Genomic DNA, 57511 nt, shown 5'->3' on the forward strand with positions numbered 1-57511 from the left:
TGCACGGCTTCCTCCTCATCGGCGGCCTCCACCCCACCGGCACCACCCGCGCCGCACTGCTCCAGGCCGTCGACACCGTGCACATGGCCCTGCACCGCCGGCCCTGGTGAGCCCGGGCGGCGCCGCGGACGGCTGAGGTCCCTGTCGGCGCGGCGGGGGCCCGCCTCCCCTTCGGTGCGCGGACCGACCGCAGCCAGTGCGTCGTCGGAACAGGCCCCCAGCGGTGCGTTCCTAGCCTGGTGGCCGGCCCCGGGACACCGGAGCCGAGGGCGATCGCCCGGCCCGAGCGGGCGCCTTGCCGCAGCCGGGCCGTCCGTACGGACCCGCCGGCCCCCGGCGTGGTGCGGACGCCCCGAAGAGCCCACCGATCCGAAGAGGACTCAGCCATGACGACCACTGACACACCCACCGTCGTGCTGGTGCACGGCGCTTTCGCCGATGCCTCCAGCTTCGCCCGGGTCATCCCGCACCTGCTCGCCGACGGGCTGAACGTGGTGGCGCCGGCCGTGCCGAACCGCAGCCTGACCGGCGACTCCGCCTACATCGCCTCGGTGGTCCGACGGATCCCCGGGCCGGTCGTGCTGGTCGGCCACTCCTACGGCGGCGCGGTGATCACCGTGGCGGGCGCCGAGGAGAACGTCAAGGCACTGGTGTACCTGGCGGGTTACGCGCTGGAGGAGGGGGAGAGCCTGGGCGGACTGCAGGGCGGCTTCCCCGACTCCGAGCTCGCCTCGGCGCTCGTGTACAGCCCGTTCCCGCTGGACGGAGGGGACGGCGAGGGCACCGACGTCTCGGTGGAGGTCGACCGCCTTCCGGCGATCTTCGCGGCCGATGTCGACCCCGGGCTCGCCCGGGTCCTCGCCGTCACCCAGCGCCCGCTCGCCGCGGCGGCGTTCGGTGAGGCCGCGCCGACGGCGGCATGGCGGAGCAAGCCGTCCTGGGGGATCGTCGCCGCCGCCGACCGGACCCTCAACCCCGAGGTCCAGCGGTTCGGCTACCGGCGTGCCGGGGCGACCACGGTCGAGCTCGACTCCTCGCACCTGGTCATGCTCTCCCGGCCCGAGCGGGTCGTGGACGTGATCCGCGAGGCCGTCCGCTCCGTGGCCGGCTGACCCGGAGGCCGAACGCGCGACCCGGCGGGGCCCCTTCCCGGGGATCGGGAAGGGGCCCCGCCGAGTCGCGTCACGTTCATCGGACCGGGGCGGGCCCGACGGGGCGGTCGGACGGGACGGGCCGACTACAGGGTCCGGCGCACGCCCGCCTGCTGTTCCAGCCGGTGCAGCTGGCTGCTCAGACCGGCGTGCATGGCGTCCCGCACGGGACCGCTGCGCCCGATCCACAGGACCTCCCGGCCCCGGAGCTCCTCCAGCAGCAGGGCGTGGGCCGAGTACATCGCGACCGCCGCGAGGAGCATGCCCAGCGCTCCGGACACGTAGCCCAGCCAGGCCACGCCCGAGACGCCGTGCAGACCGGCGACGAAGTAGCGCGGTACGGCGATCATCAGGAGCACCCACAGCACCCGCTTCGGCCTCGCCACCGAGGCCATCAGGGCGGCGAAGACCGTGAACACCAGGTTCATCACACCCAGCACCTGCGCGCCGCCGGGGGCACCCGTCGACGTGACCAGGCCGTTGGCCAGCCAGGCGCCGGCGAACCCGCCCATCAGCGTCGCCGCGATGACGTCACGGGCGCCGAACGCGAGGATGCTGACCAGCAGTTGGAGCACGAAGGCGGAGAAGAACGTGAGCGCCACGGCCTGCCGGTGCGCACTGTCGATCAGGCCGAGCTGATGGCTGCTGGCCACGGCGGAGGAGATGGCCACCATGAAGAAGCCCAGGGGCATCGGCGAGGCGATCGGCCGCATGGTGATCCGGGTCATCGCGTGCAGGCTGGGCTCGGTGCTGGTGCTGGTGCTGGTGCTGGTGCTGGTGCCGGCGCTGGTGCCGGCGCCGACCGCCGTCGGGCCCGGCTCGCGCACGTGCTCGTCTTCCGTCACCACTGCCACCATCGTTCCACTCCTTGCTCCGGGTACGTGCTCTGGTATTCGGACGTCTCGGGGCGGCCGCGGACAGTGCGGCCACCCCGGTTCCCAGAGGTTATGAGCGGGGAGGAGGAGCGACTTGTCCCGATGTGTACGGATTCTGTCGTGCCCGCGCCCATCGAGGAGTACGGGTCCGCCCGTCACCCGTCGCGGTGCCGCGCCATCAGTGCGTGGGTGACGGCCGGTTCCCGGGTGAGCAGCTCGCGGGCGTCGGTCTCGAAGGCGTGGTCGGTGCCGGTGTAGCGCCCGTGGTGCTGGGCGCAGTGCTCCGACCACGACGTCACGGTGAACGACTCGACGAACCGCTCCGGCCGGGTGGCGTCCCGGTACAGGCCCCAGGTGACCGCGCCCGTCCGGCGCCGGGAGGACTCCACCTTCCGCATCGCCGCGACGAACGCCGGGGCCCGTTCCGCCCGCACCTGGTACGTCACGGTCACCAGGACCGGCCCGTCCTGCGGCGCCGGCTCGACGGCCAGCCGGGGTTCGGGCCACGCCTCGGAGAGCGTCGGATCGGTCCGGCCGCCGAGCAGGGGCAGCCGTCGCAGCGACAGCACCCCGGCGAGGAGGGCCAGGGCCGCCAGGAGCATCGCCACGGACAGCCCGGCGTGCTGGGCCACCTGCCCCCAGCACAGCGAACCGAGGGCACTGCCGCCCTGGAAGACGAGCAGGTAGAAGGCCGAGGTGCGGGCCCGCACCCACGCCGGCAGGGCGACTTGCAGGCCCGCGTTCAGGGTGGACAGCGCCGTGATCCACGCCGCTCCCGCCAGGACCAGGGCCAGGAAGGCGACCGGCACGCCCGCACCGACGGCCAGGGCCACCAGGGCGCCCGCGAAGACGACCCCGGCGAGCGCCAGCGCGCCGTTGCCGCCGACCTGTCGCGAGAGCGCGGGCAGCGCCGCCGCTCCCGCGACCGCTCCCAGCCCCACGGCGCCCAGGAGGAGGCCGTATCCGGCCGCCCCGAGACCGAGGGAGTCGTGCGCGGACACCGGCAGCAGCGTCCACAGGGCGGAGGCGCCGGGGACGAACAGGGCGCTGCGCAGCAGGATCCGGCGGATGCGCGGTGCGCTGCGGACGTACCGGCCGCCGGCCCGCAGGGCCGCGGTCAGGTGCTCGCGCTCCTGACCCGGCTGCGGTGCCCGCGCCCGGCCGCCGGGGCGCCAGGTCGCCAGTACGGCCAGGACCGCCAGGAAGGAGACGGCGTTGACGGCGAAGGTCCAGCCGACCCCGAGGGCGGCGATCAGCACCCCGCCGAGGGCCGGGCCGACGGCGCGCGCCAGATTGAGGTTCACGGCTCCCAGCGCCGCGGCCTGCCGCAACTCCTCCCGGGGGACGAGCGAGGGCTGCACCGCCTGCCAGGCCGGGCCGTTGAGCGCGTTCCCGCAGCCCAGGAGGAAGGTGAGCGCCAGCAGCGTCCAGGGCCCGAGCAGTCCCGCGAACGCCAGTACGGTCAGCGCGGCGGCCACCAGCGCCATGGAGCCCTGCATCACCAGCAGCAGGCGGCGTCGGTCCACGAGGTCCGCGAGGACGCCGGCCGGCAGGGCGAGGAAGAGCACCGGCAGGCCTGCCGCGAGCTGGACCAGGGACACCTGGGCCGCGCCGTGTCCGACCAGCAGCCACTGGGCTCCGACGGTCTGCATCCAGCTGCCGACGTTCGAGGTGAACTGGGCCAGCCAGAGGTCGCGGAAGACGCGCCGGCGCAGCGGCGACCAGGCCGAACCGCTCGCGGCGCCGGCCTGTCCGCCGTCGGTCCCGGTCATCGACGCACCACCTTGCCCCGCCTCGTCACGCGCTGTCGACGGAAGGCCCGACGACGCGACGGTACGGGGGGCGGTCGACGTCGTCGGGCGGTCCCGGGAGAGCCCCTCGCTCTCCGCCCCGGGAACGCTAGCGCCCGGCCGCTTCGGCGGGCTTGACCGTCAGCGCCCACCGCTGTGCCGCGCCTGCACAGCCGGGTTCCGGCGGGACGCAGCCGACGGGACGCAGCCGGCGGTGCGCGGGTCGGCGGGACGCGGGCCGGTGGTGTGCGGGTCGGGGTCAGATCCGGGTGGCGGTGACGACGGGGGTTCACCCGGCCTGCCCGCAGGGCACGAAGGGCTGGATCGGCTCGGCGGGCCACGTCGGGTCGATGTCGCTGAGGAGGACCAGGCCGGCCAGCACGGCGGCGATGCTCCCCTGGATCTGGGAGCCCACACCCAGCCAGGCACGCAGGTTCCTGCCGTAGCCGCACGGTGGCGGCCGTGACGTCGAAGTCGGCCGCGAGTTCCGGGTCAGAACTCAGGCCCGTTCCTCGTGAGTGCATACCTTCGCGGTCCACAGCCCGACGAGATCGCGGTAGAGAGCGGACTCCGCGAGCATCCGATCGTGGCTCCCGATCTGCGGGATCCCGCCGTCCAGCACCATCACCCGATCCGCGGCCCGGGCCGAGCTGATCCGGTGGGCGATGACGAACAACGTGCCGGGGCGCTCCCGCATCGCCTCCTCTGCACGGGCCTCCGCCGCTGGGTCCATATGGCACGTCGCCTCATCAAGCACGATCAGCCGGGCCGGCGAGAGGTAGGCGCGTGCCAGGGCGATCAGCTGGCGCTGGCCGGCGGAGAGGGCATCGGGGTCCACGAGACCGTCGTAGCCATCGGTCGTGGACACCAGGTCCGTCAGGCCGAACTCCGTGACCGCGCGGTTCATCCGGTGGTCGTCCGCTGGACCGTCTGCCAGGTAGCCGAGGTTCTCACGGAGCGTCCCGGTGAAGACGTACGCCTCCTGTGGCAGATAGGCCCGCAGCGCGGCCTGCTGGACGGGCGCGAGTGAGGTGAGGTCGACGCCGTCGACGAGGACCCGGCCGCGGGTGGGCCCGTAGGTGCCGGCCAGCAGGGAAGCCAGCGTCGACTTGCCGATACCACTGGGGCCCACGACCGCGATGTGCTCGCCGGGCGCCACGTGCAGGTCGATGCCGCTGAGGACGTCGTTCGCGGCCCCCGGATAGGAGAAGGACACCGACTCCAGGACCACCTCGACCTCGGCGTCTCCCTCCCCGACTCCAGTGGAGGATACAGAGGCGGGGACAGCCGGTGCGGGCGCCGGCCCGGCGCCGCCCGGCCGCGGACCCGGGGCCTCCAGCAGCCGCCCGAGCGTGACGAATAGCCTGATGCCCGTAGTGCCCACGCCCTGGACCAGGGTTTGCACCGCAGGGCGCAGGCTCTGCGCGAGATAGGTCAGTATGCCCAGGATCGTGCCCGTGCTCATGGCCTGGGCTCCCCACTGTGCCCACAGCAGGACCAGGACCAGCGGCACCCAGCCGCCCACCCCGAGAGCGAGGGTGCGGAGCGCGGTCAGGCGGGCGAGGACGGTCTCCGCGCACGCGGTCTCCTCCGCCACGTCGTCGAGCCGCCGCAGAGCCCGTTCCTCCAAGCCGTATGCGGTGATGTCCCGCAGTCCCGCAGAGAGCTGCCAGGCCTCGTGTGCGAGGGATTCGGTCGCCAGGGTGCTGCGCATCTGGGTGCGGACCACCCCGCGCAGGGACAGCAGATAGCAGCCGACGCCGACGGCCACGGGGGCGAAGACCAGCAGGGCAACGGTCGGCTCCAGTGTGAGGGTGCCGACGCACACACCGACGAAGGAGAAGGCGAAGCGGCCCACCACCGCCACCAGGCTGCCCGCCGCTTCCCGCACGATCTCGACCTGGCGGGTGAGCCGTGCGACGCCGGAGCGGTCCTGCTCCACGCGGCCGCCGGTCAGCGCGTGTCGCAGTGTGCCCTCCACCGTGCGGGTCACCAGCGCGTCACGCAGGGGTTCGACGAGGGCCGCGGTACTCAGGAGCGCTCCACGGGCCCCGAACGCACCCACCACTGAGGACACGGCGAGCAGAGTCAGCCACCCGAGGCCCGCCAAGGGTTCGCCGGCCAGAAATCCCCGGTCGATGGCCAAGGCCACGACGTGCCCGGCCGCGAAGGCGGGCAGGGACTCCACACCTGTCCACACCAGGACGCGGAACAGCGTGCGGCGGTTGCCGCGCAGCGACTGCAGCAGATATCGCCCCGCAGTGTGGTCACCGGTGGAGCTCATCGGGTCGCTCCCGCCGCGTCCAGGGGTGTGCGGGTCTCGGGCCGTTCCTGGAATATCGCCCGGTACCCGGGTAGTTCCCACAGCTCGCTGTGCGTTCCGGTCGCGCGAACCTGCCCCGCCTCAAGCCATACCACGGTGTCGGCGCGGGCCGCGCTGGAGGCCCGGTGGGCGACGACCACCCGCGTTGCCCCCGAGGTGTCGGCGGCCAGCGCCCGGTCGATCTCGTACTCCGTGGCCATGTCCAGGCTCGATGTGGCGTCGTCGAGCAGCACGAGCCGGGCGGGCCGTACAAAGGTCCGGGCCAGGCCGATCCGCTGCATCTCGCCGCCCGACAGGGCCACGGACGCGACGCCGGTGCCGTATCCGTCCGGCATCTTCTCGATGAAGGACGCGGCGCGGGCGAGCCCGGCGGCGCGGGCCACGTCGTCAGGCGTGGCCTTGGGCGCGCCGACCGCGATGGTGTCCGCGATGGTGTCACCGATCAGCTCGGGCCGCTCGAAGGCGAAGACGACCGAGCGCCGCAGCGCGGTCCTCGACAGTGTCCGCACGGGCACCCCGTCCAGGTACACGGCGCCGCCGTCGGGGTCGAAGAGGCGGCCCATGAGTGCCGCCACCGTGGATTTCCCCGAGCCCGACCGCCCGACGAGCGCCACCACCCCTCCGGGCGGTACGGCGACGTCGAGGCCCGACAGGACGGTGCGCCCGGCGCGTCGTACGGTCACGTTCTTGAGTTCGACGCCCAGGCCCGTGGAGGTGACGGGCCCGGGTAGGTCTGCCTCGCCGTACTCCAGGGCCGGCAGCGCCGCGTACGTCGCCAGTTGCTCCGCTCCGGACCGGGCCCGGGCGAGTTGGTTGACGAACAGCACGGTCATGCCGAGGCCGGTGCCGATGGCCGCGTACTCCGATGCTGCCAGCATTTGCCCGGAGGAGATGCGGCCGCGGCAGAGTTCGAGCCCGGCGGTCGCGACGACAACGATGTGCAGAAGGGGGAACAGCACATGGCCCTGCGCGGTGACTTTGGCCTGGAGCCGCCAGAGCGCGTCCCCGCTGCGGCGCAGCCGCGGCAGCGGCTCCACCACGCGGGCCACTTCGCGCTCCAGGGTGTGGGACGCGGCGATGGTGCGAGCACCGCCGAGCGCCTCCGCGAGCCGGCTCGACACCGCGCTCTGCTCCTCCAGGTAACGGGTGACCAGGAGGGAGCTGTCCGCGGCGAACGACCTGAGGCACCAGGCGACCACGGGCAGGCCGCAGGTGAAGACGAGCCCGATCCACACGTCCGTCGACCACAGCATGAACAGGCTCACCAGCGCCGGAAGCAGGGAAAGCACCAGCCACACCGCCGCGTTGGTCCCCATGGCTGCCGCGGCGGCGCTTTCCAGGACGCAGGCCGCGAAGCCACCCGGTCCTCCGCCGGTCCGCGGGCGCGGTCCCGCATCCACGAGCCGTCTGGCGGCCATCCGCCGGTAGAAGAGCGCCGAGCGCGCCTGCACCACGCCGGCCCGGTAGTCGCTGTACACCTCGAACGCCACGTAGACCACCACCAGGGCCAGGCAGGCCGCCAGCCACCGGCCGAGGTCGACGCCGCCGACGAGTGCGTCGACCGCCTTGCCCAGCACGGCCGGCAGGGCGAGCTGGGCGGCGGCGCTCACACACCCGGTGGCGGCGAGCACGGCGGCGCCGGCGGCCTGGGCGCGTGCCGCGGTGCGCAGCAGTCGTATCCCCGTACCACCCACCACTGGTCTCCACCTCGTTCGTGCGATCACGGCGGCTGAGCGCCGGCCCCGGATGTGGCGAGCGCCTCGGGGACTTGTCGTCTCCCCGAGGCGCTGCCGGAAGTCCGGGCGGCGGCGGTCACAGTGGGCCGCCGTCCACCCGGACGGACGTCTCGGTCAGCCTCAGCAGAACACCCAGCTGTGGCTGGAACAGGTCGCGCTGTTCGAGCTTCCCAGCGGCTGCGCGGACGTGTCCGGCAGCTCGAGCCCCTGAAGGTCGAGGATCGCCATGAGTCTTCCCTCCCCTCGGTTCGTCTCTCGTCGTCACGGCCCGTACGGCCGCGAGCCGACTCGGGATCAGCAGAAGATGTAACTGGAGTTGCTGCAGTTGTTGCTGACACCGCTCATGGGCGCCATCCTGTCGCCCTCGGGCAGCTCAAGCCCCTGAAGGTCGAGCACCATCGGGTTCACCTCCCCTCGTGGATCGATCGGTGTTGCCCCGCCCGTGGTCCGGGTGGGAAGTCGTGGGGGTGCCGCCGGGGAGGACGCTGGACAGCAGGGGGAGTCCGGGGTGCTCCCGGCCCAGGGCCACCGCCAGGGCGGTGAGCACACCGGCGTTGCCGGTCGACAGGTCCATGGACAGCCGCATGAGCATTTCGCCGGGGAAGGCGAGGCCGTCCTCGTAGGACAGGGCGTGCAGGTTGAGGAGGCCGATCTGGCGGTCGAGATCGGCACGACCTGCCTCACTGGGGCGCGTCCTGGCGCGTTCGGCGAGGTACAGGATGATTCCGGCCCGCCCGTTGAACAGGTCGGACTGCACGTAGAACTGGGACGAGGCGGCGCGGGCGATCGCATCCGAGGCGGTGACGAGCCGTTCGTCCGAGTCGTGCCGGAGGTACTGGTCCAGGACCAGACCGATGCCGACGCTGCCGGTCGCGAGGTACGGCATGGTCCGCCATCCCTCGTTCACGTGCATCATCCCGTTGTCGCGTGTGGTGCAGCGGCGCAGGTCCTGTTCGAGGGCGGTGCGGGAGAGCCGCAGGTACTCGCGGTCGCCGGTCCTCTCGTATAGGCGCAGGAAGAAGAGGGCCGGGCCGGAGGAGCCGCGCATCAGCCCGGCGTAGGGGTGTGTGCCCCCACTGGTGGTGGCGACGGAGTCGGCCGCGCCCAGCCGGTCGGAGATGAGCTCGGCAGCGCGCAGGTACTCGGTGTCGCCCGTCCTCCGGCTGAACGCCAGGAGGTTGAGCCCGATGCCGGCCAGACCGCCTTTGAGGTCGCTGCCGAGCATCTCCCACTTCTCCTTGAGGCACGCGGCGAGCAGCTCGCGCGCGGTGTCCTCGTCGCCGAGCCTCAGCAGGGCGTGGGCCACCCCGTGCATGCCGTCGTACAGGCCGAGCCGGTCCTGCGGGCGGGGCGTCAGAGCGCGTTGTGCGAGCCACGTGCGGTATTCGGGCGGAAAGTCGACCCCGGCGTCGAGGAGTGCGAGGAGCACGCCGGCGGCCCCGTGCTGAAGGTTCAGAGCCCCGGTGTGGAACTGCTCGATGTCACCGGGGAACAGCCGGTCGTCGCGCGAGGGGGTCGCGCTGCGCAGAACGGCCCGGCCGAGCGCGTTGCGCAGCCGCGGCCACTGCTCGGGGTCGGCGGTGATCCGCGGCATCCGGTCCAGCGCGGTCTGCGGCCGGCGACGCACGGTGGGCGTCGGGCTGGCGGTGATCCTTTCGACAGCCTCGTCGAGGTAACCCGGGGGCAGCGGGAACACCTGCCGGATGTACTCGACGAAGTGGTGTGCCTTCCCGAAGTCGTGTCGGAGCAGGGTGGTGAGCGGCATGAACAGCGAGAGCCGCAGGCAGCCGAGTGCGTAGTGGTCATGGTCGAATCCGGTGCGGTCGGCCGGCGCCGCGAACGCGGGGTTCACCAGGCTGGGCTTCACCCCTGCCTCGGCATCCGATGCCACTTCGTAGTCGATCAGCGAGACCGTGCCGTCTTCGCCCACGAGGATGTTGAAGGGGTGCAGGTCTCCGAAGACGATGCCACGCTCGTGGATCTCGGCGACGATGGCCTCGGTCTGCCGTGACACCTCCAGGGCCCACTCCGTGTAACGCGCCGCTTCGGCGGGGTCGGTCTCCCCCTCGTTGAGCGGGTAGCGCCGGGCGAAGGTCCTGCTGAGCGTCTCCCCCTCGACGAACTCCTGCACGAGGAAGTGGTGCCCTCCCCATTCGAAGTAGTCGATGAGTTCGGGTACGCCCGTGACACCCCTGAGTCGCTCCAGGATGTCCCGCTCGTGACGCAACCGGTGCACCGCGTCCGCCGCATCCAGGGTCAGCCCGGCATGGGGGCGGGCCTCCTTGAGGATCACCTTGCGGCCGCTCTCCCGGTGCCGGGCCTCGTACAGTCCGCCCGCGTTGGAGAAGTGGACGGCGCGTTCGATGGTGTAGGCGATGTCGTCCGTGGTGCCGCTCTTGCGTGCCTCGATGTGGGGGGCGAAGAACTCCGGCACGGTGACCCACGCCGGGACATGGAAGACCGGGTCACGGCGGTCGGGCACCAGGTTGCCGTGGTCGTCCTCGATGGCGCCGACGAGTGCGCCCGTCTCCGATATGCAGTGCCGCTCGATGAATCCGCCGTAACGCACGTACAGCGGACCGTTTCCCCAGCGCAAGTCACTCAGAATGTACGGCCCTTCCTGGCCGTCGAGCTCCTGGCCGAGCTCCTCAAGAGTAGTCCGCAGAATCCGCTCGTCCAGCGGGTAGACGGTGATGAACTTCCCGCTGGACCCGCGGTCGGAGTACTTGAGATTCCGATTCTTCAGGACGTGGCGCCCGGAAAGGTACTTGAAGGATATGTCGCGCGGCACGCAGTAGCGGTACACGGATTCCAGCACGGCATCTGCGTTGGCGCCTGTCGCCGAGACGTGGATCTTCCATCCCTGCATCGGAAGCCGCTGCTCAGGCGGATTGCAGACGATCCAGTCCTCCTTGGCGAACTTGGTCCATCCAGGAGGGAGTCCGATGGAATCCGCGGCGAAGGCGAGTTTGACGATCTCTTCGGCGCTCGCCTTCCGATCCGACAGGTCGTAGAAATAGCGGTCTGCCAGACAGTAGACGTCGTAGCGCTTGTCCACCATTCCCCCTGGGATCTCCCGGTGTTTCACTGACAGGAATATCTTCACCCGTCGAGAGGGGGCGAACAAGTGTGTTCCCCACGGCTGTGCACATGGATTACCCATGAGGGGCGACCCGGTTCACAGATCTGCCGCGGGGCGGATTTCAGGGCAGCACAAAAAGCCGCCGGCCCGAACGGATCCCACCGCTCGGGCCGACGGCCCTGTTCTGTCGGGCCTGCGCGGCCCGCCCGTTACTCGGCTCCGCGCAGCGCGGCGGACGGACGCTGGCGAAGGGCGATGCGCGTGGTGGACACGCCGGTGGCAAGAGCGAGGACGCCCGCACCGCCCAGGATGAGGGCGAGCGTGGCGCCTTCGAGGCGCGGGTACGACGAGCCGGTCAGGGCCTGGCTGAACGCCGCGAGAACGGCCCCCGCGACCAGCGATCCGACCAGGAGCGCGATCAGCACGGTCACGGCGGTCTCCAGGAGCATCATGCGGGCGACCTGTCTACGGGTGGCGCCCACGAGACGCAGCAGGGCGAACTCTCCGGAGCGTTCCATCGTCGTCATCACCAGCGTGTTCACGACCGAGATCGAAGTGAAGACCGTCACCACCCCGAGGAGCAGGTAGGTGACGGTCATCGAGGCGTCCTGGCGGCGCAGGGCCTCGGCCCGGTAGGCCTCGCGGTCGAGCACCTGCCAGGACGGCTCGGCCCGGCGCAGTGACGCGAGGCTGTCGTCCACCTGCCGCTCCCGGCCGGGCTGGGCGCGAACGTACACCGCGTCCAGGAGCAGCGGCCTGTCGTACAGGTGCCCGGCCGCGAGAGGCTGAGGCAGGACGGCATCGCCGAAGCCGCGGGAGCGGCTGTACACGGCGGCGACCCTGGCCTTCGCAACCTGGTCGTCCTCCAGGGTGACGCGCACCTCGTCGCCCGCCCGAACGTGGGCGCGTCGGGCCAGGTCCTCGCTCAGCGCGACCTCCCCCGCGCCCAGTTGGCCCATGCGGCCCTGGACGACGCCCAGGTCGAGGACCTCGTCCAGCGGTCCGTCCGAGACGATCTGTGCGATGCCGCCGGGGCCCGACTGCCAGGACTCGGAGTCGCCGACGACCTTCACATAACTGCCCGTGGTGGCAACCGCGGTACCAACTCCCGCAGCACCGCCGATCGTTGCTGCGGCCGAGTCCGGAAGTCCGTCACCGGCCCTCTGCACGATCCGCTCGGCCACCATGCGCTGCCGGTCCTGCTCCGACACTTCGTGCCACTTCATCTGCGGTACGAACAGGGCCACGGCGGCGAACGCGACGGTGAGGGCGAGCGGGGTGGCAGCGGTGCCGAGTCGGCGGAAGGCCGTGGTGAGGTTGGTCTTCACCAGCAGTCCCATCACCGGGAACAGGAGCTGGCAGAGCAGGCCGAGCACGCTGCCGGCCAGCTTGCCGATCCAGGGGGCGAGCAGCCCGACGGCGGTCATCAGCACCATGACCATGGCCCCGGCCGTGGTCGCGGCGTCGGAGCCCCCCGAACTCCTGATCGCCGTGAGCCCCCAGACACCCCCGACCAGGACCGCGAGTCCGAGGCACGTACGGACCGCACCCACCCGGCGGCGCGGCACCGAGGCCTCTCCCAGAGCCTGGACGGCGCGCACCCGAGACGCCCGCCGACCGCTGCTCCACACCGCGGCCTCGGCGGTCACCCAGCAGATCAGCACCGCGATCGAGATGCTCGCCGGCCCGAACTGGAGACGGAAGGCGCCGGGAACCAGGCCCTGGGCCACCAGAAAGGCCCGCAGTCCCACGGCGAGCAGCAGGCCGAGCCCACAGCCTGGGACGGCGGCGAGGACGGTCACGACGAGCGCCTCGTAGGCGACCATCCGACGGACCTGGCCGGGGGTCGCGGCGACGGCCCGCAGCAGGGCGATCTCCCTGGTTCGCTGCTGGACGGACAGGGCGAAGGCGCCTGAGATCGCGAAGGCCATGACGAACAGGCAGATGAAACCGAAGGGCACGACGAACGACACCACGTCCGCGCCGCCCTGCCCCGGCGCGGCCCGGTGGCCGGAGTCGAGCAGCACCCCGCAGGCCGTGACCAGTGCCTGCGCGCAGAGCATGGCCACAAGGGATCCGGCGAACGAGACCTTGCGGGCGCGGACGGACCACCACGCTAGGAGGAACAGCATGGATCAGGCCCCCACTCCCGCCATGCGCTCGGCGATGGTGCCGGCGGACGCCCCGTGCAGGACCTCGGTGACCTTGCCGTCCGCCAGGATCAGTACGGAGTCGGTGTACGAGGCGGCCACCGGGTCGTGAGTGACCATCAGGACCGTCTGGCCGACGTCGTCCACGAGACCGCGGAGCAGTTCGAGGACCTTGCGGGCCGAGGTGGTGTCCAGGGCGCCGGTGGGCTCGTCGGCGAAGACCACCTCGGGGCGGGTGATCAACGCGCGGGCGATGGCCACCCGTTGCTGCTGGCCGCCGGAGAGTTCGGCCGGCCGGTGACCGCGCCGATCGGCGAGCCCGGTGTAGTCGAGCAGTTCCTCCAGCCAGGGCCGGTCGAGCTGGACGCGCCGGCCGGCCAGCCGCACCGGAAGCGTGATGTTCTGCTCGGCGGTCAGCGCGGGCAGCAGGTTGAACCCCTGGAACACGAAGCCGATCCGCTCGCGCCGCAGCACGGTCAACTCCCGTTCGCCCAGAGGCCCCAGATCCCGGCCGCCGATCTCGACGGTGCCGTGGTCGGGGCGGTCCAGACCCGACGCGCAGTGCAGGAAGGTGCTCTTGCCGGAGCCGGAGGGTCCCATCACGGCGGTGAACGTCCCGTACGGCAGTTGCGCGGTGACCCCGTCGAGCGCCGTCACGGCGGACCCGCCGCTTCCGTGCACCTTGCGCACGCCATCGAGGCGCACCGCCCAGGGCCGCTCCCTCGGCGGCGGTTCGGCGCCATCCCGCGACCGGTGCTGTGCGGCCCGTCCTAAGTGATGGCCGGCTCCGGTGCCTGCGTGCTCGCTCACGTGCGCTCTCTCTCGCTTCAGTACGTACTGCCTGGCGACCGCCGGCCATCCGCACAAGATTCCGTTCGTCGTGACACGACTGCCATCACGCGGTCGTGCCGAGCCGGGGGCGCTGGGCGGCCGGAAGTCGGTTCACCGCACGGCCCGCGCCAGGACTCGGACGAACCGGGGCACGTCGACCGTACCCCAGCCACTGGCCGTGTCGAAGCCAGGGCCCGCAGTGAACCCGGGGACCTCGGCATAGGTGTTGGAGCCCTCGGTGACATCGACGATTCCGGCGGCGGGCCCGGCCGCTCCCAGCCGGTAGAGCGTGGGGTTGATGTCGCCCATCGGCCCGTGGTGCAGCTGTACCGCGAGGGCGAGCACACCGGCGAAGAGCGGTGCCGACTGGGAGGTACCGGCCGCCCCCTGCATCACGATATCCGGGACCGAACGGCCGGATTCCACGTCACCGGCCATGGCCGAGCGTTGCCATTCCGGGGGCGCGAACAGCGACGAGTGCCCGGCCCCCGACTTGGGCCACAGCGTGTCGGGAGAGGTGCGATGGCCCTGCGCATCGACGTGCAGCAGGGACCCTCCGACGGCGGTCACCCGGGGGTCGGACGCGGGCCAGGCCACTACGCGCCGGGGGTGGTGCTGGTCGGGGTGGTCACGCAGCGGGCCGCTGGCCCCCGTGTCCCCCGAGGAGGCGACCAGGGTCATGCCCGCCGCGCGCGCCCGGTCGAACGCGGCACCGTAGGCGAGCATGGACGCGGGGTCCGCGAAGTTCTGCTCGACGGAGCCGAAACTCATGGACACCACGTCCGCCAGGCGGTGCCGCGTGAGGTGGTCCAGGACATGCATCATCTCGGGCATGCCGCTCTCGCCCTGCGTCTCGTCCACGGGCGAGGCGGCGACCACGATGCGGGCCTGCGGGGCCAGCGAGTGAATCATGGCGACATCGAGCCGGGTCTCCGACACCCACGCTTGACAGTTCTTCGTGTCGACGCCGGGAGAGGTGCAGGACGGCGGCTTCCCCAACGGCTCGACCCGCCGGATGTCGACAGCGGGAAGCCCGTACTGCGCGTCGTAGTCCGCCATGAACTGCTCCAGGCTCGGGTCCCCGTACGACACGAGCACCGCGACCGTGGTGCCGCGGCCCGTGACCCCCTGCCGCCACAGCTCGTCCACGCGGTAGGGCACGGCTATCGAGGGCTCGCGCACGCCAGGGTCGTCGGCTGCCCGCGCGCGGTCGACGGTGACCGCCGAGGCCGGACCGATACCGGTAGAGAGCAGGCCAACTACGGCAAACAGGCCGCCGATGCACCGCCACGTACCGCCACCGCGCACGCTCCTTCTCCCGGACCCCATATCGCTGTCTCCCCTCACCCGACGCGTCCTGTCATTACAGGATCGATCCGCGGGGCGGCCGGGATACGACTCGGCGGCACACTCGTGGGTAATCCACGGGGAGTTGCACACCGCCCCGTAGCCCGTGCGACCACGGCCGGTGCGAGTCAGTGGCCAAGGCGGGACATTGCCTGCTCCGGACGGCGGCCACCGGCTACCGCACTGTCCGGCACCGCGTTCCACAGCATCTCGCGTTGCCAAGCTCCTGGCAGGTATCCAGCATTGTCGCCTTCCACCACATCCCTGGTGAAGAGCCGGCTCGGCCATCGCGCCGACCGTCTCCTCCATGGGAGTCGCGGGATCGCGGCGGTGCACACAGTAGAGGTCGATGTGGTCGACACCCAGGCGGCGCAGCGACGTGTGGCAGGCCGTCAGTACGTACTCTGCTGAGGTGTCTACGCCATCCACGCGGCCCGACTCCGGGTTGTGGCGCCGCCCAGACCTCGCGGCCAGTACGACACGGCTCCGCTCGGAGGCCCGGCGCCGCAGCCAGGTGCCTGAGTCCGCCTGCCGGGCGCGCGCCTTGCCAGCGTGATTGTCTCAAAAAAGGTGGTTCAACTTGGCGGCGCACGAACGCTCACCGGCGCTCTCTACGTCAGCCACATCGAACCTCCACTTCCGCTTCATTGTGGCGGTACACCCCGTGTGTACCTCGATGCGCCGGCTCAGTCACGTGAGTTGACGGACGTGAACGATCGACTTAGCATCCTGCGGGTCAATCAATTCTTGTTTGGGGGCTGGGACTTGACTAAGCATCAGCTCGTGGAGCAAAGATGTGCGACGCCCAGCGCGAACGCCGGCCGAGCATGTGCCTGACTTTCTCTAGTTTGGGGGGGGAATTTCGTGAGCACCACGCAAAGCGGAGCAGGCCGACAGAGCCACGCGGTATATGGGGCGAAACCTTCATTGCTGGCTGCGGGCCAACTGCCGGGCAGCACCGAACTAGACACTATCGGCGTACTGATTCTCGCCCAGGGGACCCTCACACGCAGCGGCATCGCTGCCATGGTCTCCTCCCGGGCGGGCATCCGGGTGCTCGGGGACGCGGAGGACGTCGCCTCTGCGCCGGGTGACAGCCGACTGAACCCCGATGTGGTGGTTCTCTGTCTCGCCGATGACAGCAGAGCCGCATTCGAGAGGCTCCGCAGAGCACGCGAGGCCTTCCGAGCGAGCGCAATCCTTCTGGTCATAGGAGCGCTCTCGGCGGGCGGCACACAGCGCGCCCTCAAGACCGACGTGTCAGGAGTGATCTCCGACGACGTCACTGCCGACGAACTCGTCGAGGCGATCAGGCACCTGAGCTGTGGTCGGCGCATCGTCGGCACCGACATCGCCGTCATGGGCAGCGCACAGACGCCGAACCCACTGACCCCGCGGGAGTCCGAGATCCTCGGCCTGGCGGCCGAGGGCGAGAGTCCCGCAGAAACAGCGGACCACCTCCACCTGTCCGTTGGGACCGTACGCAACCATCTCCTGTCCGCCGTGCAGAAGACGGGCGCCAGGAACCGCATGGATGCGGTCCGGATCGCCCGCGCCAGGTCCTGGCTCTGACTCGTCTGGTCCTACTCTCTTCGGGGCGGGCGAATAGCGTCGGCCTGCCCCCGCCACGGCCCGTACGGTCCTGCTTGGCCGAGCCCCGCAGCCCTTCCGGGCTCACACCCGGCTCCCGCACGATCTCGGCGACGTTCCGATGCGGCGAGGATCGGCCGCAACCGGATCCTCGCCGCCGGCGAGTGCCGCTGGGCCGTCGAGGTGCCGCACCACCTGGTCTTCGCCGCCCCGCACGACGCCGAGGCCAAGGATCTCCAGGCCGACGCCTACGAGCAGCTCGGCTACCCGCAGGAGAACACCCGGCACCGGGCCGTCTTCCTGACCGCCGCAGTGGAACTGCGCAACGGCGTCGTCACCGAGGGCGCGATCGCCACCGTCAGCCAGAGGGCTTGCAACTGGTAGCCCAGCTTGTGCGACAGTGAGTTCGCCGCGTTGAGATCAGCCCTGGAGGGCTTGTAACAGGCACAGTGTCGGCCCTGGGCCCGCCCGCAGCAGCTACGGACGGGCCCAGGGCCGACACTGGCGTCAGATGCGGGTGGCGGTGACGACGTGGTAGTCCACGAGGCCGTCGCGCCAGGCGGTCAGGAAGTTGCGGGACCAGTGCGCGGTGGGGACGACGTCGGTGAGGTAGCGGTCGAAGCCCGGCCAGACGTCGGCGCCGATGGACTCGGTGGTGACGTCGGTGAAGCCGAAGCGGGTGAGGCCGGCGGTGAAGTCGTCGAGGGGGTGGGCGATGTCGAGGCCGTCGGCGAAGCTGGCGAGAAGGATCTTGAGGCGCTCGGCGACGTCGGCGCCGGGGGCGGTGAAGAAGGTGGTCACGACCAGCCGGCCGCCGGGGCGCAGGACGCGGGCGCTCTCGCGGGCGAAGCCGGTGAGTTCACGGAAGTGCTGGGCGGCCTCGACGGAGAAGACACCGTCCAGATAGCCGTCGGAGAACGGGAGTTCGTCCGCCGAGCCCAGGGTGTACGCCAGTCGATCGGGGTACGTCGCCAGGGCTCTCGCGTTGACGGCCCGGGCCCGCTCGATCTGGTCCGGGTGGATGTCCACCCCCGTCACCGCCGCGAACCGGAACTCCCGCAGCGCCAGCGCCGAACCCAGCCCGCGCCCGCAGCCCACCTCCGCCAGCCGCAGCCGTTCCCGCGGCTCCGGGAATTCCCGCAACACCCGCCGGTAGAGCTGCTCCTGGCTGCGCACCCGGTCCTCGGTGGTCGGGGCGGTGAGGTCGATCCCCTGCCAGTAACCGAAATTGATGAAGCCCCCGGCGAAGCTGGCGAACTTGGCCAGATCATCGGTGCCGTAGGTCTTGCGGACGGTCGGGGGGATGCGGTTGTGGTCCATGGGCCGCTGGGTCTCCTGGTCGGTGGGCGCCCGGCGGTCGGGCGCGCCGAGGTACGTACCCAAACCTGTGGTGGTCCGAACACGGTACGTGATCGGAGCGTCTCCCGGGGACAACGGGGGCGTGGTGGTGTCCCGAAGGGATCGGGGCGCCCGGGGTGCTCGAGGCGTTCGGGGCGCTCGGGGCACCACCACGTGACCGAGGTCGCTACCGGGCGAGGTCGGCCGGTGTGTCGAGCCGCGTCAACTTCCGCGGGTTGCGCACGATGTAGACCCGGGTGATCCGGCCGTCCGCCACCGCGAGGCTCACCACCGAGGGCTCGCCGCCGACGTCGATCCGGCGCGGTCATGCCGGCGACGCCCCGGTCGGGTCGGCGTCGGCGGCGGTGGCGCGCCTGGCCAGCGGGATCTCGCAGGAGTCGGAGAAGCCCTGGGAGCGGACGCCGTTCGCGGTGTTGTTCCTGGTGGCCATGTTGACGAAGGCGACGAAGGCGGTGAGTTCGACCATGGCCGCCGCGCCGAGCCGGTCCAGCAGACGATCGTACAGCTCGTCGGTGACGGCCGGCGGGGTCACGGTCATGGCCTCGGCGTACTCCATCACCTCGCGCTCCAGCGCCGTGAACACCTCCGCCGCCCGCCAGTTCGGCACCTGGCTCGCCTTGGCCAGGTCCAGGCCCTGGTTCTGCGCCTGGAAGTAGCCGACGTCCAGGCACCAGCCGCACCCGACCTGGGCGGCCACGGCCATGTGGGCGAAGGACTTGAGGCCCTCGTCGAGCGCGTCCCACTCGGCGATCCGGCGGCCGAAGTCCAGGTTCGCGGTGGCGACGGCGGGGTTGTGCCAGGTCGCCTCGACGGGTTCGAGGGCGGTCCCGAAACCCTTGGTCATGTTCTCGCTCAGCTCGGCGGGCAGCTGGGCCTTCGGCAGTCGCAGTGCCATGGTGTCCTCCCGGATCAGTGGTTCGGCGGGTCGCCGTGTTGCCGGGCATGAAGACACCGCAGGGCGTACGGATGTGACAGGCGGGTCCGGGTCCGGGGCCGGGGGAGGAAAATCACCTCCGGACGGGCCGGACGGTTCGCTACAGTCCGCGGGGATCTCCGACCACTGCGAGGAGCAACGACACCGTGAACGTCCCCGACGACCGCCCCGCCCCGCCGCTGACCGGCGGCGAGCGCGAGATGCTGCGCGGCTTCCTCGACTTCCACCGGGCGACCCTCGCCCTGAAGTGCGAGGGCCTGACCGACGAACAGCTGCGGCTGCGCTCCAGCCCGCCCTCCACGCTCAGCCTGCTCGGGCTGGTCCGGCACATGGCGGAGGTCGAGCGCACCTGGTTCCGCCGGGTGATCGACGGCGAGGACCTGCCGCTGGTCTGGTCCGAGGACGGCGACTACCAGGCCGCGTACGACCCTGCCGGCGCCACCCGCGCCGAGGCCTTCACCGCCTGGCAGGCCGAGGTCGAGCACTCCCGCCGCATCGAGCTCGCCGCCGACTCCCTCGACGTCACCGGCTACCAGGCCCGGTGGGACGCCGAGGTGTCACTGCGGCTGGTGATGCTCCACCTGATCCACGAGTACGCCCGGCACAACGGCCACGCCGACTTCCTGCGCGAGGCGATCGACGGCACGGTGGGGGCGTAGGGGCGGGACGGCGGCGTCGGCGCCCGCCGGGGCCTACCAGCCGAGGAGGTGGGTGCGGTGGGTGAGGGCGGCGAGGACGGAGCCGGCGGTGGCCTCGGGGGTGAGGGCGGTGGTGTCGAGGGTGTGGGTGGCGGACTCGGCGGCCGGGCCGGCCTGGAGGACGACGTAGTGGAGGGCGGCGCCGGTGGTCCGGCTCTCGCGGCGGAAGGTGTCGAGGGCGGCCGGGGCGGCGGGGGCCTCCACCACGACCTGGTAGCCGCGGGTGGCGTAGGCGAAGGCGGCCTGGGCGGCCGCGGCCAGGGCGGTGGCGTTCTGGCGCCCGGCCTCGGGCAGGTGGGGCGGGAGCTGGCCGCTGCGGATGACCCGCAGGAAGTCGTCCGTCCGCAGGTGGACGCTCGGGTTCAGCTCCCGGGCGAGCAGCTCCGCGACCGGGCTGTTCCCGGCCCCGGCCGGGTCGACGAGGACGAGGACGCCCCCGGCGCCCCGGCCGCCCCCGAGCTCCGGCCCACCTACGGTCGTACGGTTCACAGCTGCTGATCCCTTCGCGGGCCGGGGACGGACGGGTAGCCGGGGCGGGGCGGTCGGAGTGCGAAGGAGCTGGTCGGCCCATATCCGGACATCCGACCGCCTCGTCCCTACGACTGATGCGTTCCGGGGATCAACCTAGTCCAAACGGGTGGCCCGAGTCGTCCCCCATCCGGTTCCTGGGCGGGTCGGCGGGGCGGTCGGTGGCCGGCCGGCGGCTGGTCGGGGACCGGACGGGGGCCGGCCGATGGCCGGGCGGTGGCGGGTCGGCGGGGCGGCTTGTGGCGGGGCGGAGGAGGGCCTGCGGACAGGCGGAGGAGGGTCGGAGGAGGGCCGGAGGAGGTCGGTGGTGGTTGCGGCGGGCGGTCGGGCGCCCGCCGCCGGCCCCTACCGGTCCCCGGTGCGCAGCACGATCGGGTTGGTGAGCGCCGCCATCGGGCCCCAGGGCAGGTCCGGGCCCATCGCGTTGCCCTTGCCCGGGGTGCCGTCCGCCTTGGGGTGGCGCACCTCGGCCCGGACGTACGCGGCGAGCGAGGCGGTGGTGCGCCAGACCACGGTCCCGGAGCCGTCGGCGGGCAGCGACTCCTGGTGCATCTGCCCCTCGTCGGCGAGGAGGCGGACCGTCCCGCCGGGCACGCCGGAGACGGTGAGCCGGACGTCCAGCGGGGCGTCGGCCGGGACGGTCAGCTCCTCGCCGATGCCCGCCCGGCGGCCGTGCCCGGTCACGGTGAAGTCCACCTCGACGGCCGCGGATTCGGCCAGCCAGCTGCGCCCGGCGCGCAGCCCGTCGAGGATCGCGTCCCGGGTGAGGTCCTCGGCCAGCACCACGGTGTGGGGGGAGCCGATGACCTGCGGTTCGCTGTGCGCGTCGCTGTTGCCCAGGGCGGGCAGCCAGGAGCGGCCCTCGCGCAGGGCGACGGCGAGCCGGCCGTCCCAGGTGTCCACCGCCGACTCGTCGTCGTACGTCCAGGGGCCGTTCCACACCTCGACGGCGTCGGCCTCCTCGTAGCCGAACTTCCACTGGCAGGCGACGTACGGGCAGTACGGGTGCGCGGGCACGACCAGGCCGCCGGCCCGGTGGACCTGGCGGACGAAGCGGGGGTACTCCTCGTCGCGCGAGCGGTAGCGCCAGTCGACGAACTGGCCGGGCTCCAGGCCGAGGGCCAGCCAGTGGCCGTTGCGGGTGGTGATCTCCTCGCCCGGCAGGATCAGCAGGTCGGGGCCGGCCAGCGGGCCCCAGGCGGCGTGCGAGGAGCTGGTGTTGTGGTCGGTCGAGACGATGAAGTCCAGGCCGGCCGCGCGCGCCCCGGCCGCCACCTCCTCGGGCCTGCGCCGCCCGTCGGAGTGGACGGTGTGCAGGTGGCAGTCGCCGCGGTACCAGGCCCGGCCGCGGCCGCGGGCCCGCTCCGCCGGGTACTGCGGGGTGAACTCGGGCCCTGGCGCGCCGAACCGGAGGGTGACCTCGACGTGGTAGTCCAGGCCCTGCGGCGCGACCTGGTAGGGACCCAGGACCACGTGCCAGGTGCCGGCGTTGATCGGGCCGGGGAGGTAGCCGGGGGTCGCGGCGCCGCGGGAGAGGCTGAACCCGGTGCGGAAGCCGCCGGACCAGCCCCGGAAACCGGGGCCGCCGAGGTCGGTGCCGCGCTCGTCGAAGATGCCGATGTCGCAGGAGTTGCCGGGGGTGCCGGCCGGGACCGGCGGTTTGTCGTAGCCGTAGGTGACGGCGATCTCCCGTACGCCCTCGGGGACTTCGACCGGGAGGTGGACGAAGTCGGGGGCGCCGGTGGGCAGGTGGCCGGTGAGGGTGAGGGTGCGGTCGGCGGGGGTGGTGCCGGGGCCGTCGGCGGGGGCGGCGTTCGCCCGGCCGGTGGTGGCGGCGAGGCCGAGGGCGGTGGCGGCGCCGCCGGCCAGGCCGGTGCGGAGCAGGTCACGGCGGGCGGGCCCGGCGGCCGGCGGCGAGGCGGGCTGCTCGGTGCGCGGGGAGGCGGGTGGTACGGCGGACGGGGTGGTCGGCCGGTCGGGGCGCGGGGTGCTGGGCTCGGTCGGCATCGGGGCCTCCGGATCGGGGCGGGCGGGTCGCTCGCGTGCCTACCCCGGTGAGTGAACCGGGGGTGAGTCCGGGCCCACGGGGGCGGGGCGGGTCGGTGAAGAGGGGCCGGGCGGGGGCGGGGGCGACTTGCGGGGAGTGACGAATGGCCGGTTCATAGTCATGTCATCGGTTTATATGAGAAATAGCGTGAAGAGGAGACGGGCGTGGCGGTGAGTCGGCGGACGCTGCTCATGGTGGTGGCCGGAGGTGCGTTGGCGGGGTGCGGCGGCAGGACGGTGGAGGCCGGCCCGCCCGCACCGGCGGGCTCGGACCCGGCGACCTCGGCGATACCGTCCGCAGCGCCGGCTGCCGCACCCTCCACCGAGCCGCTCGCGACGCCGTCCGGCGGCCCCGCCGGGGCCGCCGCCGCTCCGACGCCCGCGCCGGATCCGACACCGTCTCCGACACCGACGCCCGCGCCGACACCCGCGCCGACACCCGCGCCGGGACCCGCGAAGCAGCCCGCGCACCAGCCGACCCGGGCCGAGGCGGTCGAGCGGTACGGGGCGCTGGCCCCGAGCGAGTGGGGCCTGGAGGTCTCCGGGGTGATCACCGACCTGCCGGACGGCGAGAGCGCCACGGCGCTCACCTTCGACGCCTGCGGCGGCCCCGGCGGCAACGGCTACGACGCCGACCTGATCGACGTCCTGCGGGCGCACGCCGTGCCCGCCACGCTCTTCCTGAACGCCCGCTGGATCGACGCCAATCCGGACGAGTTCGAGCAGCTCGCCGCCGACCCGCTGTTCGAGATCGGCAACCACGGCACCGTCCACCGCCCGCTCTCGGTCACCGGCCGCTCCGCCTACGGCATCGCCGGCACGGGCGACGTCGGCGAGGTGTACGACGAGGTGGCGGGCAACGCCCGCAAGCTCACGGAGCTGCTCGGGCACCCGCCCCGGTTCTTCCGCTCCGGCACCGCGCACTACGACGACGTCGCCACCCGGGTGGTCGCCGACCTGGGCCAGCGCGTGGCGGGCTTCAGCGTGAACGGGGACGGCGGGGCGACGCTGCGGGCCGCCGAGGTGCGGCAGGAGTTCGCCTCCGCCCCGCCGGGCGCGATCGTGATCGGCCACCTGAACCACCCGGGAGGCGGCACCGCCCCCGGGGTGGCGGCGGCGCTGCCGGGGCTGCTGGCGGCGGGGCGGCGCTTCGTCCGGCTCTCGGAGGTGCTGTAGCCGGACGGCGGCCCGGACCGGGAGCTCGGGGGCGGTCGCCTTGGGCCGGGAGCGGCGGGCCGGATGCAGCGGGCCGTTGGTGCGGGCCGGTCGGCGCAGGGCGGGCAGCGGCCCGGAGGTCCGGGGCCGGTCGGCTCAGACCAGGCGCAGGCCGCCCGGGTGCTCCTCCTCGATGATCCGGACCAGCCAGTCGAAGACCGTCGGCCCCCGGCCCGCCCGGGCGGCGTCCAGCTCGGCGGTGATGCGCGCGCGGTTGGTGGGGTGGGCGTGGGCCAGCCGCAGCTCCAGCCGGCGGACCGTCTCCGGGTAGCCGAGACTGCGGCGGGAGGCCTCGTGGTGGCGCCACTCGATGACCCACTCGCCGTCCTCGGGCGTGCCGTAGCCGCCGCGCAGGCAGTCGGCGAAGGCGTCGAGGTTGCGGCCGAAGTAGCCGTCCACGCCGATGGTCCGCCCGACCGCGTCCCAGAAGTCGTCCAGGGTCCTGATCTCGTTGCCGTCGATCACATAGGTCACCGTCACGGGGTCGAGGATATGCGGCGCCGATGGCGGGTCAGGGTGCGCCGGGGGACAACGGGGAGGATGCCGGGGAGGGCGGGGGGACGTCACGGGGACGTCAGGGGGAGACGGCTATCGCGGTCGCGAGCAGCCCGTCCCGGACCGCCCAGCGGCCGTCGAAGCCGTCGAGCCGGCGGCCGTTGACCACCGGGCCCGGGACCAGCAGCCGGGCGGTGAAGGTGCCGTCGGGGGAGAGGTCCAGCTCGGCCTCCTCGAAGTCCAGGAACAGCTGGGTCAGCGGGAACCACGCCTTGTAGACCGACTCCTTGGCGCTGAACAGGATGCGGTCCCACGGGACGTCAGGGTGCTCGGCCGCCAGCTCGGCGAGCCGCCGGCGCTCGACCGGCAGCGCGACGGCCTCCTGGACGCCCTCCGGCAGCGCCAGCGCGGGCTCGGCGTCGATGCCGACGGAGGCGAGGACGCCGGCCCGGGCGACGGCCGCCGCGCGGAACCCGTCGCAGTGGGTGAGGCTGCCGACCACGCCGTCCGGCCAGCTCGGTGCGCCGCGCAGGCCCGGGACGAGCGGCCGGTACGGGACGCCGAGCCGGGCCAGGGCGGTCCGGGCGCAGTGCCGGACGGTGGTGAACTCGCGGCGCCGCTTGTCCACGGCCCGGGCGACGGCCGGTTCCTCCTCGGGCTCCAGCCGGGCCTCCGGCGGGTCGTCGTAGGCCACTTCGGTCACCACGACGTCCGGCAGCAGGTCCCCGATCATCCGTTCCCCCCTCGGTCGGCTGCGCGGCCGGCTCGCCGCGCGGGACGAGGGTAACCCGGGTGGAGGGATCTTGGTGGGCGATCGGGGACCACGGCTGGGCGACCGGGGTGCTGATGGCGGCCGCCCGGGAGGGTTCGTCCACGCGGAGCGGCGTCAGGGCAGCGCGGGCGGTCGTTACTGCTGCACGAGCAGACGGGCGAAGTCCAGCCCGAGGCTGCCGAGGACGGGCAGCGCGCCGAGGTCGGTCACGCCGGCGACCGGGATGCTGTAGCCCTGGTTCACCTCGCGGGGGGCCGCGCCGGCGGCGACGGGCGCGGTGGCCGGGAGCAGGACGGTGCCGAGCAGCAGGGCGACGAGCGAGGTGCGCATCTGAGGGGGCCTCCGGAGGGTGCGGGTGACGGCCTGTCAACACCCTCCGTGGTGGGGCGGTCACGCATCTTCGCCCCTTCGGCCGCATTGGTAAAGATGCTTGCCTTGTGTTCATGCCAACATCGCGAAGGTCTGGACCACCTTGCGGGCGGCCGCATACCTTTCCTCTGCGGGGGCGGACATTCGGTCGGCGAACTGTCGTGCGAATGTGCCGGGTTACGAGTGTCATGCTCATGATCTGCACCGCACCTGCACCGCTCATGACCTGCACCTCAACCGGAGGGAACGAACCATGCGCGCCATCGGCAAGAACCTCAGGATCCTCGCGGGCGCCCCGCTCGCCGCAGCCGCCCTCATCGCCCTCACGGCTGGCTCCGCCAGTGCCGCGATACCGATCAACAAGCCCATGACCGGCAAGGCCACCTACTACAACGACGCCGGCTACGGCGCCTGCGGCACCCAGATCAACGCCGCCACCCAGATGCTGGTCGCCGTCTCGCACACCTGGTGGACCACGGCCAACCCCAACAACGACCCGGTCTGCAAGGGCATTTCGGTCAAGGTCACCTACCAGGGCAAGACCATCACCGTCCCGGTGAAGGACCAGTGCCCCTCCTGTGACTCCACCCACATCGACCTCAGCCAGCCCGCCTTCGCCAAGCTCGCCCCGCTGGACAAGGGCGTCATCTCCGGGCTGAGCTGGCAGTTCGTCAAGACCGGGCTCAAGGGCGAGACCGTCGAGCTCTCCGCCCCGATCACCGGCTCCACGATCGGCTGAGCCCGCCCCTGACGGCAGCACCCGCCCCCGCCTGGTCGCGGGGGCGGGCAGCGGGGCCCTCGGGGGCCCGGTGGTCGGTCGGTTGCACCACCAGCACCGGTCGGCCCGGCTCCCGCAGTCCCACGGCATGACCACGCTCGAGTGCCCCAGGGGTCCAGGCCGGTACCGGCCGTTCGGGATCACGCCCGACCGGCTCCGGGCATCGCGTCCGCCTCCCCGAGCGGCGGCGCCATCGCCAGCAGCAGCTGGACGGCCGGCGGCGCCGTCCGCGGATCGTGGGCCAGCCCCAGCGTGACGGTCGGCACCGGGGCGGTGAGCCGGCGCAGGCAGACGCCGGGAATCCGGAACACCCGGGCCCGGCCCTCCGGGATCGGCGCGATGCCGTACCCCGCCGCCACCGCCAGCAGCAGCTGCTCGTCGTCCGGCTCCTCCCGCACGATCCGCGGCGACCGGCCCGGCCACAGCTGCCCGGTGATCAGCGCGTGCATGCCGGGCCCGTTCTCCCGCGGCCACAGCACCACCGGCTCGTCCGCGATCCGGTGTCGGCCGATCCGGGCCCGGGTGCGGGCCAGTGGATGGCCGGAGGGCACGGCGAGCAGCAGCTCCTCCTCCGCGATGACCCGGCAGTCCAGCCCGGGAACGTCCAACGGCGGCCGGACGAACGCCGCGTCCAGCCGCCCGGCGAGCAGCTCGGCCACGTTGTGCGAGGTCCAGCCGGTCTGCAGGGCGACGTCCAGCCGGGGGTAGCGGTTGCGGAACTCCGTCACCAGGGCGTCGCAGGCCCCGCCCCGGGCCGAGCGGGTGTACGCCACCCGCAGCCGCCCCTCCCGCCCCTGGACCACCGCCGCGAGCCGCTCCTCGGCCGCCGCCACCTCCCGCAGCACCCGCCGCGCCTCCTCGGCGACGGCCCGCCCGACCGGGGTCAGCGCACAGCCCCTGCTGGTCCGCTCCACCAGCCGCGCGCCGAGCTGCCGCTCCAGCGCCTTGACCTGCTGGCTCAGCGCGGGCTGCGCCACGTGCAGCCGGCGGGCCGCCCGGGTGAAGTTCAACTCCTCGGCCAGCACGGCGAAGTACCGCATGCGGCGCAGATCCATCCGCAGATCCATCCGGCGATGATAAGCGCGGCTTATCGCCCGGGGACAGAACCGGTCTTGGACGGGCTCCGACGCGACCGGCTTTCCTGGAGACGGCCGCCGACACCCGGTGGGCAACCCTTCGAGGGAGGAGTTCACGATGGACGTCGTCGTGGTCGGAAGCGGGATCATCGGGCTCACCACAGCGATCCGCCTGCAGGAGAGGGGACTTCGGGTCGTCGTGGTGACGGCCGACGGCCTGCTGTCGACGACCTCGGCCGTGGCCGCCGCCGTCTGGTTCCCCGTCGCCACGGGCACCAGCGGCCAGGTGGCGGACTGGTCCGCGAGCGCCTTCGCCGAGTTCGCCCGCCAGGCCGCCGAGGGCGCCCCCGGGGTGTCGATGCGCAGCACCCGCATGCTGGCCCACCAGCCGCAGCCGGCGGGCCTGCCCTGGTGGGGCGAGGCCGTCCCCGACCTGCGCCGGCTGACGGCCGCCGAACGCGGACCGGACTGCGCGGACGGCTGGTCCTTCACGGCCCCCGCCGTCGAGATGCCGCTCTACCTGCCCTGGCTGCTCGGCCGGTTCATGGACGGCGGGGGAGAGATCGTCCACCGCCGCCTCGACACCCTCGACCAGGCCCTGGCCTGGGCACCCGTGGTGGTCAACGCCACCGGAATCGGCGCCCGGCAGCTCTGCGAGGACCGGACCGTCCACCCGGTGCGCGGCCAGCTCGTCCTGGTCTCCAACCCCGGCCTGCCCTCCTCGACCCGCATCCAGGACGACCCGGCCGGCTACGCCTACATCCACCCCCGCAGCGCCGACGTCGTCCTCGGCGGCACCTTCGAGCCGGGCGACTGGAACACCGTCCCCGACCCGGCCACCGCCGAGGCCATCCTCGCCCGCTGCACGGCCCACATCCCGCAGCTGCGCGACGCCCGCGTCCTCGGCCACACCGTCGGCCTGCGCCCCGCCCGCCACGGCGGCCCCCGCCTCGAAGCCGACCCGGACGGCCGGATCGTCCACAACTACGGCCACGGCGGCGCCGGCGTCACCCTCAGCTGGGGCTGCGCCGACGCCGCGGCCGCCCTGGTGGGGTGACCGGGGCCGCGGTGCCGATGGGTTGCCGGCTGTCCGCTGCACGTATCGGGGCACCCCGGCGGAACGTTTTCGCTACGGTTGCGGGCTGGGATCGTCCTGCTCCCGTCCCCGCTGCCCAATTCCGTTCCTTCGGAGGAACCTTGGCCTCGATCACGCTCGACGCGGAGCGCCGCGTCCGCGCCGACACCGGGCGCGTCCGGGTCGCCGCCGTGGACGTGCTGCGCTCGCTCGGCTTCCAGATCACCTCGGAGATGGCCACCGTGGTGGAGGCCCGGCGCGGCTCCGCCGTCCGCTCGGCGATGCTCCTGCCCGACCAGGTGCCGTTGGCGGCCCGCCTCCACTTCGCTCCGGTCGAGGACGAACGCACCGCGGTCTCCCTGCACTTGACGGACCGGGCGATCTCGGTGATCGCGCTGGGTGTCCAGGACCCGTACGTGGCCGCCTTCCGGTCCGCGCTGCTCGCCCTCGACCAGGCCCTCACCGGCCTCGACCCGACGGCGGCCGGGGCGGGCTTCCCCCCGCCCCGGTGGTGGACCCGCGCGCCTCGGGCCGACGGCCTGGCCCGGCACCACGAGACCGGCCAGCGCTTCGTCGGCGGCGTCGCCGCCCGCGTCAGCGAGCGGCTGTCCGGCGGGCGCCGCTCCACCGGCCCGTCGCTGTGGGAGGGCATCGAGCGCATCGTGTTCCGCTCCCCGGCCGGCTACCTGACGATGGACATGGCCACCGCCCGCAGCCTGCTGGCGATCCCGGTGATGATCGGCAGTCGGCCGCAGGGCGTGCCGGACCACCTGGCCGCCGACGTCGCGCGCGTGGCAGCCGTGGTGGAGGGCGGCCTCAGCGGGGGAGGGCTGGGCTCCGTGGAGGTGGCGGTCACCGAGGCGGACCGCCCGGCCTTCGAGTTCCTGCACCGCCAGTTCGGCATCCGCTCGCGCCTGCCCGTCCGCACGCTCTGCACCTGCCGGGACTGTCGGCAGACCAAGGTGGTGAACCTGGACCTCAAGCGGCTGCGGCAGCGCAGGACCAGACTCAAGACGATCGCTTCCGTCGTCCAGACGACCTACGAGAACGACGGTGACCCCAACCCCTTCCTGATCTTCGGGTCGATCTTCCAACAGTCCAGGATCGATCCCGACTTCGTCTGCGAACGCTGCGAGAGCACCGTCGCCGACGAGCAGCCGGTGACCTTCTGCCCGAGCTGCGGCGACATGCGCACGGAGTCCGTCCTGGACACCTGCTCCGAGTGCGGGCACGATTTCCAGGCCCTCGCCGCGGACCTCCCCGCCTGGGGCGCCGCACCCCCGCCCCCGCTCGCCCCGCCGGTCCCGCCCACCCCGCCGGTCCCGCCCACCCCGCCGACCCCGCCGCCGCCCGTCGCGCCCCCGATGCCCGCCGCGCCGCCCCACCCGAGCTGCGGCATCTGCGGCGGCGCCTACCCCGTGCTCTGGTCCGTCCGGGTCCTCGACGGCCACCAGCCCAGGTCGCTCACCGTCTGCGCCACCACCTCGCGCTGCTCCCCGCCCTCCGTCGCCCCACCGGTCCGGATCCGCACCTGAGGCACCCGCGGACGAGGCCCGCCGCCGCGCTTGCGCAGCGGCGGGCCCGCAGGGCCGCAGGCGGTCACGCGCCCATGTCGAGCACCACGGGCACAACGGGCACCACGGGGCGGGCCGTGCGGGCGGCTTACTGTTCTGGGGTCCGCAGACGGGTCGAGAGTGGGGATTCCGAGGGTGTCCGAGGCCAGGAAGCCGGTGCTGTACGTGGTGGTGTGTGCGGCGGGGGTCGCGGGCGGGGTCGGGGAGCTGATCTCCGCCGCGCAGGCGCAGGGCTGGAACGTGGGGGTGGTGGCGACGCCGAACGCCATGGCGCTCATCGACGCCGACGCGATCGTCGCGCAGACCGGGTACCCGATCCGCTCGGCCTGGCGCAGGCCGGGGGAGCCCCGGCCACTGCCGGACCCGGACGCGATCGTGGTGTCCCCCGCCACCTTCAACACGATCAACAAGTGGGCCCTGGGCATCTCGGACACCCTCGCCCTCGGCATCCTCTGCGAGTCGTACGGCTGGGGGATCCCGGTCGCCGTGCAGCCCTGCCTGAGCGCGGCACAGGCGGCGCACCCGGCGTACGAGGAGAGCCTGGCGAAGCTGCGACGGATGGGGGTGCGGATCGCGGACTTCGTACCGGGCTCGTACAGCTGGACGTGGGCCCTGGAACTGCTGCGGGACTGACAGGGTGGCTGATCGGCCCAGGTGATCCTTGCAGTGTGCGGGGTGGCCCGGGCCGGACCTCCGGAGGTAGCGTCCGGGCAGGTCGGCGAGGGTGTGGAGGTTTCCGATGGCGGCGGTCAACGGCGAGGTGTCGTTCTGGTACGCGGCGGACGGGGTGCCCGGGCCGGGGCCGGCCCTCCCCGGGGACGCGGACGTGGACGTGTGCGTCGTCGGCGGCGGTTACACGGGGCTCTGGACCGCCTACTACCTGAAGAAGGCCGACCCCTCCCTGCGGATCGCCGTCCTGGAACGGCGCTTCTGCGGCTACGGCGCCTCCGGGCGCAACGGCGGCTGGCTGTACAACGGCTTCGCGGGCCGTGGCGCGTTCGCCAGGACGTACGGGCAGGGGCGTGCGGCGGCCATGCAGCGGGTGATGGACGAGGCCGTCGGGGAAGTCGTCGGCATCGCGGAGAAGGAGGGGATCGAGGCGGACATCGTCCGCGGCGGAGTCCTCGAAGTCGCGCGCAGCAAGCCGCAGTTGGACCGTCTGCGGGCCCACGTCGAGAGCGAGCGGGCCTACGGCGAGGGCCGCGTCGAGCTGCTCGGCGCACAGGAGACGAGGGAGCGGATCGACGTCGCCGGCACCCTCGGCGGCTGCTGGACGGCGTACGGCGCCCGCATCCAGCCCGCCAGGCTCGCCCGCGGACTCGCGCGCACCGTGCGCGAGTCGGGCGTCGAGGTGTACGAGGGGACGGCGGTCACCGCGATCCTGCCCGGCTCCCGCTACCGCAAGCCCCGTGCCGTCACCCCGTACGGCACCGTCACCGCCGACCATGTGCTGCGCGCCACCGAGGGGTTCACCGCCGGGCTGCGCGGCGAGAAGCGCACCTGGCTGCCGATGAACTCCGCGATGATCGCCACCGAGCCGCTGCCCGCCGAGTTCTGGGCGGAGGTCGGCTGGGAGGGCCGCGAGGTGCTGGGCGACTTCGCGCACGCCTACATGTACGCGCAGCGCACCGCCGACGACCGGATCGCGCTCGGTGGGCGGGGCGTGCCGTACCGGTTCGGCTCGCGGACGGACTCGGACGGCGGCACCCAGGTGGAGACCGTCCGCCAGCTCCGCCGGATCCTCGACCGGTTCTTCCCGGCCGCCGCGCACGCCCGGATCGACCACGCCTGGGCGGGCGTGCTCGGCGTCCCCCGGGACTGGTGCGCCACCGTGGAGCTGGACCGGCTGAGCGGGCTCGGCTGGGCGGGCGGGTACGTCGGCAGCGGGGTGACCACCACCAACCTGGCCGGCCGCACCCTGCGGGACCTGGTGCTGGGCCGGGACACCGAGCTGACCCGGCTGCCCTGGGTGGGGCACACCGTGCGGCGCTGGGAGCCGGAGCCGCTGCGCTGGCTGGGCGTGCACGCGATGTACGCCGCGTACCACGCCGCCGACCGGCAGGAGGAGGCAGGGCGGGCGACCACCTCGCCGATCGCCCGGGTCGCGGACGTCGTCGCCGGGCGCTGAGCCTCCGGGCGGCGCGGAGTCTCCGAGCGCCGAACCACCGTGGAGCGAACGCCGAACACGCGCCGAGCGAACGCTGAACCACGGCCAAGCGCATGCCGAACGGCGCGGAGCGAGCGCCGAACGCGCACGGGTGGCGCCAGGTTGACGGCGCGGCGGCGTGCCGACCCGGTGGCGACGGCCGCCGGCGCGGACGTCCCGCCAGGATGTGCGGATGACAGTCAACGAGGCGCAACCGCCGCCGCCGTCGTCGTCCTCGCACGAGCCACGGAGCCGTCGCGTCGATCGTCCGTTCGGACGTGCCGCCGAGCGGAGTCGGCCCGTAGCACCGACGGTGAAGGCGTGCTGAGGAGAACCTTGCCGGCCCTCGCGGTCGCCCTGCTGCTCTGCGCGCCCGGGAGCGGCGCGTGGGCCAGGTCGCCGGGCTGGCGGGTGGCGGTCGTCGACCAGGCCTCGCGCAGCGTGCTGGTGTTGCAGAGCGCCGAGGAGCTGATGGCCTACCGCGGGCCGGCCCGGCTGCCGGTGGTCTGGGGCTGGAGTGCGGACCGGGCACCGGAGTTGGCGGATCTGACGCCCGCGCGCAGCTGGACCAACCCGGACGAGGCCAAGTCCCGTGTCCGGCACGGGCGGCGCTATCTGCTGACGACCGCCTCCGGCGGGCTGGCGGCCGTCGTGGAGACCACCACCGGTCGCGTCCACTGGGCGGCGGACCTGGGGGCGGGCGCCAACCCGCACAGCATCGAGCTGCTGCCGGACGGCAATGTCGCCGTGGCGGCGAGCGCGGGCGGCTGGGTGCGGCTGTACGCGGCCTCACAGGGCCCGCGGGCCGCGGCGTACGCGGAGTTCCCGCTGCCGGGCGCGCACGGAGTGCACTGGGACGGGCGGAGCGGACTGCTCTGGGTGCTCGGCGACACGGCGCTGACCGCGCTGAGGGTCGGCGGGAGCCCGGCCGCGCCCGTCCTCACCGCGGTGCGCAGCAGCCCGTTGCCGGGGCGCGGCGGGCACGACCTGGCGGGCGTCCTGGCGGCGCCCGGGCAGTTCTGGGTGACCACGCTGGCCGGTCTGTGGCGCTTCGACCCGGCCACCGACCGCTTCTCCGCCGTGCACCTGGCCGATCCGGCCGGTGAGCGGGACCTCAAGAGCGTCGGCGACGAGCCCGGCACCGGCCGACTGCTCACGGTGGCGCCCGAGCACACCGGGCCGTGCGACTGGTGCACCTCGGTGATCACCCTGCACCGGCCGGAGGGGGCGCGGTCGCTGCGCGGCACGCATCTGTACAAGGCGAGGTGGTGGAGTGGCTGGTAGCAGACTTCGGCCCCCGGGGCGGCGATCTCGGGGCGCGCGTCGGAGATACCACCCGAAATGCGGACGGCATTCGGCTGATGGGGCATATTGTGTACACCGACAAACTACTCCGATGGAGGTCAGTTTTCCGTCGCGGTCCGCAAACCATCCGTCGACCCCGGTCGGCTGGGATAGCGTCGTGGGGTCGGGGGGTCGACACCGATCCGGTGCATTCGAACGCTAGCTACTGGGCCGTAATGGCCGAATGACTCATGGAGAAAAACATGCGGAATTTCCCTGCGGAAAACCGGCCGGATGCAGTGGACGACCTTCAGCTCGCGATGGAATCACTGGCCGCCTTCCCGTCCCGGAACGCCGGAAGCGGGACGGATGTGACCGAGCGGCTCGCGGCCGTGCACGACCTGTGCCGCGCGGTCGACGCGGTGCTGGACAGTCTGGTCGTGCAGGCCGCGGCGGAGGCGGCCGAAGAGGGTTGGACCGCGGCCCGGATGGCGGCCGAACACTCCGGCTACTACGCCAGGTTGCAGCGCGCGCTGCTCCCCGCCGGTGCCGGGATGACTCGGCAGTGAGCGCGGTGCAGCCGGGCGTGCACGTGCTGTCCTGCCCCACCCGGTGGAGCGACGTCGACGAGAACGGCCACATCAACAACGCCCGTCTGGTCGGCTACATCCAGGAGGGGATTTACGATCTGTTCTGTCACCACGAGACCGCGGTGAGGGAGTCGCTGTTCTCCTCCGGGTTCATTATCGCGAGGCACGAGATCGACTACCTGGAACAGTTGCACCACCGGCCCGAACCGTTGTCGGTGCGGCTCACCGTGGAACGGATCGGGCGGAGTTCGGCGCAGGTCGAGGTGAATGTCTGCCGGGCCCGGATCACTTTTATGCGGGCGCGGACCGTGGTGGTCGCGCGGGACCGCGAATCCGGCCGGTCGCGGGCGCTGAGCCCGGCCGAGCGGATCTTTCTCTCGGCGTTCATGCCCGATGCGGCCCGCGCCCAGGCGGTGCTCGCGGCCACGACGGTGACCGCGGCGACCAGGGTGACGGCCGCGACGACGGTGACGACCCCGGCGGCCGTGGCTGCCGCCACGGCGGCTGCGGTGGCCGCGCCGGCCCCGGCACAGCGCGTACCGGTCGGCTCGGCCGCCGGTTCGCTGGTGCCGCCCCGGCGGCCGCGCAGGCGGTGCCACGCCTCGGCGCGGTGAACCCCCGCCGCGGGCCGGTGGCGTGATCGACCCCGGCGCCGGTCCGCCCGGTCCGTCCGGTCCGCCCGGTTCTGCCTGGTCCGGCCGCGCAGGCTCCCGGCACCCAGGCGTTCCCGGTCGCCCGATGTCCCTGGGGACGGTCCCGCGGTCCCGTGGCGGACGGCCGGTTCCGAGGGCGCCCGGGCGAGTTACGCTGAGCAGCACGGGCACCGGTACGTCCGACGGCGGTCACAGGCTGCGATTTCCCTCCTGTCCCGGGGCGAGCGGGCCGCCGCAGGCCCGGCCGGAGCCCGCCGACCGGAAGGAGGATGCGATGACCATCTCCTGGGAGGACTTCCTCGCCCGCGTCGTGGAGCGCGGCGAGTACCAGGGCGAGGCCGAGGCGGATCACGCCTCGAGGGTCGTGCTGGCCCTGCTCGGTGAGCACCTGGTGGGGTCCGAGCGGGCGGAACTCGCCGCCGCGCTGCCCCTCACCTACGCCTCGCTGCTGCGCGACGCCGGGCCGGCCTCCGAGCCGCTGACCGCCGAGCGCTTCGTGGAGGCCGTGGTGGGGTGGATCGACGGGGCGACCCCGGCGACGGCGCAGTGGGACATCGGTGCCGTGCTCAGCACCGTCGCCGATCTGGTCCCCGGGGAGCTGCTGGACCGGGTGATCGAGCAACTCCCGGACGGCTACGACCTGCTGTTCGGTCACCCGGCGTCGGCCTGAGTCCGTCCGGGTGCCGTCGGGCCTCCGCTACCCCGTGGTGGCCCGGAACAGCGCCGTGCCCGGGCCGGTCAGCTCGACCGGCCCGGCGCCCGGGCGAAGATAGGCCGACGCGCCCGCCGGAAGCGGGAGTTCGGCGCCGCTGGGTGCGCGCAGCAGGGCCTGCCCGTGGACGCAGAGCAGGATCTGCGGGGTGGGGAGGTCGACCCGGGCGGCCGCCGTGTCGGGGCGCAGCCGGGAGAGCCTGAACTCCTCGGCGGGTGAGGGGTATCGCTCCTCGACGCCGTCGCCGCGCGGGGCCGGCGCGAGTACCTCGGGCTCGCCGGGGCGGAAGGACGTGACCGCCAGCAGGCCGTCCACGTCGACGTGCTTGGGGGTGAGCCCGCAGCGCAGCACGTTGTCCGAGTTGGCCATCAACTCCACGCCCACGCCCCGCAGGTAGGCGTGCGGCACCCCGGCATCCAGGTACAGGGCCTGCCCGGCCGTGAGCCGTACGTGGTTGAGCAGCAGCGCGGCGAGCAGTCCCCGGTCGCCGGGGTACTCCTCGGCGAGGCGGGCGTACGCGGCGCAGCTCGCGCCGTACGGTCCGCCGGTGGCCGCCGTGCGGCGCAGGGCCTCGGTGACGGTGGTGAGTTCGGCGCCGGAGGCGTTCAGCCCGGAGCGCAGCAGCTCGGGCAGTACGGCCTCGGCGGGCCGGGTGCGCAGGGCGGTGGCCCAGGGGGAGAGCACGCCGAGTGCGTCCAGCAGCCGGGCGGTGGCGGCGGTCGGCCGGAAGCCGCAGAGGGCCTCGAAGTCACCGAGCGCGCACAGGAGTTCCGGCTTGTGCCCGGGATCCTTGAACACCCGCTCCGGCGCGTCCAGCGGGATGCCCCGGGTCTGCTCCGCCGCGTACCCGGCCTCGGCCTGGGCGCGGGTGGGGTGGACCTGGAGGGAGAGCGCCCGGTCGGCGGCCAGCACCTTGAACAGGAACGGCAGCGCCGGGCCGAACCGCCGTGCGGTGTCCGGTCCGAGCAGGCCGTCCGGGTCCGCCTCGATCAGTTCGTTCAGCGGCCGCGGGCCGAGGCCGTCGCCGGCGCCGGCGTCGCGGCCGGCACCGGCGTCGTCGCCCGCACCGGCGTCGTCGCCGGACAGCAGGGACGGCGCCGACGGGTGGGCGCCCAGCCAGAGTTCGGCCTGCGGGCCGCCGTCGGGCGCGGTGCCGGTGAGCGCCGGGATGGCGGTGGGCGAGCCCCACGCGTAGCGGCGGACGGGGTTCCGCAGGAGGGCGAAGGGGGGTGGTTCGGTCGGCGGCATGCGGGCGGCTCCGTGGAGGCTCAGCGGCAGAGCGCGGCCGCGCCGATCAGCCCGGCGTCGGTGCCGAGTTCGGCGCGGCGCACGTCCAGGCCGCGGACGTACGAGAGGGTGGCGTAGCGGTCCAGGTGGCGGGCGAGCGGGGCGAACAGCACGTCCCCGGCCTCGGCCACGCCGCCACCGACGACGACCCGGGAGAGGTCCACCAGGGCGGCCGTGGCGGCGATCCCGGCAGCCAGCGCCTGGGCGGCGCGGTCGAAGGAGGCGAGCGCGAGCGGGTCGCCCGCGGCGGCGGAGGCGGCGACGGCGCGGGCCGTGCGGTCGCCGTCCACCGGCCGCCAGCCCTCGGTGAGCGCCCGCCGGGCGATCGCGGTGCCGCTGGCGAGGCCCTCCAGGCAGCCGCGCGAGCCGCACGGGCAGGGCTCGCCGTCCAGGTCGACGGTGATGTGGCCGAGGTGGCCGGCGTTGCCGCTGGGGCCGGGGCGCACCGCGCCGTCCAGCACCAGGCCGGCGCCGACGCCGGTCGACACCACCAGGCAGAGCGCGTTGTCGGCGCCCCGGGCCGCGCCCTGCCAGTGCTCGGCGGCGGCCATCGCCACGCCGTCCCCGGCGAGCTGGACGGGCAGCGCGCGCGCCGCCACCGCCGGGTGGGCGGCGACCTCGGCGACCAGCGGGAAGCCGCGCCAGCCGGGGATGTTGACGGGGCTGACGGTGCCGTCGGCGAGGTCGACCGGGCCGGCGCTGCCGACCCCGACGGCCGTCACGGCGGCCCAGTCGGCCGTCCCGGCGAGCTGTTCCAGCACCCGGTGCACCACGGCGAGCACGGCCGCGCCCGGTTCGGCGGCCGGGGTGGGCAGCTGGAGCCGGTGCCGCAGCCGTCCGTCGGCGTCGACCAGCGCCCCGGCGATCTTGGTGCCGCCGATGTCGAGGGCGGCGAACAGCGGGGTGACGGGCACGGTGGGCTCCAGAGCGGTCGGGGCGGGCGGCGCCCCGGCCGTGGGGCCGAGGCGCCGAACAGCGTAGAGGCTAGGCCGCGGCCCGCAGGCGGAGGGTGACCAGTTCGAACGGGCGCAGCGCGAGGCGCACCGCGCCGTCCTCGACCGCCACCTCGCCGCGGGTGCCGTCCCAGGGCCGCTCCAGCAGGTCGCAGGGGACGGCGTCGGCCAGCGGGAAGGAGGTGGTCAGCCGGCCCCGGGCGCGGCCGCCGCCGGCCTCGTAGACCCGTACGATCAGGTCCCCGCTGCGGTCGTCGGCGAGCTTGACGGCGCTCACCACCAGGGCGTCGTCGTCCAGCTCCACCAGTGGCGCGACCTGCTCGGCGCTGCCGGTGACCCGCCGCTCGGGCAGGCCGATCCGGTAGCCCTCGCGGACGGCGTCGCCGATCGCGGCGCCGGGCACCAGGGCGTGGCGGAAGCGGTGCGGGCCCTGGTCGGTCTTCGGGTCGGGGAAGCGCGGCGCGCGCAGCAGCGAGAAGCGGACCGTGGTGGTGGTGCCGCCGTCGGTGTCGCGGACGGTCCGGGTGACGTCGTGGCCGTAGGTGGAGGCGGTGACCAGGGCGACGCCCCAGCCGGGCTCGTCGAGGTGGACGAAGCGGTGGTTGCAGGCCTCGAACTTGGCGGCGTCCCAACTGGTGTTGGTGTGGGTGGGCCGGTGGAGGTGGCCGAACTGGGTCTCGGCGGCGTAGCGCTCGGTGTGGATGTCGAGAGGGAACGCGGCCTTGAGGAACTTCTCGGTCTCGTGCCAGTCGATCTCGGTGTCGATGTCCAGGCGCTGCTCGCCGGCCGGCAGGGTGAGGGTCTGGACGACGGTGGAGGAGCCGAAGGAGCGGGTGATCCGCACCGAGGCCGCGGCGGGGGACGAGGCGGCGGTGAGCGAGTCGACGCCGGTCAGGTCGGTGACGGTGTTGCGGTAGAACTGGTCCACGTCCCAGGCGTCCCACATGTTGGGGAAGTCGGGGTGCAGCTGGAGCAGGTTGGCCCGGCTGCCGGGGGCGACGGTCTCCCGGCCGGTCGCGGTCTCGACCGCCGAGGCGATCAGGCCGTCCGCGTCCACGACGACCTCCAGCAGGCCGTTGCGCAGCGTGAAGCCACCCTCGGGGCGCTCGACGGCCTCGCAGGCGCCGCCCGGGACGGCGACGGCGGCGGCCCCGCCGGCCGGCACGGCGGAACGCGCGTGCGGCGCCGCGTTGAACACCAGCTCGCGCCCGCCTTCGGCCGCCCCGGCCAGCGCCTGCTGGGCCGCGCCGATCAGCCCCTCCAGTTCTCCGGCCAGCGCCGCGTACGTGGCCTCCGCCTCGCGGTGCACCCAGGCGATGGACGAGCCGGGCAGGATGTCGTGGAACTGGTGCAGCAGCACGGTCTTCCAGATCCGGTCCAGCTGCTCGTACGGGTACTCCGCTCCGGTGCGCAACGTGGCGGTGGCGCACCAGAGTTCGGCCTCGCGCAGCAGGTTCTCGCTGCGCCGGTTGCCCTGCTTGGTCTTCGCCTGGCTGGTCAGGGTGGCGCGGTGCAGTTCCAGGTAGAGCTCGCCGACCCAGACCGGCGGGTTCGGGTACTCGGCCTCGGCCTTGGCGAAGAACTCGGCGGGGTTCTCCCAGCGGACGGTGGCCGAGCCTTCCAGGTCCTTCATCCGGGCGGCCTTGGCGACCATCTCGCGCGTGGTGCCGCCGCCGCCGTCGCCCCAACCGGTCGGGGCGAGCGAGTGCCGGGCCACCCCTTTGTCCTTGAAGTTCCGTGCCGCGTGGGCGATTTCGCTGCCCTTCATGGAGCAGTTGTAGGTGTCCACGGGCGGGAAGTGGGTGAAGATCCGGGTCCCGTCGATGCCCTCCCAGAGGAAGGTGTGGTGCGGGAACCGGTTCACCTGGCTCCACGAGATCTTCTGGGTGAGCAGCCACTTGGAGCCCGCGTTGCGGATGATCTGCGGCAGGCCGCCGGTGAAGCCGAAGGTGTCCGGCAGCCAGGCCTCGTGGTTCTCCACCCCGAACTCGTCCAGGAAGAACCGCTTGCCGTGCACGAACTGCCGGGCCATCGCCTCGGAGCTCGGCATGTTGGTGTCGGACTCCACCCACATGCCGCCGGCCGGGACGAACCGGCCCTCGGCGACGGCCTTGCGGACCTTCGCGTACACCTCGGGGCGGTGTTCCTTGATCCAGGCGAACTGCTGGGCCTGGGACATGGTGTAGCGGAACTCCGGCTCGTCCTCCAGCAGCGCCGTCATGTTGGCGGTGGTGCGGGCCACCTTGCGGACGGTCTCGCGCAGCGGCCAGAGCCAGGCCGAGTCGATGTGTGCGTGGCCGATCGCGCTGATCCGGTGCGCGGAGGGTACGGCGGGCGCGGCCAGCACCCCTTCGAGCTGCGAACGGGCGGCCGCCGCCGTGGCGTTGACGTCCTGGAGGTCGACGGTGTCGAGAGCCCGCTCGACCGCGCGCAGGATGTCCCAGCGGCGGGCGCCCTCCACCGGCAGCTCGGCCATCAGTTCGCCGAGCACCTCCAGGTCCATCACCAGCTGCCAGACCGTCTCGTCGAAGACGGCCAGGTCCATCCGGGCCAGCTTGTACTGCGGTCGGTCGCCGGCCGTCTCCCGGTCGCCCAACTCGGTGGGCAGGAAGGGGTGGTAGTCCAGGATGACCGGGTTGGAGGCGGCCTCGACGTGCAGCAGCACCTGCTCGCCGCCGACCGCCGGGGCGGCGATCCGCACCCACTGGTTCTGCGGGTTGAGGCCCTTCACCGGGGAGCCGTCCGGGCGGTAGACCAGGCCCTCGCACTGGAAGCCGGGCATGTTGGAGTCGAAGCCGAGGTCGATCAGCGCCTCGACGGTGCGCCCGGCCCAGGCCTCGGGGACGGTGCCGGTCACGGTGATCCAGCTGGTGCCCCAGGGCGCGCCCCAGGCGTCGCCCACCGCGATCGGGGTGCGCGGGGCGGCCAGGCCCTCGGCGACCGGGACGGGCTCGCCGGGCGCCGTCCAGATGCCGACCTCCAGCGGGACGGACTCGGGGTACACGGCCGGGCGGATGCGCTCGTCCAGGACGCGCTTGAGGCGGGACTCGACCAGGGTGCGGTCATCGTGCATGTCGGCGGGCTCCGTTGCGTGGCTGAGGGAAACGGATGGGCTAGAGAGAACGTACGTCGGAGGGGTGGACCACCTCGGTGATGCCGCGCGCGGCGAGGTGGGCGTGGTCCTCGGCGCGCTCGGCGAGGACCGCGGTCGGGCGGGCGCCCGCCTCGGAGAGGCGCATGAACGCCTCGTACGCCGAGCCGCCGGGGCCGCAGACCGAGCGGCGGGGCGAGGTGACCTCGTCGCCGGTGGCGACCACCACGGCGGTGCTGCGCGGCTTCGGCGGCCGCCAGGACCGGCGGGCCTCGGCGGCGGCCTCGGCGAGCCGGGCACCGGCCGGCTTGACCTCCCGGTCGGTGGTCAACAGGCCGAGGCCGTATTCCAGTTCGGGGAAGTCGGCGAGCGAGCGGTCCACGTCGTGCGAGCACCACCAGGTGACGCCCCACAGGTCCGGGCAGTCCAGCACGGCGTCCACGGTGGCGCCGGTGAAGCGCGCCGCGTCCTCGGCCGTGATGTGCGGGGCGGGCGCGCCGACCTCCTGCAGCCAGACCGGGCGGGCCGGGTCGTCCGCCCAGGCCTTGGACAGTTCGACCAGGTAGGCGGCGTGCTGGCTGGTGGCGGTGGAGCGCGCGCCGTAGCGCTGGGCGGTGCCGTTGAACACCCAGGAGTGCACGGCGGTCGCGGCGCCGATCCGGGCCGAGTGCCAGGGCGTGAACGGGTGTTCGTCCAGGTACCAGGCCGCGTCGTACGAGGCGTGCAGGTGCAGCCGGCCGGGGGCGCCCTGCTCGCAGGCGTCGAGCATCCGGCGCAGCCAGGCCTCCGCCTCGGCGGGGGTGGCCCGGTCCGGGTCGGGGTGCGGGGCGCCGGAGAACTGGTTGATCTCGTTGCCGAGCGTCATCCCGAGGAAGTTGGGCCGCTCGCGCAGTGCCCCGGCGAGGGTGCGCAGGTAGGCGGCCTGGCCGTCGAGCACCTCGGGGTCGGTGAAGAGGTTGCGCCGGTGCCAGGTCCGGGTCCAGGACGGGAGGAAGTCGAAGCTGGACAGGTGGCCCTGCAGCCCGTCCACCGCGACGTCCAGTCCGCGCTCGCCGGCCGCGTCCACCAGGGCCGCCAGCTGCTCGACGGCGCGCGGGCGGATCAGTGTGCGGTTGGGCTGGAAGACCGGCCAGAGCGGGAAGACCCGGACGTGGTCCAGGCCGAGGGCGGCGATGGAGTCGAGGTCGGCGCGCACGGCGTCGAGGTCGAAGTCGAGCCAGTGGTGGAACCAGCCGGCGCTGGGGGTGTAGTTGACGCCGAAGCGGGGAGTGGTGGCCATCGGAGCGATTCCTCAACGGGTTCGGGGCGTACGGACGGTGGGCCATGTCCCTGGGGCGGGCTAACCCTTGACGGCTCCCTCCTCGACGCCCTTGAAGAAGAAGCGCTGGCAGAGGCCGAACACCACGACGATCGGCAGGAAGGCGATCATGGTGCCGGCCGCGATCAGCCGGGGGTTGGCGGAGAAGGTGCCGTTGAGGTACTGGAGGCCGACGGTGAGGGTGTACTTCTGCGGGTCGTTGAGCACGATCAGCGGCCAGAGGAAGTCGTCCCACGCGCCGATGAAGGTGAAGATCACGATCACGCTGAGCATCCCGCGCACGTTCGGCAGGCCGACGTGCCACAGCCGCTGCCAGACGTTGGCGCCGTCCACCAGTGCGGCCTGGTCGAGTTCGGCCGGGACGGCGGCGAAGGCGGTGCGCATCAGCAGCACGTTGAGCATCGCGATCGAGCCGGGCAGCGCCACCCCGGCCAGGCTGTCGGCCAGGCCGAGGCCGCGCACCAGCACGTACTGGGAGACGATGGTGACCTCGCCGGGCAGGATCAGGGTGGCGAGGAAGAGGCCGAGGACGAGCCTCGCCCCGCGGAAGCGCAGCCGGGCGAGCGCGTAGCCGGCCAGTGTGCAGCCGACCACGTTGCCGGTGATGCAGACCACGGCGACGATCACCGAGTTGAGTGCGTAGGTCCACACCGGGATGACCTCGGCGACCTTGCCGTAGTTGCCCAGGGTGGGCTGGTCGGGCAGGAAGCTCGGGGTGCGGGTGTAGACGTCCTCGGCGGGGCCCTTGAGGGAGGTGGACAGCTGCCACAGGAAGGGGCCGATGACCAGCAGCAGGACCAGCACCAGGAGCAGGTAGCGGGCGGCGACCTGGGCGGTGGAGGGGGTGTTGAAGCCCCTGGCGGGCCCGGTGGGCGTGGCGGGCCCGGTGCGCCGGGTGGTCCTGGTGCGTCGGGTGGGCCGGTTCGGCCCCGGCGTGTCGGTGTTCTCGGTGCGGACGGTGGTCATGGGCTCAGGCCGCCTTCCGGTTCAGCCGCATCAGGAACAGCATCGGGCCGAGGGTGACGACGAACAGCAGCAGGCTGAGCGCCGAGGCGTAGCCGAGGTGGCCGTTGAAGCCGCGGCTGTACATCTGGATCAGCATCACCACCGACATGTCCCGTCCGCCGGGGCCGCCCAGGCCGTTGGAGAGCACGTACAGCTCGGAGAAGACGCGCAGCGAACTCACCGAGATCAGTGCGGAGATGAGGATCATGGTCGGGCGCACCCCGGGCAGGGTGACGTGCCGGAACCGGTGCAGGGGGCCGGCGCCGTCCACGGCCGCGGCCTCGTGCAGTTCGCGCGGGACGTTGGCGAGGGCGGACAGGTAGATGACCATGTAGTAGCCGAGGCCCTTCCAGACGGTCAGGGCGATGGCGCTGAACAGCAGCAGCCAGCGGTCGGTCAGGAAGGGCACCGGCGAGTCGGCCAGTCCGGTCTGCCGCAGCAGGCCGTTGGCCAGGCCCCGCTCGTCCAGCACCCAGCCCCAGATCAGTGCCACCACGACGGCGGAGGCGATCACCGGGGTGTAGAAGGCGGTGCGGAAGAACGTGATGCCGGGGATCTTGCGCTGCACCAGCAGGGCGAGAAGCAGTGGCAGGACGGTCAGCAGGGGGAGGCAGACCAGCATGAACACGATGCTGTTGAGCAGGGCGTCGGCGAGCTGTTCGTCGTCCAGCAGCCGGCCGTAGTTCTCCAGTCCGGTGAACCGCCCGCCGCCCAGGGGCTTGGCGTTGGTGAAGGAGAGGATCACCGTGTTGACGGCCGGCCAGAGGTTGAAGACGGCCAGCCAGACGATCGCGGGCCCGGCGAGCAGCCAGGGGGTGAACCAACGCCGGTGGGTCATGCCGATGCCTTCCTGGGGCCGGGGGTGGTGCCGGGTGCCTGCCGAGGAGTCATGGGGCGGGGAGCGGCGGGCGTGGGGGACTGCCCGCCGCCGGTCGCCGGTACGGGGTGGGGCGCCGTGGGTCGGGTGGTGTGGTCTTCCGGTTATCCCGGTTGTTCCGGCTATCCCGGTTGTACTGGTTGTTCCGGTTGTACTGGTTGTTCCGGAGGTTCTGGTGGTTCCGGAGGTGCCGGTACGGCGTCGAGGGCCCGGTGGGATCAGCCCTTGAGCAGCTTGTTGCACTGCTCGACGGCGGTGTCCAGCGCCTGCTTCGAGCTGGTCTCGCCGCTGATGGCCAGCGCGAACTGCTGCTTGATGACGGTGCCCATCGCGTCGTCCACCTCGACGGGCTGGATCAGCTTGGCCTTGGCGAGCGAGGTGAAGGCGATCACCTTGGCGTCGCCCGCGTTGGTGCCGTCGCTCTTGCTGAAGAACGGGTCGTTCGCAGAGGCCTTGGTGGACGGGAAGACGCTGGTCAGGTGGGCGAAGGCGGCCTGGTTCTCGGGGCTGGTGACCCAGCGGGCGAGGGCCACGGCGGCGGCCGGGTTCCTGGTGTTCTTCGGGATGGACAGGCCCTGGACGTACAGCGGCGGGGTGCCCATCGCGGTGGAGGGGACGACCTTCGGGGCGAGGGTCGGGTTGTCGGTGGCGAGGCTGGTGATGAAGTTGCCGCCGCCGGTGGTCCAGGCCGCGGTGCCCGAGCTGAAGAGCTTGGAGTTGCCGGCGTAGGTGTCGGTGAGCACTCCGTTCGGCATCAGGCCCTCCTTGAAGGCGTCGCGGTACCTGTCGAGCAGCGCGGCGGCCTCGGGGGTGTTGAAGGTGAAGGACTTCCCGTCGTCGGACATGATCTTCACGCCGATGTTGTACAGGTCGCCGATGCCCGGCTTGCGGCTCATCAGATAGCTCTGGCCGCCGGACTTCTCCTTCATCGTCCGGGCCTGGGCGATCAGTGCGTCCAGGTCGGCCGGAGGCTTCTGCGGGTCCAGGCCGTACTTGCTCAGGAGCTCCGAACTCCAGTAGTTCACATCGGTGTTGAGGTACCACGGGTAGCCGAAGGTGCCCTGGTGGCCGTTGAAGCGGTAGGCGTCCACGCCGCCGGGGACGTACTCCTCGGCGAGCTTGGGGTCGGCCTTGGCGACGTCCAGCAGGACGTCCTTCTTCGCCAGCGGGAAGGCGAAGTCCGGCGGGAGGTTGACCACGTCGGGCAGACTGCCGGCGGCGGCCTGGCTGAGCACCTTGTCGGAATAGCCCTCGCCGGGCTGGTCGAGCCACTCGACCTCCACGCCGGGGTACTTCTTCCTGAAGCCGTCGATCACGCCCTGCATGTAGTCGGTGAACTTCGGTTTGAGCGCCCAGGTCTGGAGCGAGACCTTGCCCTTGACCTCGCCGGTGGCGGCCGCACTCGCCACCGTGTCGCTGTCCTTGCTGTCGCCGGAGCCCAGTCCACAGCCGGTGAGCGCGGCGGTGGCGAGCGCGGTCGTGGTCAGTGCCGCCCAGATTCTTCGCATGAGGGTCTCCCGGTCCTGGGGTGGGTGGGGGATCGTGCTGAGCTCGGGGGTGTCGGTGTCGGATCCCGGGGGGTTGTGTCGGATTCCGTAACCTGACTAACTAAACCGGTCTAGCTATGCCAGGGACTATGCTCCCGCCTAAACTCGGATGTCAAGAGAAGGAGTCGGGTTCAGTGGGCAGACCGACGATCGCCGACATCGCCCGCCAGGCCGGTGTCTCCAAGGGCGCGGTGTCCTTCGCGCTCAACGGCCGCCCGGGCGTCAGCGAGGCGACCAGGGCCCGGATCCTGCGCATCGCCGAGGAGATGAACTGGCGCCCGCACAGCGCCGCGCGCGCGCTCGGCGGAGCCCGGGCCGACGCCGTCGGCCTGGTGATCGCCCGGCCGGCCCGCACCATCGGCGTCGAGCCGTTCTTCAGCCAGCTGCTCTCCGGGCTCCAGGCGGTGCTCTCGGCCGGCTCGGTCGCGCTGCACCTGATGGTGGTCGAGGACACCGCCGCCGAGATCGAGGTCTACCGGGGCTGGGCCTCCGAGCACCGGGTGGACGGCTTCATCGTGGTCGACCTCCAGGTCAAGGACCCGCGGCTGGCGGTCCTCGACGAACTCGGGCTGCCCGCGGTGGTGCTGGGCGGGCCCGGCAAGGGCGGCAACCAGCTGCGGATCTGGGCCGACGACCGGGAGGCGATGCTCTCGATCGTCGACTACCTGGCCGCCATCGGGCACCGCCGGATCGCCCACCTGGCCGGGCTGCCGCACTTCCAGCACACCCAGCGGCGGATCCGCGCGCTGCGCGACGCCTCGCGCCGGCTCGGGCTGGAGGAGGCGGTGTCGGTGCCCACCGACTTCAGCGACGCCGAGGGCGCGGCCGCCACCCGCACCCTGCTGTCCCGGGCCAGGCGGCCCACCGCGATCGTCTACGACAGCGACGTGATGGCCGTCGCCGGGCTCGGCGTGGCGGGGGAGATGGGCGTCGCGGTGCCCGGCGAGCTGTCCATCGTCTCCTTCGACGACTCGGTGCTCGCCCGGATCGTCCACCCGCCGCTGACCGCGCTCAGCCGGGACACCTTCGCGCTCGGCGAGCAGGTCGCGCGCAGCCTGCTGGCGGCGCTGGACGAGCCCGGGCCGGGGCGGGACCTCCAGATGCCCACGCCGCGGCTGACCGTGCGGGAGTCCACCTCGCCGCCGGGGGCGGTACCGGCCGGGGCCGTCGCCGGTTCGGCCTCCGGGTCCGCCGCCGCTTCCGCTGCCGGGTCCGCTTCCGGTGCCGGTGCCGGTTCCGTCGCCGGGTCCGTCACTGGTTCCCCCGCCGGTTCCCCCGTCGGGGTGGATGCTGCGCGCATCGTTGACAGCGGTTCTGAACCGGTTTAGCCTCGCAGCGCCGAGCGTGGCCGGCAGCGCCTCGTCCCCGGGCTCCGCTCGGCGCGCTCCGCCGTACTCCGTCCGGCTCCCGCTGCCCGTTCCGCCGCTCCTCCCGCCGCCCGTCCCGCTTCCCGTCGTCTCCGTGCGCCGAGGAAGCCCGGCCGCGGCGCGCGCCCACCCGCTCCAGCACCGGCAACGCCCGCATGCAGCCGGGCCCCCGTCCACGACGGCGGGCCCGCCCCACCCTCCTCCGCTCGATCGGAGCCACCGCATGTCACGACGCCTCCCCCTGCTGCTCAGCGCCGCCCTCGCGACGGCCGCCCTGTCCGCCACCCCGGCGGCCCGGGCCGACCCGACACCCGCCGCGGCGCCCGCCGTCACCGGCACCATCCGTGCCGCTGCCACCGCGGGCGCCGGCACCCAGCCCTTCGCCTCGTACTGGTACCCCAACAGCATCCTGAACTGGGACCCGGCCACCGACCCGGACGCCCGCTTCAACCGCTCCCGCGTCCCGCTCCAGCCGCGTACGAGCGATCCGGCGCTGCGGGCCAACCCCAACGCCCGTACCGGTGAAGGGAAGATCGCCTCACTGGTCTCCTTCGGACCCACCTCCGACAACCCCTCGCAGGGCTCCGCCGACCCCAACTACTACGCCTTCGGCTACTGGCAGTACGTGGACAAGCTGGTGTTCTGGGGCGGTTCGGCCGGCGAGGGCCTGATCCTCGCTCCCAACCCGACCGTGATCGACGCCGCCCACCGCAACGGCGTCAAGGTGTACGGCACCGTCTTCTTCCCGCCCGGCGCGTACGGCGGACAGCTCCAGTGGGTTCGCGACTTCGTCCAGAAGTCCGGCAGCCGCTACCCCGTCGCCGACAAGCTCGTCCAGGCCGCGCAGTACTACGGCTTCGACGGCTGGTTCATCAACCAGGAGACCGGCGGCGGCGATTCGACCCTGGCGGGCGAAGTGCGCAACCTGATGCAGTACACCAAGGCGCAGAGCGGAACCGAGTTCATGTGGTACGACGCGATGACCACATCCGGCTCCGTCAACTGGCAGAACGCCCTCACCTCCGCCAACTCGCCTTTCCTCCAGGAAGGTTCGAAGCGCACCTCGGACTCGATGTTCCTGAACTTCAACTGGTCGGCGAGCGGGCTGAACTCCTCCCGGGCACTCGCCCGGCAGCTCGGCCGCAGTGAGTACGAGCTCTACTCCGGCATCGACACCGAGGCCAACGGCTACGGCACCGGCGTGGACTGGGCCGCCCTCTTCCCGTCCGGGAAGCCGCACACCACCTCGCTCGGCCTCTACCGCCCGGAGTGGACCTGGAAGTCCGCCACCGACCGCGCCGACTTCTACGCCAAGGACGCCCGCTACTGGGTCGGAGCCGCCGGCGACCCGTCCCGGATCGACCTCTCGGCGAGCTGGCCCGGCCTGGCCGGCTACGTGGCCGAGTCCTCGCCCATCACCGCCAAGCCCTTCGTCACCAACTTCGACACCGGGCAGGGCGACTTCTACAACGTGGCCGGCGCCCGGGTCGCCACCGGCGGCTGGAACAACCTCTCGCTCCAGGACGTCCCGCCCACGTACCGCTGGGTGGTCGAGTCGAGCGGCAGCAGGCTCACCCCGTCCGTCGACTTCACCGACGCCTACCAGGGCGGCTCCTCACTGTGGCTGAGCGGAAGGCTCGACGCCGCCAACACCGTCCGGCTGTACCAGACCAGGCTGCCGGTCGCCGCGAACACCAAGCTGGACCTGGTGGTCAGGACGCCGGCCGCCGGGCCCACCGGGCTCAAGGCCGCCGTCTCCTTCACCGACGCGCCGAGCAGCTTCACCACGATCGACGTCGGCGCCAACTCCGGTACCGGCTGGGAGCGGCACACCCTCGACCTCTCCCCGTACGCGGGCCGCACGGTCGCCCAGATCGCCGTGCGGGTCGAGGGCAGTGACCCGGGGTACGACCTCCGGATCGGCCAAGTCGCCCTCTACGACGGCTCGGTGGAGACCCCGTCGGCTCCGTCCGGCCTCACCGTGCTCGGCGCGAGCGATGTGACCGCCGGTTCCAGCCAGTCCCTGCGGCTGTCCTGGACGGTGGCGCCCGGCGGCAACGTGCACCACTACGAGGTGTACCGGCGCAACGCGGACGGCAGCCGCACCTTCCTCGGCGCCACGCCCAACGACGCGTACTTCGTCGGGCGGCTCGACCGGACGGGCGGCGAGAGCACCACCACGGTGGACGTCGAGGCGGTGTCCACCACCTACGGACGCTCGGCCGCCGCCTCCACCACGGTGAGCTGGAACGGCACCCCGCCGACCGCCACCAACCTGGCGTTGAACCGCGCGGCCACCGCCTCCGGTCAGTGCAACGCCGACGAGGGCCCGGCCAAGGCCGTCAACGGCAGCGTCGGCGGCGGGAACAGCGACAAGTGGTGCACCCTGACCTCCGCCAAGTGGCTGGAGGTGGACCTCGGTTCGGCGAAGCAGCTGTCCGCGTTCGTGGTCAAGCACGCTGCGGCGGGCGGTGAGAGCAGCTCCTACAACACCCGGGACTTCACCATCCAGGCCCGGTCGGGCGCCAACGACCCCTGGACGACCGTCGCCGACGTCAAGGGCAACACCGCCGGCAGCACCACTCACCCGGTGAACACCACGGCCCGCTACGTCCGGCTGGTGGTCACCGCGCCCACCCAGACCGGCGACCCGGCCGCCCGCATCTACGAGTTCGAGGCCTGGGGCGCGTAGCCCCTCGTGGAAAGGAAGCCCCCCGTGCCGGTCACCATCACCGCCGTCGAGAGCACCGACCTGTTCGTCGGCCCGGAGGACGCCCCGCGCCAAGTGCTGCGGGTGCGGCTGGCGGGCCCGGCCGCCCTGATCACCGTCAGCGGACCGGGAGTTCGCGGCGAGGCGACCGGCACGGGACCGGTCGAGGTCCCGTTGGAGATCAGCGGGGCCTCGCCCGGCGACCGGCTCCCGGTCACCGTCCGGGCTTCGGACGCCGTGGCGGAGGCGATCGTGGAGGTCGCCGAGCCCGGTTGGACGATGTTCCTGGTCTCGCACTTCCACTACGACCCGGTCTGGTGGAACACCCAGGCCGCCTACACCTCCCCGTGGGAACTGCTCTCCGCCGACGCCACCACCCGCCCCCTGTGGGAACGCAACGGTTTCGCCCTCGTCGACGCGCATCTGGACCTCGCCCTGCGGGACCCGGTCTACAAGTTCGTGCTCGCCGAAGTCGACTACCTGAAGCCGTACTTCGACCAGCACCCGGAGCGCCGCGCCACGCTGCGGCAGCTGCTGGAACGCGGCCAGGTCGAACTCGTCGGCGGCACCTACAACGAACCGAACACCAACCTGACCGGCGCCGAGACCACCATCCGCAACATCGTCCACGGCATCGGCTACCAGCGCGACATCCTCGGCGGTGACCCGCAAACCGCCTGGCAGCTCGATGTGTTCGGGCACGACCCGCAGTTCCCCGGCCACCTCGCCGCGGCCGGCCTCACCGGCAGCGCCTGGGCGCGAGGCCCGTTCCACCAGTGGGGCCCGATCCAGAAGAACTTCCGTGAGGCCAAGGACGACGCCCGGGTGATGCAGTTCCCGAGCGAGTTCGAGTGGATCGCCCCCGGCGGCGAAGGCGTGCTCACCCACTACATGCCGCACCACTACTCGGCCGGCTGGTGGATGGACTCGTCCCCGGACCTCGCCACCGCCGAACAGGCCGTCTACGAGCTGTACCGGAAGCTCAAGCCGGTGGGCGCGACGAAGAACCTGCTGCTGCCGGTCGGGACGGACTACACCCCGCCGAACAAGTGGGTCACCGAGATCCACCGCTCCTGGGCCGCCAAGTACCTCTGGCCGCGGTTCGTCTGCGCCACCCCGCGCGACTTCCTCGACGCCGTCCGGGCCGAGCTGGCGGCCACCGGGCGCCGACCCAGCCCGCAGACCCGCGACATGAATCCGGTGTACACCGGCAAGGACGTCTCGTACATCGACACCAAGCAGGCCCAACGGGCGGGCGAGGTCGCGGCGGTGGACGCGGAGAAGCTCGCCACCCTCGCCTCCGTCCACGGCCTCGGCCGCTACCCGGCCGCCGCGCTGGACAAGGTCTGGCGTCAACTCGCCTACGGTGCACACCACGACGCCATCACCGGCTCCGAGTCCGACCAGGTGTACCTGGATCTGCTCGGCGGCTGGCGGGAGGCGTACGACCTGGCGTCCGGCGTGCGGGACGCGGCGCTGGACGTTCTCGCCGCGCGCATCTCCACGGTGGGCGAGGGCCGGGCCGTCGTGGTGACCAACACGCTCTCCTTCGACCGGACCGACCTGGTGGCCGTCGAACTCCCCTCCGGCTCGGAGGCCGTACGGGTGCTGGACGACCGGGGTGAGGCCGTGCCCAGCGCCGTCGACCGGGGCGTGCTGCGCTTCCTGGCCGTGGACGTTCCCGCGCTCGGCTGGCGCACCTGGCGGCTGGTGGAGGGGGAGGCCGAACAGCCGTGGACGGCGGACCCCGGCACGACGATCGGCAACGGCCGGTACCGGGTGACCGCCGACCCGGCGCGCGGCGGCGGCCTGTCCTCGGTGTGGGACCTGCTGCACGCGAGGGAGTTGATCCAGGACGGCCGGATCGGCAACGAGCTGCGGGTGTACGAGGAGTACCCGCAGCACCCGGACTTCGGCGAGGGCCCCTGGCACCTGGTGCCCAGCGGGCCGGTGGTCGGCTCCGGGGATGCCACCGCTTCGGACGCCGCTGCTTCGAATGCCACGGCTTCTGACGCCGCCGCTTCGGTCCGCCGGGAGACCGGGCCGCTCGGCGAGCGCCTGGTGATCGAGGGCACGGTCGACTCCGTCCGGTACGAGCAGACCGTCACACTCTGGCGCGGTCTCGACCGGGTGGACTGCCGCACCCGGGTGGTGGACTACTCCGGCGCCGACCGACTCCTGCGGCTGCGATTCCCGGTGGACGTCCCGGGCGGCCTGCCGGTCAGCGAGGTCGCGGGTGCGGTCGTCGGACGCGGGTTCGCGATGCCGGACGTGGACTCGGCCGAGGCGCCCTGGACCCTGGACAACCCGGCCAACACCTGGTTCGGCCTCGGCGCCACGGCGCGGGCCGAGCTGACCGACCCGGCGGGGGCGGTGATCGGCTCCCGGGCCCTCGGGGTCGCGGAGGTCGTCGTCCCGACGCTGGACGACGCCGCCGACGCCCGTCCGCTGGTGGTCGCGCTGGCGCGGGTCGGGGTCACGGCCACCACCTCCGGCGCGGACTGGGCGCGGTACGGGTGGCTGGACGTGGACTCCAACCTGCCGGACTTCCGCATCGTGGTCGGCTCGCCCGAAGTCAACCTGGTGGCAAGGGAGTTGATCGAACAGGCGGGGGAGGAGCACGCAGCCGTCCTGAAGGCGCACGGCGCGGTGTGGGTGCCGGCGCTGACACCGCTCGCCGAGGTCTGGCGTCCGGATGCCGATCTGCGCGACCTGCGGGCGTTGCCGGCACTCGTCGTCTCCGATGCGGCGGCGCTGATCGACGACCTGGCCGACGCGCGGATCACCGCCGTCTGCCCGTCGGCCGTTGCGGACCAACTGGCGGACCACACCGTGGCGTTGCTCAGCTTCGGCCTGCCCGGCTTCGCCGTCGACACCACCGGCGCGCTGCACCTCTCGCTGATGCGCTCCTGCACCGGGTGGCCGTCCGGCGTCTGGATCGACCCGCCCCGGCGCACCCTGCCCGACGGAGCCTCCTTCCAACTCCAGCACTGGACCCATGAGTTCAGCTACGCACTGGTTGGAGGAGACGGCGACTGGCGGGACCAGACCCTCCCCGCGCAGGGCCAGGAGTTCAACCACCCGCTGTACGCCCGGATCGCCCCGGCCCAGGAGGGGCCGCTGCCGGCCACCCTGTCCTGGCTGCGGGTCGAGCCGCAGCGCGAGGTACTGCTCGGCGCGCTCAAGCCGGCCGGCAACCCGATTGCTCGCGGCTCGGCGGCGCCGGTCGGCCCGGACCTGGCCGTCCGCCTGGTCGAGTCGACGGGCCTCGGCCGGACGGCGCAGCTCAGCGGCGCGCTCGGGCTGGGCTCGATCCGGGCCGCTGACCTGCTGGAACGTCCGCTTCCCTCCGACGACTCCGTTCTCGACCTCTCCGGTTCGCAGATCGCCACCATGCTCGCCACTCCGGCTCTGTCGGCCGTGGAAGGCGGCCCGGTGATGGGCGCGGTCGCCGAACCCGCCCAACCCGTCCATGCCCGCTACTGGCTCCACAACCGGGGCCCGGCCCCGCTCGGCTACCTGCCGGTGTCCGTCGGCGCCTCGCCCGGGCTGCTGCGGACGACGGGGGAGCCGGTGACGCTCTCGGTGGCCCTCTCCTCCCAGCTGCGGGACGCGGCGGTGGAGGGCACGGCGGTGGTGCTGCCGCCCGAGGGCTGGACGACCAGCCTCGGCAGCCGCCCGTACCGGCTGGAGGCGGCCGGCCACCTGCGCTTCCCCGTCACCCTCACCCCGCCGGCCGACGCCGAGCCCGGGCTGTACTTCGCGGCGGTGAGGATCGAGCACGACGGCCAGCAGATCGAGGACGTGGTGACCATCGCCGTCGGCGAGCTGCCCGATCTCCTGCCCGTCCCCGGGGACACCCCGGAGGACTGGACGATCGCCCAGGGCACAAAGGCGGTGGTCGGCCGCGACACCGGCCTGGACGTCGCCGTCTCCCACGAAGCCCTGCGCCTCACCCCCGGCGTCCGCGCCACGTTGAGCCTCACCCTCACCAACCGCACGCGCGGCGAGATCCGGGGCGAGCTCCAGCTCGTCTCGCCGTGGGGCACCTGGGAGGCCATCGCGGACCCGGTACGCGGCTTCACCGTCCCGGCCGCCACCTCCACGACCGTCGACTTCGCCATCGCCGCCCCCGAATCCGCCGACCCGGGCTCGTCCTGGGCCCTGGCGAAGGTGATGTGGTTCGGCCGCTGCCAGTACGCCCCGACCGTCGCCCTGGTGGTGGAGGCATGACCCTCGGCCTGCTCGACGGACGCCCGATCCCACGGACGGCCCTCGACCGCCGCCTCGCCGCCCTGCGGAACGGCCCGCGCGCCACGGCGCTGCCACAGCCCGGCAGTTCGGAGGCCCGCCAGCTCACCCGATGGGTCGCTCAGGTGCTGCTGACCGAGGCGTTGTGCGAGGCGGTGGCCGCCGAACGCAACCTGCCCGTCGGCCCATCGACTCCGACCCACCTCGACCAACAAGCCGCCGTCGAACTCGGCTCCATCACGGCGGCCGCCTACGAGGGCAGTGCAGCCGTCCAAGCCGTCTACGACGCCGTGACGGCCGACATCGAGCCCTCACTCGCCGAAATCGCCCACTACCGCACCATGACCACCCGGCCGACAACGGAACGCTGGCACCTCGCCCTCCCCGACGGCGAGCTGGAGGCCGACCCCGACACCCTCCCGACGGCCCTCGCCGAAGCCCTCCGCACAGCGCCCGAGGGCGAGTGGGTCACCGCCGGCCCCTGGAAGGCCGCCCTCCTCGCCATCCACACCACCCCGGGGAGCGACGACCCGACCGCCGCCCTACGCGACGCCGCCCGCCGAGCAGAGTTCGTCCGCTGGCTCGACCACGAACGCGCCCACCGCCTCACCCTGGTCGAGGGCCTGGAACACCCCGGCGACCCCGCCCAACCCGACAACCACCACCGCCACTGAGAACCCGGACAGCCCTTCGCTCCGTGGAGCGAAGGGCTGTCCGGGTCGTAGGCGTCACCCTCGGCGTGGCACCGGATGGTCCAGGGAGTCGAGCCACACGGTGTGGGTGCTCGGAGTGACCGTGAGGCCGAACCGATCGAAGCCGGGGCGGCCCTGGTCGTCCCACCAGCGCCAAGCGTTTTCGACCTCGTCCCAGAGGTTCCGGGGGCCGGACTGGTACACCTCGTACTCCGTGCGGCCCCGCTCGTAGTCGGCGGAGGCCCACGACAGCGTGTCGCGGCTGTAGAGCCACAGCGTGTACGCGCCGTCGTCGTAGCGCTCCGCCCGCCAGAACGCACCGGGCACACCAGCCCCGATGACGAACTGCTCGAACCATCCGCCGGTGTCGGGAGGGGCCAGTGCGGTGGTGCTTCGCACCCCATCCGCAGGCCACTCCTGCCCGTGCAGGTAGTCCTCGAAGTGCGGCCGGTCCGTCCGTTGTTGGCGCAGCCGCATGAACGCCGAACTCCGGGTGAAGCGGCCGCTCGCGCTGGTCCCCTCGTCGTTCACGGTCAGCCGGACGATCTGCTCGCCGCCGTACTCGGTGCCGAACGGCGCCACGATGATCCCGCCGGGGGTCAGCTGCTCCAGCCACGCCGGAGGGATCTCCAGCAGGGAGCAGGTGGCGATGATCCGGTCGTAGGGTGCCCCGCCCGGCCAGCCCTGCCGTCCGTCGCCCTCGACGACGGTCGGGGCGAGTCCGGCCTTGGCCAGGTTCTCCCGGGCGCCGCGTGCGATGTCGGGGTCGTACTCGACGGTCACCACGTTGGGGTCACCGAGACGGTGGGCCAGGAGGCCCGCGTTCCATCCGGTTCCGGTTCCGACCTCCAGCACCCTGTCGCCCGGGCGTACGTCGAGGTCCTGGAGCATCGAGAACACCATCGTGGGCATGGAGTTGGACGAGCTCGGGGTCGTGCCGAGTCCGTCGCCCTTGTGGTCGCCGTCGTCCCACTGCGTGGTCAGCGGGATGTCCGAGCAGACCGCCCTCCGCCATGCCTCGGGGTTCTGCGACCGGTCCATCACGAGGGTCTGCCGGGTGCCGTCCGCGATGCCCGGCCAGATGCGGTCCGGTACGAACAGTTCACGGGGAACGGCCCGGAATGAGGGGAGCCAGTCCGAGGAGAGCGCGCCGCCGGCCACCAGCGCGGAGGCGAGCCCCTGGGGACTCGCCTCCTGGTGCGTCTCGCCGGTCACTTGCCGCCGCCCGCCGGGGACGAGCCGTCCGAGGTGTTGCCACCCTCGTCGGAGCCGCCACCGCCATGCCCGGCGCCCTTGTTGCTGTCGTCCTGCTGGCCGCCGCCCTTGCCGTCGCCGGAACCGCCTCCGTGCTTGGCCATCTCACTACCTCCGTACTGGTTGGGCCCAACGGGCGGCTGCCCGCCGGGTGGTGCTCACACAGGCCGAAACTCCGCCGTCGTGGTCGCTGAGGCGGTTAATGGCCACCAGCGCTCCGCGGTTCTCTTCCTGGTGTTCGGAGGGACGTCCGCGTTCCCGGTTCTTCGCCGCCATACGCCTCCTCCCGCACCGTCACCAGGATCCGATAGTGCCCGGGACGGTGAAACCTCACCCGAAGGACACTCCGGAGCGTCCCTCGCGCGGTACAACGTCCCTGCAGGAGTCCAGGCTTCACGGGGAGACATGCGAGATGCCGAACGAGCGGCTGAAGGCCGTGATGTTGTCGGGTGGTTGGACACACGCTGCCTTGGCGGACAGGGCCGGAGTGGACGGCAAGTCGGTTGAGCGATGGGTCAATCAGAACCGGACACCCCGGTTGGGGACGGCCCGAGCGGTTGCCGACGCACTGGGAGAGGACATGTTCGCTCTGTGGCCGAGCCTGCGGCAGCCTCGCGCGGCAAGGGCGATGAGTCCTGAGTTGGTGGCTCTCTACGAACAGCGCGCCGACATTCCGGTGTCCTTCTTCGTGGATCTGTTCGGGAGGGCAGCGGAACGCATCGACGTGCTGGTTTACGCCGCTGTGTTTCTGCACGAGACATACCCACGGCTCAACGATCTGCTGCGGGGACGTGCTGCTGAGGGCTGCGCGGTCCGGATCGCACTCGGCGACCCTGGCAGCGAGAACGTCAGGCAGCGTGGCGAGGAGGAGAAGTTCGGTCACGGGATCGCGTCCCGGTGCCGCCTCGCTCTCATGCACTACCGTCCACTGCTCGGTACACAAGGCATCGAGATCCGCATCCACGGGACCACCCTGTACAACAGCCTCTACCGGGCAGACGACGAAGTCCTGGTGAATGGGCATGTGTGGGGGGCCAACGCCTTCGGAGCACCTGTCTGGCACCTGCGACGAACCGGCACAGGAATGCTGTTCGACACCTATGCTGCGAGCTTCGACGCGGTATGGGACACCGCACAGCCGGTTGAGGAGAGCTGATCACGTGGCACGGACCGAGTTCTATGACGATCCCGACGCGCCCAAGCCGAATCGGCTGGTCGTGGCCGCGTCCGCAGTGGTGGCGGATTCCGAAGGGCGCATCCTGCTCCAGCGGCGTACGGACAACGGGCTGTACGCGCTGCCAGGCGGGACGATGGATCTCGGCGAATCGCTTCCGGGCACGGCCGTCCGGGAGGTCCGTGAAGAGACCGGGCTTGACGTCGAGATCACCGGACTCGTGGGCACGTACACCGATCCCCGGCACGTGATCGCCTACTCGGACGGCGAAGTCCGGCAGCAGTTCAACATCTGCTTCACCGCACGCGTCACGGGTGGCGAGCTGCGGATCTCGGACGAGTCCACCGACCTTCGGTTCGTCGCTCCGGGCGACATCGGAGGGTTGCCGATGCACCACACCCAGCGTCTCCGGCTCGAACACTATCTGGCGCGCAGGGCGACCCCCTATCTCGGCTGAGCTGCCGCGACTTCTCAGCGGCGGCCACGACCGGGACGATCCGGTCGTCGCTGCCGTGCACGATCCAGGTCGGGATGTCGAACCGTTCCAGATCCACCGCCAGGTCCGGATCACTTTGCATCGGCCCCTCGCTCTGCGGAGCGAGGGGCCGATGGTGTCAGGTGGCGGAGCTGGTGTGGTGGTCGAACTCGCCGGCTTTGGCGGCGTCGAGGAACGTGGCGAACTTGACGGGGTCGGTGCGGACTATGACGTCGGCGTCATCTGACTCGCGGAGCTCCACCAGCCCGCATTCCGTGCGCAGTTCGACGCAGTTGTCCGTCGCGCCGGAGTAGCTGGACTTCTGCCATGT

Annotated in this window: 48 protein-coding genes and 2 pseudogenes (1 of these 50 cut by a window edge); 20 read left to right on the forward strand and 30 right to left on the reverse strand. The window is 72.6% G+C overall.

Annotation, left to right across the window (positions count from 1 at the left end):
• Nucleotides 1-386: 386 nt before the first annotated feature.
• Complete coding sequence (locus ABZ449_RS24780; protein ID WP_360349709.1) at nt 387-1112, forward strand: alpha/beta hydrolase; 726 nt, start codon at nt 387-389, stop codon at nt 1110-1112.
• A 125-nt stretch (nt 1113-1237) separates the two neighbouring features.
• Here the strand turns inward: ABZ449_RS24780 and ABZ449_RS24785 are convergent, their stop codons facing one another.
• The 11 genes and pseudogenes from ABZ449_RS24785 to ABZ449_RS24835 form a co-directional block, all read right to left on the reverse strand.
• Nucleotides 1238-2008: a hypothetical protein gene (locus ABZ449_RS24785; protein ID WP_360349712.1), complete on the reverse strand. Its 771-nt coding sequence runs from the start codon at nt 2006-2008 to the stop codon at nt 1238-1240.
• Nucleotides 2009-2181: 173 nt separating this feature from the next.
• A complete protein-coding gene (locus ABZ449_RS24790; RefSeq protein ID WP_360349715.1) occupies nt 2182-3798 on the reverse strand; it encodes an MFS transporter in 1617 nt (538 codons plus the stop codon).
• Nucleotides 3799-4105: 307 nt separating this feature from the next.
• Entirely contained in the window at nt 4106-4231 is a 126-nt protein-coding gene (locus ABZ449_RS24795; RefSeq protein ID WP_360349718.1) for a hypothetical protein, read from the reverse strand.
• A gap of 84 nt (nt 4232-4315) precedes the next feature.
• Nucleotides 4316-6100 (reverse strand): ABC transporter ATP-binding protein, encoded by a 1785-nt coding sequence (locus ABZ449_RS24800; protein WP_360349721.1) that lies wholly within the window; start codon nt 6098-6100, stop codon nt 4316-4318.
• On the reverse strand, nt 6097-7836 hold the full coding sequence (locus tag ABZ449_RS24805) for an ABC transporter ATP-binding protein (RefSeq protein ID WP_360349724.1): 1740 nt from the start codon (nt 7834-7836) through the stop codon (nt 6097-6099). Before ABZ449_RS24805 ends, ABZ449_RS24800 begins: the two co-directional genes overlap by 4 nt.
• Nucleotides 7837-7995: 159 nt before the next feature.
• Nucleotides 7996-8103, reverse strand: coding sequence for a SapB/AmfS family lanthipeptide (locus tag ABZ449_RS24810; RefSeq protein WP_360349727.1), 108 nt, complete (start codon nt 8101-8103; stop codon nt 7996-7998).
• Between the two features lie 145 nt (nt 8104-8248).
• Complete coding sequence (lanKC, locus tag ABZ449_RS24815; RefSeq protein ID WP_360349730.1) at nt 8249-10936, reverse strand: class III lanthionine synthetase LanKC; 2688 nt, start codon at nt 10934-10936, stop codon at nt 8249-8251.
• A 230-nt stretch (nt 10937-11166) separates the two neighbouring features.
• Nucleotides 11167-13089: an FtsX-like permease family protein gene (locus ABZ449_RS24820; RefSeq protein WP_360349733.1), complete on the reverse strand. Its 1923-nt coding sequence runs from the start codon at nt 13087-13089 to the stop codon at nt 11167-11169.
• A 3-nt stretch (nt 13090-13092) separates the two neighbouring features.
• Nucleotides 13093-13812: an ABC transporter ATP-binding protein gene (locus tag ABZ449_RS24825; RefSeq protein ID WP_360349736.1), complete on the reverse strand. Its 720-nt coding sequence runs from the start codon at nt 13810-13812 to the stop codon at nt 13093-13095.
• Nucleotides 13813-14049: 237 nt separating this feature from the next.
• Nucleotides 14050-15246 (reverse strand): S53 family peptidase, encoded by a 1197-nt coding sequence (locus tag ABZ449_RS24830; RefSeq protein WP_360349739.1) that lies wholly within the window; start codon nt 15244-15246, stop codon nt 14050-14052.
• Nucleotides 15247-15576: 330 nt separating this feature from the next.
• Nucleotides 15577-15795: pseudogene (locus ABZ449_RS24835) on the reverse strand (aldo/keto reductase); the annotation flags it as partial.
• A 516-nt stretch (nt 15796-16311) separates the two neighbouring features.
• Between ABZ449_RS24835 and ABZ449_RS24840 the strand changes: the two are divergent.
• Entirely contained in the window at nt 16312-16857 is a 546-nt protein-coding gene (locus ABZ449_RS24840) for a response regulator transcription factor (protein ID WP_360349742.1), read from the forward strand.
• A 165-nt stretch (nt 16858-17022) separates the two neighbouring features.
• Nucleotides 17023-17259, forward strand: a complete 237-nt coding sequence (locus ABZ449_RS24845; RefSeq protein WP_360349873.1) for an alkyl sulfatase dimerization domain-containing protein — start codon at nt 17023-17025, stop codon at nt 17257-17259.
• Between the two features lie 123 nt (nt 17260-17382).
• Here ABZ449_RS24845 and ABZ449_RS24850 read toward each other — a convergent pair whose 3' ends face one another.
• The 3 genes and pseudogenes from ABZ449_RS24850 to ABZ449_RS24860 all read right to left on the reverse strand — a co-directional run bounded on the left by ABZ449_RS24850 (nt 17383) and on the right by ABZ449_RS24860 (nt 19129).
• Entirely contained in the window at nt 17383-18258 is an 876-nt protein-coding gene (locus tag ABZ449_RS24850) for a class I SAM-dependent methyltransferase (protein ID WP_360349745.1), read from the reverse strand.
• Between the two features lie 142 nt (nt 18259-18400).
• A pseudogene (locus ABZ449_RS24855) lies at nt 18401-18532 on the reverse strand (RNA polymerase subunit sigma-24); the annotation flags it as partial.
• A 6-nt stretch (nt 18533-18538) separates the two neighbouring features.
• Nucleotides 18539-19129 carry a carboxymuconolactone decarboxylase family protein gene (locus ABZ449_RS24860; protein ID WP_360349748.1) on the reverse strand — a complete coding sequence of 197 codons (591 nt, stop codon included), beginning with the start codon at nt 19127-19129 and terminating at the stop codon, nt 18539-18541.
• A gap of 239 nt (nt 19130-19368) precedes the next feature.
• Here ABZ449_RS24860 and ABZ449_RS24865 point away from each other — a divergent pair, with 239 nt between their 5' ends.
• Complete coding sequence (locus ABZ449_RS24865) at nt 19369-19827, forward strand: DinB family protein (RefSeq protein WP_360349875.1); 459 nt, start codon at nt 19369-19371, stop codon at nt 19825-19827.
• A gap of 33 nt (nt 19828-19860) precedes the next feature.
• On the opposite strand, the gene ABZ449_RS24870 is transcribed toward ABZ449_RS24865, so the two are convergent.
• Together ABZ449_RS24870 and ABZ449_RS24875 are read right to left on the reverse strand one after the other, a co-directional pair.
• Complete coding sequence (locus ABZ449_RS24870) at nt 19861-20355, reverse strand: ATP-binding protein (RefSeq protein WP_360349751.1); 495 nt, start codon at nt 20353-20355, stop codon at nt 19861-19863.
• A gap of 384 nt (nt 20356-20739) precedes the next feature.
• Complete coding sequence (locus tag ABZ449_RS24875; protein ID WP_360349754.1) at nt 20740-22401, reverse strand: CehA/McbA family metallohydrolase; 1662 nt, start codon at nt 22399-22401, stop codon at nt 20740-20742.
• 204 nt (nt 22402-22605) lie between these two features.
• Between ABZ449_RS24875 and ABZ449_RS24880 the strand changes: the two genes are divergently transcribed.
• A complete protein-coding gene (locus ABZ449_RS24880; RefSeq protein ID WP_360349756.1) occupies nt 22606-23616 on the forward strand; it encodes a polysaccharide deacetylase family protein in 1011 nt (336 codons plus the stop codon).
• Nucleotides 23617-23751: 135 nt separating this feature from the next.
• Here ABZ449_RS24880 and ABZ449_RS24885 read toward each other — a convergent pair whose 3' ends face one another.
• The 3 genes from ABZ449_RS24885 to ABZ449_RS24895 all read right to left on the reverse strand — a co-directional run bounded on the left by ABZ449_RS24885 (nt 23752) and on the right by ABZ449_RS24895 (nt 25252).
• Nucleotides 23752-24135, reverse strand: a complete 384-nt coding sequence (locus tag ABZ449_RS24885; RefSeq protein WP_360349759.1) for a barstar family protein — start codon at nt 24133-24135, stop codon at nt 23752-23754.
• 94 nt (nt 24136-24229) lie between these two features.
• Complete coding sequence (locus ABZ449_RS24890) at nt 24230-24883, reverse strand: 4'-phosphopantetheinyl transferase superfamily protein (RefSeq protein ID WP_360349761.1); 654 nt, start codon at nt 24881-24883, stop codon at nt 24230-24232.
• A gap of 174 nt (nt 24884-25057) precedes the next feature.
• Nucleotides 25058-25252, reverse strand: a complete 195-nt coding sequence (locus ABZ449_RS24895; RefSeq protein ID WP_360349764.1) for a hypothetical protein — start codon at nt 25250-25252, stop codon at nt 25058-25060.
• Between the two features lie 292 nt (nt 25253-25544).
• On the opposite strand from ABZ449_RS24895, the gene ABZ449_RS24900 reads away from it, so the two are divergent.
• A complete protein-coding gene (locus ABZ449_RS24900) occupies nt 25545-26030 on the forward strand; it encodes a cysteine/serine endopeptidase inhibitor (RefSeq protein ID WP_360349767.1) in 486 nt (161 codons plus the stop codon).
• A gap of 179 nt (nt 26031-26209) precedes the next feature.
• Here the strand turns inward: ABZ449_RS24900 and ABZ449_RS24905 are convergent, their stop codons facing one another.
• Nucleotides 26210-27136, reverse strand: a complete 927-nt coding sequence (locus tag ABZ449_RS24905) for a LysR substrate-binding domain-containing protein (protein WP_360349770.1) — start codon at nt 27134-27136, stop codon at nt 26210-26212.
• 127 nt (nt 27137-27263) lie between these two features.
• On the opposite strand from ABZ449_RS24905, the gene ABZ449_RS24910 reads away from it, so the two are divergent.
• The 8 genes from ABZ449_RS24910 (at nt 27264) to ABZ449_RS24945 (ending at nt 35137) form a co-directional block, all read left to right on the forward strand.
• Complete coding sequence (locus ABZ449_RS24910) at nt 27264-28202, forward strand: FAD-dependent oxidoreductase (RefSeq protein ID WP_360349773.1); 939 nt, start codon at nt 27264-27266, stop codon at nt 28200-28202.
• A gap of 140 nt (nt 28203-28342) precedes the next feature.
• A complete protein-coding gene (locus ABZ449_RS24915; RefSeq protein ID WP_360349776.1) occupies nt 28343-29755 on the forward strand; it encodes a hypothetical protein in 1413 nt (470 codons plus the stop codon).
• 174 nt (nt 29756-29929) lie between these two features.
• The gene (locus tag ABZ449_RS24920; RefSeq protein WP_360349779.1) at nt 29930-30427 is read left to right on the forward strand and encodes a flavoprotein; all 498 of its coding nucleotides are present in this window, start codon (nt 29930-29932) and stop codon (nt 30425-30427) included.
• Nucleotides 30428-30533: 106 nt separating this feature from the next.
• Nucleotides 30534-31922 (forward strand): FAD-dependent oxidoreductase, encoded by a 1389-nt coding sequence (locus ABZ449_RS24925; RefSeq protein WP_360349781.1) that lies wholly within the window; start codon nt 30534-30536, stop codon nt 31920-31922.
• A 354-nt stretch (nt 31923-32276) separates the two neighbouring features.
• Complete coding sequence (locus ABZ449_RS24930) at nt 32277-33224, forward strand: DUF6528 family protein (protein WP_360349784.1); 948 nt, start codon at nt 32277-32279, stop codon at nt 33222-33224.
• 251 nt (nt 33225-33475) lie between these two features.
• On the forward strand, nt 33476-33793 hold the full coding sequence (locus tag ABZ449_RS24935) for a hypothetical protein (RefSeq protein WP_360349787.1): 318 nt from the start codon (nt 33476-33478) through the stop codon (nt 33791-33793).
• Entirely contained in the window at nt 33790-34428 is a 639-nt protein-coding gene (locus ABZ449_RS24940; protein ID WP_360349790.1) for a thioesterase family protein, read from the forward strand. Before ABZ449_RS24935 ends, ABZ449_RS24940 begins: the two co-directional genes overlap by 4 nt.
• 313 nt (nt 34429-34741) lie before the next feature.
• Nucleotides 34742-35137, forward strand: coding sequence for a DUF2267 domain-containing protein (locus ABZ449_RS24945; protein ID WP_360349793.1), 396 nt, complete (start codon nt 34742-34744; stop codon nt 35135-35137).
• A 27-nt stretch (nt 35138-35164) separates the two neighbouring features.
• Here the strand turns inward: ABZ449_RS24945 and manA are convergent, their stop codons facing one another.
• From manA to ABZ449_RS24980, 7 genes are all read right to left on the reverse strand, one after another.
• On the reverse strand, nt 35165-36427 hold the full coding sequence (manA, locus tag ABZ449_RS24950; protein ID WP_360349796.1) for a mannose-6-phosphate isomerase, class I: 1263 nt from the start codon (nt 36425-36427) through the stop codon (nt 35165-35167).
• Between the two features lie 20 nt (nt 36428-36447).
• Nucleotides 36448-37380, reverse strand: a complete 933-nt coding sequence (locus ABZ449_RS24955; protein WP_360349799.1) for an ROK family protein — start codon at nt 37378-37380, stop codon at nt 36448-36450.
• Between the two features lie 70 nt (nt 37381-37450).
• Entirely contained in the window at nt 37451-40492 is a 3042-nt protein-coding gene (locus ABZ449_RS24960) for a glycoside hydrolase family 38 C-terminal domain-containing protein (RefSeq protein WP_360349802.1), read from the reverse strand.
• Nucleotides 40493-40532: 40 nt separating this feature from the next.
• A complete protein-coding gene (locus tag ABZ449_RS24965; protein WP_360349805.1) occupies nt 40533-41789 on the reverse strand; it encodes a glycosyl hydrolase in 1257 nt (418 codons plus the stop codon).
• 60 nt (nt 41790-41849) lie between these two features.
• Entirely contained in the window at nt 41850-42794 is a 945-nt protein-coding gene (locus ABZ449_RS24970; protein WP_360349808.1) for a carbohydrate ABC transporter permease, read from the reverse strand.
• Between the two features lie 4 nt (nt 42795-42798).
• Nucleotides 42799-43671 carry a sugar ABC transporter permease gene (locus ABZ449_RS24975; RefSeq protein WP_360349810.1) on the reverse strand — a complete coding sequence of 291 codons (873 nt, stop codon included), beginning with the start codon at nt 43669-43671 and terminating at the stop codon, nt 42799-42801.
• Nucleotides 43672-43928: 257 nt separating this feature from the next.
• A complete protein-coding gene (locus ABZ449_RS24980; protein WP_360349813.1) occupies nt 43929-45218 on the reverse strand; it encodes a sugar ABC transporter substrate-binding protein in 1290 nt (429 codons plus the stop codon).
• A gap of 173 nt (nt 45219-45391) precedes the next feature.
• On the opposite strand from ABZ449_RS24980, the gene ABZ449_RS24985 reads away from it, so the two are divergent.
• The 4 genes from ABZ449_RS24985 (at nt 45392) to ABZ449_RS25000 (ending at nt 54259) form a co-directional block, all read left to right on the forward strand.
• Nucleotides 45392-46585: a LacI family DNA-binding transcriptional regulator gene (locus ABZ449_RS24985; protein WP_360349816.1), complete on the forward strand. Its 1194-nt coding sequence runs from the start codon at nt 45392-45394 to the stop codon at nt 46583-46585.
• Between the two features lie 262 nt (nt 46586-46847).
• Complete coding sequence (locus ABZ449_RS24990; protein WP_360349819.1) at nt 46848-49316, forward strand: discoidin domain-containing protein; 2469 nt, start codon at nt 46848-46850, stop codon at nt 49314-49316.
• A 24-nt stretch (nt 49317-49340) separates the two neighbouring features.
• Nucleotides 49341-53567 (forward strand): NEW3 domain-containing protein, encoded by a 4227-nt coding sequence (locus ABZ449_RS24995; protein ID WP_360349822.1) that lies wholly within the window; start codon nt 49341-49343, stop codon nt 53565-53567.
• Nucleotides 53564-54259 (forward strand): hypothetical protein, encoded by a 696-nt coding sequence (locus ABZ449_RS25000; RefSeq protein ID WP_360349825.1) that lies wholly within the window; start codon nt 53564-53566, stop codon nt 54257-54259. Before ABZ449_RS24995 ends, ABZ449_RS25000 begins: the two co-directional genes overlap by 4 nt.
• A gap of 54 nt (nt 54260-54313) precedes the next feature.
• On the opposite strand, the gene ABZ449_RS25005 is transcribed toward ABZ449_RS25000, so the two are convergent.
• Together ABZ449_RS25005 and ABZ449_RS25010 are read right to left on the reverse strand one after the other, a co-directional pair.
• Complete coding sequence (locus tag ABZ449_RS25005; protein ID WP_360349828.1) at nt 54314-55492, reverse strand: methyltransferase domain-containing protein; 1179 nt, start codon at nt 55490-55492, stop codon at nt 54314-54316.
• Complete coding sequence (locus tag ABZ449_RS25010) at nt 55489-55635, reverse strand: hypothetical protein (RefSeq protein WP_360349831.1); 147 nt, start codon at nt 55633-55635, stop codon at nt 55489-55491. Before ABZ449_RS25010 ends, ABZ449_RS25005 begins: the two co-directional genes overlap by 4 nt.
• A 308-nt stretch (nt 55636-55943) precedes the next feature.
• Here ABZ449_RS25010 and ABZ449_RS25015 point away from each other — a divergent pair, with 308 nt between their 5' ends.
• Both ABZ449_RS25015 and ABZ449_RS25020 read left to right on the forward strand, forming a co-directional pair.
• The gene (locus tag ABZ449_RS25015) at nt 55944-56687 is read left to right on the forward strand and encodes a helix-turn-helix domain-containing protein (RefSeq protein WP_360349834.1); all 744 of its coding nucleotides are present in this window, start codon (nt 55944-55946) and stop codon (nt 56685-56687) included.
• Nucleotides 56688-56691: 4 nt separating this feature from the next.
• On the forward strand, nt 56692-57162 hold the full coding sequence (locus ABZ449_RS25020) for an NUDIX domain-containing protein (protein WP_360349836.1): 471 nt from the start codon (nt 56692-56694) through the stop codon (nt 57160-57162).
• A gap of 157 nt (nt 57163-57319) precedes the next feature.
• Here ABZ449_RS25020 and ABZ449_RS25025 read toward each other — a convergent pair whose 3' ends face one another.
• Nucleotides 57320-57511, reverse strand: partial view of a DUF397 domain-containing protein gene (locus tag ABZ449_RS25025; RefSeq protein ID WP_360349839.1) — the 3' portion only. 12 nt of this gene lie beyond the right edge of the window; 192 of the gene's 204 nt are visible here — the last part of the coding sequence; the start codon falls outside the window, past its right edge; it ends in the stop codon at nt 57320-57322.

The sequence above is a fragment of the Kitasatospora sp. NPDC005856 genome, from assembly GCF_040629945.1.
In the GTDB taxonomy this organism is placed as follows: domain Bacteria; phylum Actinomycetota; class Actinomycetes; order Streptomycetales; family Streptomycetaceae; genus Kitasatospora.

What these genes read in the sequence shown, in the direction of transcription:
- ABZ449_RS24780 (WP_360349709.1), top strand. Translation starts at nt 387, where the DNA reads ATGACGACCACTGACACACCCACCGTCGTGCTGGTGCACGGCGCTTTC.
- ABZ449_RS24910 (WP_360349773.1), top strand. Translation starts at nt 27,264, where the DNA reads ATGGACGTCGTCGTGGTCGGAAGCGGGATCATCGGGCTCACCACAGCG.
- ABZ449_RS24935 (WP_360349787.1), top strand. Translation starts at nt 33,476, where the DNA reads ATGGAGAAAAACATGCGGAATTTCCCTGCGGAAAACCGGCCGGATGCA.
- ABZ449_RS24790 (WP_360349715.1), bottom strand. Translation starts at nt 3,798, where the DNA reads ATGACCGGGACCGACGGCGGACAGGCCGGCGCCGCGAGCGGTTCGGCC.
- ABZ449_RS24900 (WP_360349767.1), top strand. Translation starts at nt 25,545, where the DNA reads ATGCGCGCCATCGGCAAGAACCTCAGGATCCTCGCGGGCGCCCCGCTC.
- ABZ449_RS25000 (WP_360349825.1), top strand. Translation starts at nt 53,564, where the DNA reads ATGACCCTCGGCCTGCTCGACGGACGCCCGATCCCACGGACGGCCCTC.
- ABZ449_RS24890 (WP_360349761.1), bottom strand. Translation starts at nt 24,883, where the DNA reads ATGATCGGGGACCTGCTGCCGGACGTCGTGGTGACCGAAGTGGCCTAC.
- lanKC (WP_360349730.1), bottom strand. Translation starts at nt 10,936, where the DNA reads ATGGTGGACAAGCGCTACGACGTCTACTGTCTGGCAGACCGCTATTTC.
- manA (WP_360349796.1), bottom strand. Translation starts at nt 36,427, where the DNA reads ATGCCGCCGACCGAACCACCCCCCTTCGCCCTCCTGCGGAACCCCGTC.
- ABZ449_RS24980 (WP_360349813.1), bottom strand. Translation starts at nt 45,218, where the DNA reads ATGCGAAGAATCTGGGCGGCACTGACCACGACCGCGCTCGCCACCGCC.
- ABZ449_RS24875 (WP_360349754.1), bottom strand. Translation starts at nt 22,401, where the DNA reads ATGCCGACCGAGCCCAGCACCCCGCGCCCCGACCGGCCGACCACCCCG.
- ABZ449_RS24945 (WP_360349793.1), top strand. Translation starts at nt 34,742, where the DNA reads ATGACCATCTCCTGGGAGGACTTCCTCGCCCGCGTCGTGGAGCGCGGC.
- ABZ449_RS24975 (WP_360349810.1), bottom strand. Translation starts at nt 43,671, where the DNA reads ATGACCCACCGGCGTTGGTTCACCCCCTGGCTGCTCGCCGGGCCCGCG.
- ABZ449_RS24905 (WP_360349770.1), bottom strand. Translation starts at nt 27,136, where the DNA reads ATGGATCTGCGGATGGATCTGCGCCGCATGCGGTACTTCGCCGTGCTG.
- ABZ449_RS24970 (WP_360349808.1), bottom strand. Translation starts at nt 42,794, where the DNA reads ATGACCACCGTCCGCACCGAGAACACCGACACGCCGGGGCCGAACCGG.
- ABZ449_RS24860 (WP_360349748.1), bottom strand. Translation starts at nt 19,129, where the DNA reads ATGGCACTGCGACTGCCGAAGGCCCAGCTGCCCGCCGAGCTGAGCGAG.
- ABZ449_RS24800 (WP_360349721.1), bottom strand. Translation starts at nt 6,100, where the DNA reads ATGAGCTCCACCGGTGACCACACTGCGGGGCGATATCTGCTGCAGTCG.
- ABZ449_RS24990 (WP_360349819.1), top strand. Translation starts at nt 46,848, where the DNA reads ATGTCACGACGCCTCCCCCTGCTGCTCAGCGCCGCCCTCGCGACGGCC.
- ABZ449_RS25015 (WP_360349834.1), top strand. Translation starts at nt 55,944, where the DNA reads ATGCCGAACGAGCGGCTGAAGGCCGTGATGTTGTCGGGTGGTTGGACA.
- ABZ449_RS24820 (WP_360349733.1), bottom strand. Translation starts at nt 13,089, where the DNA reads ATGCTGTTCCTCCTAGCGTGGTGGTCCGTCCGCGCCCGCAAGGTCTCG.
- ABZ449_RS24925 (WP_360349781.1), top strand. Translation starts at nt 30,534, where the DNA reads ATGGCGGCGGTCAACGGCGAGGTGTCGTTCTGGTACGCGGCGGACGGG.
- ABZ449_RS24965 (WP_360349805.1), bottom strand. Translation starts at nt 41,789, where the DNA reads ATGGCCACCACTCCCCGCTTCGGCGTCAACTACACCCCCAGCGCCGGC.
- ABZ449_RS24785 (WP_360349712.1), bottom strand. Translation starts at nt 2,008, where the DNA reads ATGGTGGCAGTGGTGACGGAAGACGAGCACGTGCGCGAGCCGGGCCCG.
- ABZ449_RS24960 (WP_360349802.1), bottom strand. Translation starts at nt 40,492, where the DNA reads ATGCACGATGACCGCACCCTGGTCGAGTCCCGCCTCAAGCGCGTCCTG.
- ABZ449_RS24810 (WP_360349727.1), bottom strand. Translation starts at nt 8,103, where the DNA reads ATGGCGATCCTCGACCTTCAGGGGCTCGAGCTGCCGGACACGTCCGCG.
- ABZ449_RS24895 (WP_360349764.1), bottom strand. Translation starts at nt 25,252, where the DNA reads ATGCGCACCTCGCTCGTCGCCCTGCTGCTCGGCACCGTCCTGCTCCCG.
- ABZ449_RS24865 (WP_360349875.1), top strand. Translation starts at nt 19,369, where the DNA reads ATGCTGCGCGGCTTCCTCGACTTCCACCGGGCGACCCTCGCCCTGAAG.
- ABZ449_RS24840 (WP_360349742.1), top strand. Translation starts at nt 16,312, where the DNA reads ATGGTCTCCTCCCGGGCGGGCATCCGGGTGCTCGGGGACGCGGAGGAC.
- ABZ449_RS25010 (WP_360349831.1), bottom strand. Translation starts at nt 55,635, where the DNA reads ATGGCCAAGCACGGAGGCGGTTCCGGCGACGGCAAGGGCGGCGGCCAG.